General features: G+C 60.1%; 50 protein-coding genes, 1 tRNA gene and 1 pseudogene (1 of these 52 running past the window's edge). 34 read left to right on the top strand and 18 right to left on the bottom strand.

Annotated elements, in window-relative coordinates; translation table 11 throughout:
* The 3 genes from ACQRBV_RS00485 to ACQRBV_RS00475 form a co-directional block, all read right to left on the bottom strand.
* Positions 1-598: the 5' portion of a hypothetical protein gene (locus tag ACQRBV_RS00485; protein ID WP_158510691.1), read on the bottom strand. It extends 281 nt beyond the left edge of the window; only the first 598 of its 879 coding nucleotides appear in the window; it begins with the start codon at positions 596-598; its stop codon lies beyond the left edge, outside the window.
* Positions 599-1071: 473 nt separating this feature from the next.
* Positions 1072-1860, bottom strand: a complete 789-nt coding sequence (locus ACQRBV_RS00480; RefSeq protein ID WP_060754527.1) for an MlaA family lipoprotein — start codon at positions 1858-1860, stop codon at positions 1072-1074.
* A complete protein-coding gene (locus ACQRBV_RS00475; RefSeq protein WP_060754526.1) occupies positions 1853-3151 on the bottom strand; it encodes a serine/threonine protein kinase in 1299 nt (432 codons plus the stop codon). The genes ACQRBV_RS00480 and ACQRBV_RS00475 overlap by 8 nt, the downstream gene beginning before the upstream one ends.
* Before the next feature lie 236 nt (positions 3152-3387).
* On the opposite strand from ACQRBV_RS00475, the gene ACQRBV_RS00470 reads away from it, so the two are divergent.
* Positions 3388-3756 (top strand): hypothetical protein, encoded by a 369-nt coding sequence (locus ACQRBV_RS00470; RefSeq protein ID WP_090365963.1) that lies wholly within the window; start codon positions 3388-3390, stop codon positions 3754-3756.
* Positions 3757-3854: 98 nt separating this feature from the next.
* Here the strand turns inward: ACQRBV_RS00470 and ACQRBV_RS00465 are convergent, their stop codons facing one another.
* On the bottom strand, positions 3855-5408 hold the full coding sequence (locus tag ACQRBV_RS00465; RefSeq protein ID WP_411984557.1) for a glycosyl hydrolase family 17 protein: 1554 nt from the start codon (positions 5406-5408) through the stop codon (positions 3855-3857).
* 332 nt (positions 5409-5740) lie between these two features.
* Between ACQRBV_RS00465 and ACQRBV_RS00460 the strand changes: the two genes are divergently transcribed.
* The 3 genes from ACQRBV_RS00460 (at position 5741) to ACQRBV_RS00450 (ending at position 8752) form a co-directional block, all read left to right on the top strand.
* On the top strand, positions 5741-6592 hold the full coding sequence (locus ACQRBV_RS00460) for a glycine betaine ABC transporter substrate-binding protein (RefSeq protein ID WP_060754523.1): 852 nt from the start codon (positions 5741-5743) through the stop codon (positions 6590-6592).
* Positions 6593-6785: 193 nt separating this feature from the next.
* A complete protein-coding gene (locus ACQRBV_RS00455) occupies positions 6786-7097 on the top strand; it encodes a DUF485 domain-containing protein (protein WP_003190001.1) in 312 nt (103 codons plus the stop codon).
* On the top strand, positions 7094-8752 hold the full coding sequence (locus tag ACQRBV_RS00450; RefSeq protein ID WP_060754522.1) for a cation acetate symporter: 1659 nt from the start codon (positions 7094-7096) through the stop codon (positions 8750-8752). The genes ACQRBV_RS00455 and ACQRBV_RS00450 overlap by 4 nt, the downstream gene beginning before the upstream one ends.
* A 546-nt stretch (positions 8753-9298) precedes the next feature.
* On the opposite strand, the gene gltA is transcribed toward ACQRBV_RS00450, so the two are convergent.
* Complete coding sequence (gene gltA, locus ACQRBV_RS00445; protein WP_060754521.1) at positions 9299-10588, bottom strand: citrate synthase; 1290 nt, start codon at positions 10586-10588, stop codon at positions 9299-9301.
* 362 nt (positions 10589-10950) lie between these two features.
* On the opposite strand from gltA, the gene sdhC reads away from it, so the two are divergent.
* The 11 genes from sdhC to ACQRBV_RS00390 all read left to right on the top strand — a co-directional run bounded on the left by sdhC (position 10951) and on the right by ACQRBV_RS00390 (position 25003).
* Entirely contained in the window at positions 10951-11325 is a 375-nt protein-coding gene (sdhC, locus tag ACQRBV_RS00440) for a succinate dehydrogenase, cytochrome b556 subunit (protein ID WP_016979564.1), read from the top strand.
* Positions 11319-11687 carry a succinate dehydrogenase, hydrophobic membrane anchor protein gene (gene sdhD, locus ACQRBV_RS00435; protein WP_003172805.1) on the top strand — a complete coding sequence of 123 codons (369 nt, stop codon included), beginning with the start codon at positions 11319-11321 and terminating at the stop codon, positions 11685-11687. The genes sdhC and sdhD overlap by 7 nt, the downstream gene beginning before the upstream one ends.
* Before the next feature lie 3 nt (positions 11688-11690).
* Complete coding sequence (sdhA, locus tag ACQRBV_RS00430; RefSeq protein ID WP_060754520.1) at positions 11691-13463, top strand: succinate dehydrogenase flavoprotein subunit; 1773 nt, start codon at positions 11691-11693, stop codon at positions 13461-13463.
* A gap of 11 nt (positions 13464-13474) precedes the next feature.
* Positions 13475-14179, top strand: a complete 705-nt coding sequence (locus ACQRBV_RS00425; RefSeq protein WP_003172807.1) for a succinate dehydrogenase iron-sulfur subunit — start codon at positions 13475-13477, stop codon at positions 14177-14179.
* Between the two features lie 261 nt (positions 14180-14440).
* The gene (locus tag ACQRBV_RS00420; RefSeq protein ID WP_090365959.1) at positions 14441-17272 is read left to right on the top strand and encodes a 2-oxoglutarate dehydrogenase E1 component; all 2832 of its coding nucleotides are present in this window, start codon (positions 14441-14443) and stop codon (positions 17270-17272) included.
* Positions 17273-17316: 44 nt separating this feature from the next.
* On the top strand, positions 17317-18543 hold the full coding sequence (gene odhB, locus ACQRBV_RS00415; RefSeq protein ID WP_060754518.1) for a 2-oxoglutarate dehydrogenase complex dihydrolipoyllysine-residue succinyltransferase: 1227 nt from the start codon (positions 17317-17319) through the stop codon (positions 18541-18543).
* Between the two features lie 98 nt (positions 18544-18641).
* Positions 18642-20078 carry a dihydrolipoyl dehydrogenase gene (gene lpdA / locus ACQRBV_RS00410; RefSeq protein WP_411984558.1) on the top strand — a complete coding sequence of 479 codons (1437 nt, stop codon included), beginning with the start codon at positions 18642-18644 and terminating at the stop codon, positions 20076-20078.
* A 204-nt stretch (positions 20079-20282) separates the two neighbouring features.
* Positions 20283-21449 (top strand): ADP-forming succinate--CoA ligase subunit beta, encoded by a 1167-nt coding sequence (gene sucC / locus ACQRBV_RS00405; RefSeq protein ID WP_060754516.1) that lies wholly within the window; start codon positions 20283-20285, stop codon positions 21447-21449.
* Positions 21449-22330 carry a succinate--CoA ligase subunit alpha gene (gene sucD / locus ACQRBV_RS00400; RefSeq protein ID WP_003172813.1) on the top strand — a complete coding sequence of 294 codons (882 nt, stop codon included), beginning with the start codon at positions 21449-21451 and terminating at the stop codon, positions 22328-22330. The genes sucC and sucD overlap by 1 nt, the downstream gene beginning before the upstream one ends.
* A gap of 465 nt (positions 22331-22795) precedes the next feature.
* Positions 22796-24109, top strand: a complete 1314-nt coding sequence (gene brnQ, locus ACQRBV_RS00395) for a branched-chain amino acid transport system II carrier protein (RefSeq protein WP_060754515.1) — start codon at positions 22796-22798, stop codon at positions 24107-24109.
* 165 nt (positions 24110-24274) lie between these two features.
* Positions 24275-25003: a DUF599 domain-containing protein gene (locus ACQRBV_RS00390; RefSeq protein ID WP_060754514.1), complete on the top strand. Its 729-nt coding sequence runs from the start codon at positions 24275-24277 to the stop codon at positions 25001-25003.
* 110 nt (positions 25004-25113) lie between these two features.
* Here the strand turns inward: ACQRBV_RS00390 and ACQRBV_RS00385 are convergent, their stop codons facing one another.
* A complete protein-coding gene (locus ACQRBV_RS00385) occupies positions 25114-25389 on the bottom strand; it encodes a hypothetical protein (RefSeq protein WP_104995932.1) in 276 nt (91 codons plus the stop codon).
* A 158-nt stretch (positions 25390-25547) separates the two neighbouring features.
* Here ACQRBV_RS00385 and ACQRBV_RS00380 point away from each other — a divergent pair, with 158 nt between their 5' ends.
* The 4 genes from ACQRBV_RS00380 to ACQRBV_RS00365 all read left to right on the top strand — a co-directional run bounded on the left by ACQRBV_RS00380 (position 25548) and on the right by ACQRBV_RS00365 (position 29263).
* Complete coding sequence (locus ACQRBV_RS00380) at positions 25548-26024, top strand: PaaI family thioesterase (protein ID WP_060754512.1); 477 nt, start codon at positions 25548-25550, stop codon at positions 26022-26024.
* Complete coding sequence (locus ACQRBV_RS00375) at positions 26021-26473, top strand: PaaI family thioesterase (RefSeq protein WP_090365954.1); 453 nt, start codon at positions 26021-26023, stop codon at positions 26471-26473. Before ACQRBV_RS00380 ends, ACQRBV_RS00375 begins: the two co-directional genes overlap by 4 nt.
* An 89-nt stretch (positions 26474-26562) precedes the next feature.
* On the top strand, positions 26563-28467 hold the full coding sequence (gene htpG / locus ACQRBV_RS00370) for a molecular chaperone HtpG (protein WP_060754543.1): 1905 nt from the start codon (positions 26563-26565) through the stop codon (positions 28465-28467).
* A 67-nt stretch (positions 28468-28534) separates the two neighbouring features.
* Positions 28535-29263 carry a dienelactone hydrolase family protein gene (locus tag ACQRBV_RS00365; RefSeq protein ID WP_060754510.1) on the top strand — a complete coding sequence of 243 codons (729 nt, stop codon included), beginning with the start codon at positions 28535-28537 and terminating at the stop codon, positions 29261-29263.
* A 61-nt stretch (positions 29264-29324) separates the two neighbouring features.
* Here the strand turns inward: ACQRBV_RS00365 and ACQRBV_RS00360 are convergent, their stop codons facing one another.
* From ACQRBV_RS00360 to ACQRBV_RS00330, 7 genes are all read right to left on the bottom strand, one after another.
* Positions 29325-30191, bottom strand: coding sequence for a pirin family protein (locus ACQRBV_RS00360; protein WP_411984559.1), 867 nt, complete (start codon positions 30189-30191; stop codon positions 29325-29327).
* A gap of 64 nt (positions 30192-30255) precedes the next feature.
* Complete coding sequence (locus tag ACQRBV_RS00355) at positions 30256-30672, bottom strand: OsmC family protein (RefSeq protein WP_090365950.1); 417 nt, start codon at positions 30670-30672, stop codon at positions 30256-30258.
* Positions 30673-30874: 202 nt separating this feature from the next.
* Positions 30875-32095, bottom strand: a complete 1221-nt coding sequence (fabB, locus tag ACQRBV_RS00350; protein WP_016979549.1) for a beta-ketoacyl-ACP synthase I — start codon at positions 32093-32095, stop codon at positions 30875-30877.
* An 11-nt stretch (positions 32096-32106) separates the two neighbouring features.
* Positions 32107-32622, bottom strand: a complete 516-nt coding sequence (gene fabA / locus ACQRBV_RS00345; protein ID WP_003210552.1) for a 3-hydroxyacyl-[acyl-carrier-protein] dehydratase FabA — start codon at positions 32620-32622, stop codon at positions 32107-32109.
* Between the two features lie 249 nt (positions 32623-32871).
* Positions 32872-34773: an ATP-binding protein gene (locus tag ACQRBV_RS00340; protein ID WP_060754507.1), complete on the bottom strand. Its 1902-nt coding sequence runs from the start codon at positions 34771-34773 to the stop codon at positions 32872-32874.
* Positions 34770-35696, bottom strand: a complete 927-nt coding sequence (locus ACQRBV_RS00335; protein WP_411984560.1) for an ABC transporter substrate-binding protein — start codon at positions 35694-35696, stop codon at positions 34770-34772. Before ACQRBV_RS00335 ends, ACQRBV_RS00340 begins: the two co-directional genes overlap by 4 nt.
* A 1-nt stretch (position 35697) precedes the next feature.
* Positions 35698-37818, bottom strand: coding sequence for a TonB-dependent receptor plug domain-containing protein (locus ACQRBV_RS00330; RefSeq protein WP_327194339.1), 2121 nt, complete (start codon positions 37816-37818; stop codon positions 35698-35700).
* A gap of 195 nt (positions 37819-38013) precedes the next feature.
* Here ACQRBV_RS00330 and ACQRBV_RS00325 point away from each other — a divergent pair, with 195 nt between their 5' ends.
* The 9 genes from ACQRBV_RS00325 to ACQRBV_RS00285 all read left to right on the top strand — a co-directional run bounded on the left by ACQRBV_RS00325 (position 38014) and on the right by ACQRBV_RS00285 (position 45862).
* On the top strand, positions 38014-39039 hold the full coding sequence (locus ACQRBV_RS00325; RefSeq protein ID WP_090365947.1) for an NAD(P)H-dependent glycerol-3-phosphate dehydrogenase: 1026 nt from the start codon (positions 38014-38016) through the stop codon (positions 39037-39039).
* 10 nt (positions 39040-39049) lie between these two features.
* The gene (locus ACQRBV_RS00320; RefSeq protein ID WP_090365945.1) at positions 39050-39397 is read left to right on the top strand and encodes a DUF4389 domain-containing protein; all 348 of its coding nucleotides are present in this window, start codon (positions 39050-39052) and stop codon (positions 39395-39397) included.
* On the top strand, positions 39394-39843 hold the full coding sequence (gene sixA / locus ACQRBV_RS00315; protein WP_411984561.1) for a phosphohistidine phosphatase SixA: 450 nt from the start codon (positions 39394-39396) through the stop codon (positions 39841-39843). Before ACQRBV_RS00320 ends, sixA begins: the two co-directional genes overlap by 4 nt.
* An 88-nt stretch (positions 39844-39931) precedes the next feature.
* Entirely contained in the window at positions 39932-41581 is a 1650-nt protein-coding gene (locus ACQRBV_RS00310; protein WP_411984562.1) for an AMP-binding protein, read from the top strand.
* A 30-nt stretch (positions 41582-41611) separates the two neighbouring features.
* On the top strand, positions 41612-42055 hold the full coding sequence (locus ACQRBV_RS00305) for a hotdog fold thioesterase (RefSeq protein ID WP_060754500.1): 444 nt from the start codon (positions 41612-41614) through the stop codon (positions 42053-42055).
* Between the two features lie 97 nt (positions 42056-42152).
* Positions 42153-42956, top strand: a complete 804-nt coding sequence (locus ACQRBV_RS00300; RefSeq protein ID WP_060754499.1) for an alpha/beta fold hydrolase — start codon at positions 42153-42155, stop codon at positions 42954-42956.
* A complete protein-coding gene (locus tag ACQRBV_RS00295) occupies positions 42953-43807 on the top strand; it encodes an alpha/beta hydrolase (protein ID WP_090365938.1) in 855 nt (284 codons plus the stop codon). The genes ACQRBV_RS00300 and ACQRBV_RS00295 overlap by 4 nt, the downstream gene beginning before the upstream one ends.
* Before the next feature lie 102 nt (positions 43808-43909).
* Positions 43910-44728, top strand: a complete 819-nt coding sequence (locus ACQRBV_RS00290; RefSeq protein ID WP_060754497.1) for a DUF4892 domain-containing protein — start codon at positions 43910-43912, stop codon at positions 44726-44728.
* A gap of 72 nt (positions 44729-44800) precedes the next feature.
* On the top strand, positions 44801-45862 hold the full coding sequence (locus ACQRBV_RS00285; protein WP_411984563.1) for an AI-2E family transporter: 1062 nt from the start codon (positions 44801-44803) through the stop codon (positions 45860-45862).
* Here the strand turns inward: ACQRBV_RS00285 and ACQRBV_RS00280 are convergent.
* Together ACQRBV_RS00280 and ACQRBV_RS00275 are read right to left on the bottom strand one after the other, a co-directional pair.
* Entirely contained in the window at positions 45859-46893 is a 1035-nt protein-coding gene (locus ACQRBV_RS00280) for an ATP-binding protein (RefSeq protein ID WP_060754495.1), read from the bottom strand. The genes ACQRBV_RS00285 and ACQRBV_RS00280 overlap by 4 nt on opposite strands.
* Positions 46893-47669, bottom strand: coding sequence for a response regulator (locus tag ACQRBV_RS00275; RefSeq protein ID WP_060754494.1), 777 nt, complete (start codon positions 47667-47669; stop codon positions 46893-46895). The genes ACQRBV_RS00280 and ACQRBV_RS00275 overlap by 1 nt, the downstream gene beginning before the upstream one ends.
* Positions 47670-47917: 248 nt before the next feature.
* Between ACQRBV_RS00275 and pyrF the strand changes: the two genes are divergently transcribed.
* Positions 47918-48616: an orotidine-5'-phosphate decarboxylase gene (gene pyrF, locus ACQRBV_RS00270; protein ID WP_060754493.1), complete on the top strand. Its 699-nt coding sequence runs from the start codon at positions 47918-47920 to the stop codon at positions 48614-48616.
* Between the two features lie 31 nt (positions 48617-48647).
* Here the strand turns inward: pyrF and ACQRBV_RS00265 are convergent, their stop codons facing one another.
* Positions 48648-49652, bottom strand: a complete 1005-nt coding sequence (locus ACQRBV_RS00265; RefSeq protein ID WP_411984564.1) for an NADP-dependent oxidoreductase — start codon at positions 49650-49652, stop codon at positions 48648-48650.
* A 228-nt stretch (positions 49653-49880) separates the two neighbouring features.
* Between ACQRBV_RS00265 and ACQRBV_RS00260 the strand changes: the two genes are divergently transcribed.
* The 4 genes and pseudogenes from ACQRBV_RS00260 (at position 49881) to ACQRBV_RS00245 (ending at position 54340) form a co-directional block, all read left to right on the top strand.
* Entirely contained in the window at positions 49881-50642 is a 762-nt protein-coding gene (locus ACQRBV_RS00260) for an SDR family oxidoreductase (protein WP_090365932.1), read from the top strand.
* A 203-nt stretch (positions 50643-50845) separates the two neighbouring features.
* Complete coding sequence (locus ACQRBV_RS00255) at positions 50846-52258, top strand: PLP-dependent aminotransferase family protein (RefSeq protein ID WP_411984565.1); 1413 nt, start codon at positions 50846-50848, stop codon at positions 52256-52258.
* A gap of 114 nt (positions 52259-52372) precedes the next feature.
* Positions 52373-53479: pseudogene (locus ACQRBV_RS00250) on the top strand (HAMP domain-containing protein); the annotation flags it as partial.
* Complete coding sequence (locus ACQRBV_RS00245; RefSeq protein WP_412047684.1) at positions 53459-54340, top strand: methyl-accepting chemotaxis protein; 882 nt, start codon at positions 53459-53461, stop codon at positions 54338-54340. The pseudogene ACQRBV_RS00250 and the gene ACQRBV_RS00245, both read left to right, overlap by 21 nt.
* A 36-nt stretch (positions 54341-54376) precedes the next feature.
* Here ACQRBV_RS00245 and ACQRBV_RS00240 read toward each other — a convergent pair whose 3' ends face one another.
* Together ACQRBV_RS00240 and ACQRBV_RS00235 are read right to left on the bottom strand one after the other, a co-directional pair.
* Positions 54377-55189 carry an alpha/beta fold hydrolase gene (locus tag ACQRBV_RS00240; RefSeq protein ID WP_411984566.1) on the bottom strand — a complete coding sequence of 271 codons (813 nt, stop codon included), beginning with the start codon at positions 55187-55189 and terminating at the stop codon, positions 54377-54379.
* Positions 55190-55316: 127 nt separating this feature from the next.
* Entirely contained in the window at positions 55317-56075 is a 759-nt protein-coding gene (locus ACQRBV_RS00235; RefSeq protein ID WP_081087098.1) for a hypothetical protein, read from the bottom strand.
* A gap of 370 nt (positions 56076-56445) precedes the next feature.
* On the opposite strand from ACQRBV_RS00235, the gene ACQRBV_RS00230 reads away from it, so the two are divergent.
* Positions 56446-56518, top strand: a tRNA-Glu gene (locus ACQRBV_RS00230).
* The last annotated feature ends 1 nt before the right edge of the window (position 56519 follow it).

Here is a 56519-nt window from a genome sequence, read left to right as displayed (position 1 = left end):
ACATGATGGTGTTGCCGATCTTGAAGACTTCGACGGAAACACCCACCGTAATGGTTCTATAGAAGTCCTTGTTTTTTTCAACACCAAAGCGCAGGGCGTCACCTTGTTTGGCCAGGAACTTCTGAAAACTGTCCAGGGCGGTGCTTCCTTGCGATGCGACGATGTCCAGTATGAAGTTGACAAAGTCAGTGGCAATACTGACCCCGCGAATATGCCGCGAATAGGTTTGCTCATCGATTTTACTAGGACCCATCAACGGCAGTTTTGACAGCGCAAGGCTCCACAGTTTCACATCGGTTTTATACTGCTCCCCTTCGGCGGCGGCCTTGCGCTGCACATAGTTGGTAACGACGGACGTCATGCCGATCAGGTACTCTTTCAGCTCGGAGATTTTTTTCATCACCTCCGGGTCATTGACCAGTTCGTTGCCGATGATAAATTCAATGAGCCCATCCTTATCAGCGTAGGGATTGTCGTTGTCCTTGAGTTGAATGTCTTTGAGCGCCGGGTCGTCAAAAAAACTGTTGGCTTCTTTCAACTGTTCGGAGAATAAGCGGACATCTTTGACGTAAGGAGGCATTGAAGTAAGCGTTTTCATTTCATCATTTCCTTATGAAATCTGAGATTAACTGTTTTAGTCCGATGCCCTCACGGATGGCTGTCCGTAACGGCCGCGAAAGTTCACCACGGATGAAACGTGCTTATTATTTCTGAGTGACGTTGAAGTGCCTCGATTATTCGAAGCTGTTACCCCCCTGGAAAAGAGGTAGGGAATTTATAGAAGTAACGACAAGTAATGGCAATGAGCGAGGCCAACCAATTCGCTTGTTTGGCCTGCGTAGTTATAGCGTTTGGAAGTGAGTGCGCGAGGTTTTTTTTTGACGGCGATCACCCGATGCAACCGAGGATGGCTAAGTGATGGCTTTTGCAGCAGTTTTGCTAGCGGCTGTGCAACTGCTGAAGTGTTACGAAGCGAAGGCGGGATTGGCCGATGCGGGCGGCATTCGACGAGTGGCTGTTTTACGGCGAGATCAAAAGGGGCCCGCCACGGTCGACAGGCCCCTCGGGAGGTTACTCGGCAATCTGCAACTTGCGCGACTCGGTATAGATGTACCGCACCTTCTCGTATTCGAACGGCGAGTTCATCTGCCCATAACGGAAGCTGGTCTGGTAACGCTTGTCGACTGCGCGCAGGGCCCAGATTTCCGGGTGGTTTTCGCTGACCTTGGACACGTTGAGGAAGTTGACCTCGGTTTCGGCGCCGTAGTCGACGATCAGGCCGGTGGTGTCGCGCAGGTTCGATGGGCCGAAGATCGGCAGTACCAGGTACGCGCCGCCGGGCACGCCGTAGAAGCCCAGGGTCTGGCCGAAGTCTTCGCTCTGGCGTGGCAGGCCCATGGCGGTGGCCGGGTCCCAGAGGCCGGCGATGCCGATGGTGGTGTTGAGCAGCAGGCGCCCGGTGGTTTCCAGGGAGCGGTGGCCCTTGAGCTGCAGCAGGCTGTTCAACAGGTTGGGCACGTCGCCCAGGTTGTTGAAGAAGTTGCTCACGCCGGTACGCAGGAAGCGTGGGGTGATGTAGGTATAACCGTCGACCACAGGCAGGAATACCCATTGGTCAAACCGGTAGTTGAAGTGGTAGACGCGGCGGTTCCACGATTCCAGCGGGTCGTAGACGTTGAGCGCGGTCAGCGAGGAACGTTCGAACTCACGCTGGTCCAGGCCGGGGTTGAACTTGAGCTTGGACAGCGGCTCCTTGAAGCCATCGGAGTCAACCTTGATCGGCTCGTGGGCCTTGCTGTTGTCGGCGTTGGCCACGCCCGCGCACATCAAGGCGGCGAGCAGCAAAAGATATTTAGCCACGGAAGAACTCCAGCATGGCGTCGGCGTTGACGCGGTAATTGAGGTTGCCGCAGTGGCCGCCCAGCGGGTAGACGGTCAAGCGATCGCCGAAGGTTTGACGCAGGAAACCGAGGTCGCCAGGGCCGAGGATCACGTCGTCAGCGTTGTGCATGACCGCGATTTTCGGGCTGCTGTGCAGGTAGTCCTTGAGGGCGTAAAGGCTTACCTGGTCGACCAGTTGCAACAGGCTGCCGCCGTCGGTGCGCGCGCGCCACATCGGAATGACCTGCTGGGTCAGGTAGCAATCGAAGTCGCATTGCAGCGCACGCCTGAGGAAGGGCGTGAGGCTGGTGCCTTCGCTGATGGGGTATTTCGGCGGGGTGATCAGGCCGCGGCGGTTGATCAGGTCCGAAGTGAACGCAATGTCGGCCGCCGAGAAACGGAACGAGGTGCCGATCAGCATGGCCATCTGTTCGTTGGTCAGGTGTTGCTTGGATTGCTGGAAGTCATAGAGCAGGGCGTCGTTGAGGTCGATGTAGCCCTTCTGCTGGAAGTAGCGGGTCAGCTTGCCCAGCACCAGCTCATAGAAGGTGGTGGTGTTGTTGATGCCCTTGACCTCGGTCTGTACCAGTTTGTCGAGGTTGGTGATCGAGGTGTAGAGGTTGACCGGCGGGTTGAGCAACAGCACTTTCTTGAAGTTGAAGCTGCGCCGGGTTTCGTCGAGTTTGCTGACGAATGCGGCGTCCAGCGCGCCCAGGCTGTAGCCGGACAGGTAGTAGTCGGTGACGGGCAGCGACGCATTCTGCGCGCGCACCGCTTGCATCACCCGGTACATGTCTTCGGCGTCTTCCTGGGTGATGCCCGGGGTGGCGAAGCGCGAGGCGGCCGCGATGAAGTCGAAGCTGGTGGGCGAGGAGAGCTGCACCACGTGGTAGCCGGCCTGGTAGTAGAGCTTTTTCAGGTATTCGTTGAGGCTGCTGTCATACCGTGCGCCGGTGCCGGCAATCAGGAAGATCAGCGGCGCGGCGCGGTCTTGCTTGGCGATACGGTAGGTGAGCTTCTTGACGGCCCAGAAGTTGTCCGGGAGGCTGAACTCACGCTCTGGGCGCATGGTCAGGCTGTAGTCGGACTGGTTGATCTCATCGTTGCTCGGCAGCTTTGGCCGCAGGTCGGGCGGTGTCGTCGCGATAGTCGCTTCAAACGGGTTGGTCAAAGGGTAGCCATAGGTGGCTTGGTCGATATCGACCGCCAGTGCTGACGCACTCAAAAATAGGCTGCCCAACAGGGCCGCACAGCGCAAGGAACGGAGCATGACTTAATCCCTAAGAGGAAACGTGCTGAATGAAGATCGCAGGCTATGACCACCGCCCTGTCGCCGAAGTGCCATCACACGGCACGAATTATCGGAAAATAACGCAGGAATCGGGGGTGTAGCAGCCAGACGATACACTTTGCCAGGCCCTGCTGAACACTAATTGTATGTTTGTACCTTGCCAATGGGCGTCGGAGCATTAAGCTGGGCGCCGTTTTTGTCTATCGGAGTGCCCCATGTCTCGTCGTTTGCCGCTGATCCTGCTGCTTATTGCCCTGCCGTTATGGTTGGCCGCCAGTTATGGCGCTCGCTACGGTTTCATGGAGGATGGCCGGTGGGTGGGTATTTGCGTCGATGAAGCCAGCCGCTGGGAATGCCAGTTGCGCTCCAACCTGGGGTTGATGATTCACTTCAAGGTGCTGGGTTGGGCGGCGTTGGTGGCGTCGGTGCTGGCGTTCTTTGTGCCGGGTCGCGCGGGGTGGGGGCTGGCTGTGTTGGGGATGGTGTTCGGGTTGCCGGCGTTGGCGTTGTACAACACGACGTTTGCGGTATTTGCGGTGGTGATTGCCGGGCTGCGGTTGGTCCGCAAGCCGCGCGGCGTCTGATAGGGCCTCATCGGGAGCAAGCCCCCTCCCACAGTTGAAAGCATTTGCCTGAGGCAATGAAGTCCACTGTGGGAGGGGGCTTGCTCCCGATAGCGGTTTCAGACCTTGCGCACCCGCAAGCAACGCCACAAAGCTGCAACCATCAGCACGCTGACCACCGCCCAACCCCAAGCCTGCTGGTTCAACACCCCTTCGCGGTACAGCTGCGGCGCAATGCCGGCTCCGATGATGAAGGCCAGCAGGGCAATCTCCCGGCGTGGCCCGGTCACCGGGCGTACCAGATACACCAGGGCCGGCAGCACCAGCGCCGCACTCGGAAAGCTGCGATAACGCGGGTCGAACACCAGCGCCAGCATCATCACCGCCCCTGCAAACCCGGCGATTGCGATCAGCCAGCCGGCACGCTGCTCAAGCCAGTTGAAGGCTCGCCCGCGCCAGCCCTGACGGGCGCTGAGGGCGAGGGCGGCGTGGGCCAGCACCAGCAGGTTCAACACCACCAGCAAGCCTGCCCATACCCATTCATCATTGAAGCGTGCGGTCACGCGGGTCAGTTCCGCCCAGGTGCCGATGGAGCAGGCTGCGACGGCACCGAGCAATGGCAGCACCAGGGCGTTGCGAGGGCTGCGAACGCGCCCGCCCAGCGTCAGGCTGCCCAGCAGGATGAGGCCACCTACGCCGAGCCACAGCGGCCAGTACGGCACATTGCTCACCGGGCCGGCGAGGATGCCTTTGTCCCGGCGATCGGCATCGAACAAGCCCCAGTAGCCCCCGACGGCGCCTTCACTGGCGCGTTTCCACGGCTGGTCGAAGGCTTCGATCAAGTTGTAGCGCCAGCCATTGGCTTCGGCCATGGCCACGAAACCGCGCATGAACCTGGCTTCGTTGACCCGGCTCGGCACAGCCGTTTCGCGCTGGCGGCCTTCGCTGGGCCAGCCGGTTTCGCCGATCAGTACATCTTTAGAGGCGAACTTGTTGCCAAAGGTCTGGCGTACATCACCGACATGCTTGAGAGCCTGGTCGATGCCGGAAGGATCATCTTCCCAGTACGGCAGCAGGTGAATGGTCAGGAAGTCCACTGCCGGGGCGATTTCCGGGTGTTTCAGCCAGAATTCCCAGACGTCGGCATAGGTGACCGGCTGCTTGATCTGGCTTTTGACTTTATGGATCAGCGTGACCAGTTGCCTGGCCGTGACTTCCTTGCGCAACAAGGCCTCGTTGCCGACGATCACCGAGGTGATCACGTCGGGGTTGGCGTTGGCGGCTGCAATCAGTTCGTCGACTTCTTTTTCAGTCGCAATCGGGTCACTGCTGACCCAGGCGCCGGCCATCAACTTCAGCCCGTGTTTGCGCGCCATGTCCGGCAACGCTTCCAGGCCGGTCATCGAGTAGGTGCGGATGCATTCAAAGCGCGTGGCCAGCAGCGCAAGGTCGGCATCCATGCGCTCGGGGCGCAGCTTGAATGGCTGGTCAAAGGGCGATTGGTCTTTATCGAAGGGCGTGTAGGACGCGCACTGCATCTTGTGTGTGGCGCTGGCGACGTCCGGCAGCACCACGGGCCGGCCGATGCCGTACCAATAGCCGACGATGGCAAGCAAGCCGAGGAACAAAGCGAAAAAGTAGGGCAGGGCAGGAAAGCGGGCAGTCGCGGGCATGGTCAGCTTATCTGGGGAGCAAAGGCGCGCATCTTACCCCGATTTAGCCCGTTTCAGTGGGCTGCATGATTTTGACATGCAAAGTTCGGGCGGGATTTTGACGTCAGGTAAGACAAAGCGTCCTACTGGCTATGTGATGTCGTTTCTTGCTCGTACAAGGTCGCTGACAGAGCAGGTCCAACACCCCGGCAGGTTGATTATCGCAAGGTCAGCACTCCACTGATGCCGCAACATCCGGATCGATGCGCGTGAAGGGCGCGCGGCGCACCCTAAAACAACACAGGTTGATGTCGCCCGGCATCCGTCGGGCGCAGCACTTTCGGGGAAGTATTATGAAGATGCGACGACTCTTGGGCGCAGCTGCCACTCTGGTAGTTGCGATGAGCTCCACACTGGCCAGCGCCGACAGCAAAACCCTGAGCATCGGCTATGTGGACGGTTGGTCCGACAGCGTTGCCACTACCCATGTGGCGGCAGAGGTGATCAAGGAAAAACTCGGTTACGACGTGAAACTGCAAGCCGTCGCCACCGGGATCATGTGGCAGGGCGTCGCCACCGGCAAGCTCGACGCCATGCTCTCCGCGTGGTTGCCTGTGACCCACGGTGAGTATTGGGCCAAGAACAAAGACAAGGTGGTCGACTACGGCCCCAACTTCAAGGATGCGAAGATCGGCCTGATCGTGCCGGAGTACGTCAAGGCCAAATCCATCGAAGACCTCAAGACTGATACGACCTTCAAGAACAAGATCGTCGGCATCGATGCCGGTTCAGGCGTGATGCTCAAGACCGACGAAGCCATCAAGCAATACGGTCTGGACTATAAGCTGCAAGCCAGCTCGGGCGCGGCGATGATCGCCGAACTGACCCGTGCCGAAGACAAGCAGGAATCCATTGCCGTCACCGGTTGGGTGCCGCACTGGATGTTCGCCAAATGGAAACTGCGCTTCCTGGACGATCCAAAGGGCGTTTATGGCGCTGCTGAAACCGTCAACAGCATCGGCAGCAAGGGCCTGGAGAAGAAAGCGCCGGAAGTCGCGGCCTTCCTGAAGAAATTCCAGTGGGCCTCCAAGGACGAAATCGGCGAAGTCATGCTGGCGATCCAGGAGGGTGCCAAGCCTGATGCCGCGGCCAAGGATTGGGTGGCCAAGCACCCTGAGCGCGTCGCTGAGTGGACCGCTAAGTAATATTCTCTGATTTAACCTTGTGGGAGGGGGCTTGCCCTTTCCCACAGGGGTATCCCCCTCTGCAAATCCTCCTGCACCCTCGAAAACCCTCGCTACACTCCCTCTAATACTAAGGTCGTCTGGAACCTGTTCCAGAGCCGCATACAGTGGATACGTTCCAATAATAAAAAGCTGTGCTGCGAGGATAAAAACAATGAACGACAGCATTTACCTCTCGATTCAAAACAGCCCGCGTTTCAAGGAGCTGGTGAGAAAAAGGGAAAGATTCGCCTGGATTCTCTCGGCGATCATGCTTGGGCTTTACTCCGCTTTCATCCTGTTGATTGCCTATGGACCACAAGTGCTGGGCGCCAAGATCAGTCCTGGCTCCTCGATTACGTGGGGCATTCCCCTGGGCGTCGGATTGATTGTGTCCGCTTTCATCCTGACCGGCATTTATGTGCGCCGGGCCAATGGCGAATTTGACGACCTGAACAATGCGATTCTCAAGGAGGCTGCGCAATGATCCGGCGTCTATTGGCAGTATTCGGCGCTTCGCTGCTGGCTCCAGCTGTTTGGGCAGCGGACGCATTGACTGGCGAAGTGCACAAACAACCGCTGAACATCTCGGCGATCGTGATGTTTATCGCGTTTGTCGGCGCGACCCTGTGCATCACTTACTGGGCGTCCAAGCGCAACAAGTCGGCGGCCGACTACTATGCGGCCGGCGGCAAGATCACCGGGTTCCAGAATGGCCTGGCGATTGCCGGTGACTACATGTCGGCAGCGTCCTTCCTGGGCATTTCCGCACTGGTCTACGCCTCGGGTTATGACGGGTTGATCTACTCGATCGGCTTCCTCGTGGGCTGGCCGATCATCCTGTTCCTGATCGCCGAGCGCTTGCGTAACCTGGGCAAGTACACCTTTGCCGACGTGGCGTCCTATCGCCTGGGCCAAACCCAGATCCGCAGCCTGTCGGCCTGCGGCTCGCTGGTGGTGGTCGCGTTCTACCTGATCGCGCAGATGGTGGGCGCGGGCAAGTTGATCCAGTTGCTGTTCGGCCTGGATTACCACGTTGCGGTGATCCTGGTGGGGATCCTGATGTGCCTGTATGTGCTGTTCGGCGGCATGCTGGCGACCACTTGGGTGCAGATCATCAAGGCGGTGCTGTTGCTGTCCGGTGCCTCGTTCATGGCGCTGATGGTGATGAAGCACGTCAACTTCGACTTCAATACGTTGTTCTCCGAGGCGATCAAGGTCCACCCTAAAGGTGAAGCGATCATGAGCCCCGGCGGCCTGGTCAAAGACCCGATCTCCGCCTTCTCCCTCGGCCTGGCCCTGATGTTCGGGACCGCCGGCCTGCCGCATATCCTGATGCGCTTCTTCACCGTCAGCGACGCGAAGGAAGCGCGTAAGAGCGTGCTGTATGCCACGGGCTTCATCGGCTATTTCTATATCCTGACCTTTATCATCGGCTTCGGCGCGATCCTGCTGGTCAGCACCAACCCGGCGTTCAAGGATGCGGCAGGCGCCTTGTTGGGTGGCAATAACATGGCGGCGGTGCACCTGGCCAATGCGGTGGGTGGCAGTATCTTCCTGGGCTTCATCTCGGCCGTGGCTTTCGCCACCATCCTGGCGGTGGTTGCCGGCCTGACCCTGGCCGGTGCGTCTGCGGTGTCACACGACCTGTATGCCAGCGTGATCAGGAAGGGCAAGGCCAACGAGAAAGATGAGATTCGCGTGTCGAAGATCACCACCGTGGCCTTGGGTGTCTTGGCGATCGGCCTGGGTATTCTGTTCGAAAGCCAGAACATTGCGTTCATGGTCGGCCTGGCGTTCTCGATTGCTGCCAGCTGTAACTTCCCGGTACTGCTGCTTTCCATGTACTGGAAAAAGCTCACGACCCGTGGCGCGATGATCGGCGGCTGGCTGGGGCTGGTCAGTGCTGTCGGCCTGATGATCCTCGGTCCGACCATCTGGGTCTCGATCCTGCACCATGAAAAAGCCATCTTCCCGTATGAATACCCGGCGCTGTTCTCGATGATCATTGCGTTCATCGGCATCTGGTTCTTCTCCATCACCGACAAGTCGGCGGCGGCAGAGAAGGAGCGTGCGCTGTTCTTCCCGCAGTTTGTGCGTTCGCAGACTGGCCTGGGGGCGAGCGGGGCGGTCAATCACTAAGGTTGGCGCTGGATAAGAATGCCCCGGTCGAAAGGCCGGGGCATTTTTTTGCCTGGCGTTTGATCGTTCCCACGCTCCGCGTGGGAATGTCTCTTGTGATGCTCTGCGTCACGCCTTGGGACGCAGAGCGTCCCGGTATGCATTCCCACGCGGAGCATGGGAACGATCGGCTTGGTTGCGATTTTCCAGCTTCAGAATGTCACGCGACTGGTTTGATCGTTCCCACGCTCTGCGTGGGAATGCCTCTTGTGACGCTCCGCGTCACGCCTTGGGACGCAGAGCGCCCCGGTATGCATTCCCACGCGGAGCGTGGGAGCGATCGGCTTAGTTGCGATTTTCCAGCTTCGGAATGTCACGCGACTGGTTTTGATCGTTCCCACGCTCTGCGTGGGAATGCCTCTTGTGACGCTCCGCGTCACGCCTTGGGACGCAGAGCTCCCCGGTATGCATTCCCACGCGGAGCGTGGGAATGATCAGGCCGGCCGACACAAACAAAAACGGCCTCCACGAAGGGAGGCCGTTTTCATTGCAACAAGCAGTCGGTGCTTATTTGCGATCTTCCAGCTTGGTAATGTCACGCGACTCGTAACCGGTGTACAGCTGGCGCGGGCGGCCAATCTTGTACGGGCTGGAGAGCATTTCTTTCCAGTGGGAGATCCAGCCCACGGTCCGCGCCAGAGCGAAGATCACGGTGAACATGCTGGTTGGAATGCCGATCGCCTTGAGGATGATCCCCGAGTAGAAGTCGACGTTCGGGTACAGCGAGCGTTCGATGAAGTAAGGGTCGGTCAGGGCGATCTCTTCCAGGCGCATGGCCAGTTCGAGTTGCGGGTCGTTCTTGATGCCCAGTTCCTTCAACACTTCGTCGCAGGTCTGCTTCATCACGGTGGCACGCGGGTCGCGATTCTTGTAGACGCGGTGACCGAAGCCCATCAACTTGAACGGATCGTTCTTGTCCTTGGCCTTGGCGATGAACTTGTCGATGTTGGAGACATCGCCGATTTCATCGAGCATGGTCAATACGGCTTCGTTCGCACCGCCGTGGGCAGGGCCCCACAATGCGGCGATACCGGCGGCGATACAGGCGAACGGGTTGGCACCCGAAGAGCCGGCCAGGCGTACGGTAGAAGTGGAGGCGTTTTGCTCGTGGTCGGCGTGGAGGATGAAGATCCGGTCCATCGCCTTGGCCAGTACCGGGCTGATCGGTTTGATCTCGCACGGGGTGTTGAACATCATGTGCAGGAAGTTTTCCGCGTACGACAGGTCGTTGCGCGGGTACATCATGGGTTGGCCCATGGAGTACTTGTAAACCATCGCGGCCAGGGTCGGCATCTTGGCAACCAGGCGGATCGCGGAGATTTCGCGATGCTGCGGGTTATTGATGTCCAGGGAGTCGTGATAGAAGGCCGACAGGGCGCCGACCACGCCACACATGACCGCCATCGGGTGGGCATCGCGACGGAAACCGTTGAAGAAGGTCTTCAACTGCTCGTGAACCATGGTGTGGTTCTTGACGTTACTGACAAACTTGGCTTTCTGCTCGGCGGTTGGCAATTCGCCATTTAGCAGCAAATAGCAGGTTTCCAGGTAGTCCGACTTCTCAGCCAGTTGCTCGATCGGGTAGCCCCGATGCAGCAGGATGCCATTATCCCCATCGATATAGGTGATCTTCGACTCGCAAGAGGCGGTCGACATGAAGCCTGGGTCGAATGTGAAACGGCCCGTGGCCGTCAGGCCCCGTACGTCGATTACATCGGGACCAACGGTGCCGGTTAAAATGGGCAGCTCGACGGGGGCTGCGCCCTCGATGATCAACTGCGCTTTTTTGTCAGCCATGTGGCCTCCTATTTATGCTTCAAATCATCAGACAGACCCCCCACGCAGGGCCCGCACCACTATAGTGAGATAAATTCAGATGTCAATTTGCCTAAAGTCTTGCTCCAGAAGGCTTTAACCATACTTTTTCGTCGAAATTGCCTGCCATTTACGCCTTTTATCCGGTTAAAGCAATGCGCTATTCGGGTGAGGAGTGCGCGTTGTCATTAGTAACCTAACTGTCTATACTCGGCCTCCGACCGCCAGGGGCTTTTGGGCCTGATTTGATGGGGGTCGCATCCCTGGGTGGTGGTTACCTGACCAGTGCACTCCCCAACAACTTTGCCCTGATTGTTAGGGGCTCTTCAGTGTGAAAAAAAGCCGTGAATAGCCAACGACCTGTAAACCTAGACCTAAGGACCATCAAACTCCCCATCACCGGCGTTACGTCGTTCCTGCACCGTGTTTCCGGCATCATCCTGTTCCTGGGCTTGGGCATCATGCTTTATGCATTGAGCAAATCCCTGGGTTCCGAGGAAGGATACGCCGAGGTGAAGGCATGCTTGACCAGCCCGCTGGCCAAGTTCGTAGCATGGGGCCTCCTGTCCGCTCTGCTTTATCACCTGGTAGCCGGTGTGCGCCACTTGATCATGGATGCGGGTATCGGTGAGACGCTGGAAGGCGGCCGCCTGGGCTCGAAAATCATCATCGCCATTTCCGTGGTGCTGATCGTTCTGGCAGGAGTTTGGATATGGTAACCAGCGTTACGAACCTTTCGCGTTCGGGCCTCTATGACTGGATGGCACAGCGTGTGTCTGCGGTCGTTCTCGCGGCTTATTTCATTTTCCTGATCGGATACCTCGTCGCAAATCCGGGCATCGGCTATGAGCAATGGCACGGCCTGTTCTCCCATAATGCGATGCGAATCTTCAGTCTGTTGGCCCTTGTAGCCCTGGGCGCTCACGCCTGGGTCGGCATGTGGACCATCGCGACCGACTACCTGACGCCGATGGCGCTGGGCAAGTCCGCGACCGCAGTACGTTTCCTCTTCCAGGCAGTATGCGGCGTCGCGATGTTCGCTTACTTCGTCTGGGGTGTGCAGATTCTTTGGGGTATCTGATTCATGGCTAACATTCCAACTATTTCCTTCGACGCCATCATTATTGGTGGCGGCGGTGCGGGCATGCGCGCAGCGCTGCAACTGGCCCAGGGCGGTCACAAGACTGCCGTGATCACCAAGGTGTTCCCGACCCGTTCCCACACCGTATCGGCCCAGGGTGGCATCACTTGCGCCATCGCCTCCGCCGACCCGAACGATGACTGGCGCTGGCACATGTACGATACCGTCAAGGGTTCCGACTACATCGGTGACCAGGACGCTATCGAATACATGTGTCAGGAAGGCCCGGCCGCGGTGTTCGAGCTGGACCACATGGGTCTGCCGTTTTCCCGTACCGAGCAAGGCCGTATCTACCAGCGTCCATTCGGCGGTCAGTCGAAGGATTACGGCAAGGGCGGGCAGGCTGCCCGTACCTGCGCCGCTTCCGACCGTACCGGTCACGCGTTGCTGCACACCCTTTATCAGGGCAACCTGAAAGCCGGTACCACGTTCCTGAACGAGTACTACGCGGTGGATCTGGTGAAGAACGCCGACGGTGCATTCGTCGGCGTGATCGCCATCTGCATCGAAACCGGTGAAACCACCTACATCCGCGCCAACGCTACCGTTCTGGCGACAGGGGGCGCAGGCCGTATCTACGCTTCGACCACCAACGCCCTGATCAACACCGGTGACGGCGTCGGCATGGCTCTGCGTGCTGGCGTGCCGGTACAAGATATCGAAATGTGGCAGTTCCACCCGACCGGTATTGCCGGCGCCGGTGTACTGGTGACCGAAGGTTGCCGTGGTGAAGGTGGGTACCTGATCAACAAGCATGGCGAGCGTTTCATGGAGCGTTACGCTCCGAACGCCAAAGACCTTGCCGGTCGTGACGTCGTGGCCCGTTCGATGGTCAAGGAAATCATCGCCGGTAACGGCTGTGGCCCGAATGGCGACCACGTACTGCTGAAACTCGATCACCTGGGTGAAGAAGTACTGCACAGCCGCCTGCCAGGTATCTGCGAACTGTCCAAGACTTTCGCCCACGTTGACCCGGTAGTTGCCCCGGTTCCGGTTGTTCCGACTTGCCACTATATGATGGGCGGCGTGCCGACCAACATTCACGGTCAGGCGATCACCCAGAATGCCGACGGCCAGGACGAGATCATCCACGGTCTGTTCGCCGTAGGCGAAGTGGCTTGCGTATCGGTACATGGCGCCAACCGTCTGGGTGGCAACTCGCTGCTCGACCTGGTGGTATTCGGCCGCGCTGCCGGCCTGCACCTGGAAAAGGCGCTGACCGACGGTATCCATTACGACGACGCGACCGAAGCCGACATCAACCGGGCCATGGCGCGCCTGAACGCTCTGAACGAGCGTACCGATGGCGAAGACGTGGCTACCCTGCGTCGCGAGCTGCAAAGCTGCATGCAGAACTACTTCGGTGTATTCCGTACCGGCGAATACATGCAGAAGGGTATTGCTCAGCTGGCAGACCTGCGCAAGCGCATCGCCAACGTCAAGATCAACGATAAGAGCAAGGCGTTCAACACTGCCCGTATCGAAGCCCTTGAGCTGCAAAACCTGCTGGAAGTGGCTGAAGCGACTGCGATCGCCGCCGAGGTTCGTAAAGAATCCCGTGGTGCCCACGCCCGTGAAGACTTTGAAGATCGCGACGACGAAAACTGGTTGTGCCACACCCTGTACTTCCCGGGTGACAAGCGCGTAACCAAGCGTGCCGTGAACTTCTCGCCGAAGACGGTTCCGACGTTTGAACCGAAGATTCGGACTTACTAAGGGTGGCTGCCATGTTGAAAGTCAGTGTTTATCGCTACAACCCTGATCAGGACGCTGCGCCGTTCATGCAGGAGTTCCAGGTCGATACCGGTGGTAAAGACCTGATGGTGCTGGATGTATTGGCACTGATCAAAGAGCAGGACGAAGGTTTCTCCTATCGTCGCTCTTGCCGCGAGGGCGTTTGTGGCTCCGACGGCATGAACATCAACGGCAAGAATGGCCTGGCGTGCATCACGCCGCTGTCCGCCGTGGTGAAAGGCAACAAGCTGATCGTTCGTCCTCTGCCAGGTTTGCCGGTTATCCGTGACCTGGTCGTCGATATGAGCATCTTCTACAAGCAATACGAGAAAGTTAAGCCGTTCCTGCAGAACGACACGCCGGCTCCGGCCATCGAGCGTCTGCAGTCCCCGGAAGAGCGTGAAAAGCTCGACGGTCTGTACGAGTGCATCCTGTGCGCTTGCTGCTCGACTTCGTGCCCGTCCTTCTGGTGGAACCCGGACAAATTCCTGGGTCCAGCCGCTCTGCTGCAAGCTTATCGCTTCCTGGCAGACAGCCGTGATACCAAGACCTCCGAGCGTCTGGCTTCACTGGATGACCCGTTCAGCGTATTCCGCTGCCGCGGGATCATGAACTGCGTCAACGTATGTCCCAAAGGCCTGAACCCGACTAAGGCCATTGGTCACATCCGTAACATGCTGCTGCAAAGCGGCGTGTAAGCGACGTTGTAGCAAAGCAGGACCGTTGTGCCCGTAGATGCTGCGGCGCAGGCTTCAACCGGCGCCGTAGTTTTAACCTGAGCAGCGACTTACAAGGTCGCGGCTCTTATTTTGAAGAAATGAGACAAGCAGGGGCATCCGGGTTGGTACCCGGACTATCAGCGTGATCCTAAGTGGCTTGTTTTGGTCGCTGCACTCGGCCTTTTGCAAGCAGACTCGGTGTCTTCGCCGGTGGTGTCCCCTAACCGAGGGTGACCAAGCATGCAAGAAAGCGTGATGCAGCGCATGTGGAACAGCGGCTATCTTTCAGGTGGTAACGCTGCCTATGTGGAAGAGCTTTATGAGCTCTACCTGCACGACCCTAACGCTGTGCCAGAAGAATGGCGCACCAAATTTCAGACGTTGTCTTCAGACGGCAACGCTGCCACCGATGTATCGCATGCAACAATTCGCGATCAGTTTGTGCTGCTGGCAAAGAACCAGCGCCGCGCCCAACCGGTTTCCGCCGGCAGCGTGAGCAGTGAGCACGAGAAGAAGCAAGTTGAAGTACTGCGACTGATCCAGGCCTACCGGATGCGTGGCCACCAGGCGGCCCAGCTTGACCCGCTGGGGCTCTGGAAGCGTCCTGCACCTGCTGACCTGTCGATCAATCATTACGGCTTGACCAATGCCGATCTTGATACGACCTTCCGTGCCGGCGACCTGTTCATCGGCAAAGAGGAAGCGAGCCTACGCGAAATTCACGAAGCGTTGCAGCAGACATATTGCCGCACCATCGGCGCTGAGTTTACGCACATCACCGATTCCGAGCAGCGTCACTGGTTCCAGCATCGCCTGGAAGGCGTGCGTGGCCGTCCGGTGTTGTCCGCCGATGTGCGCAGCCACTTGCTCGAGCGCGTAACCGCTGCCGAAGGCCTGGAAAAATACCTGGGCACCAAATACCCAGGCACCAAGCGTTTCGGCCTGGAAGGCGGCGAAAGCCTGATTCCGATGCTCGACGAGCTGATCCAGCGTTCCGGTTCCTACGGCACCAAGGAAATCGTGATCGGCATGGCTCACCGTGGTCGCCTGAACGTGTTGGTCAACACCTTCGGCAAGAACCCGCGTGAACTGTTCGACGAGTTCGAAGGCAAGAAGAAGGTCGAGTTGGGTTCCGGTGACGTTAAATACCACCAGGGCTTCTCGTCCAACGTAATGACCACCGGCGGTGAAGTTCACCTGGCCATGGCCTTCAACCCATCCCACCTGGAAATCGTTTCTCCAGTGGTCGAGGGTTCGGTGCGTGCTCGCCAGGACCGTCGTAACGACGCCACCGGTGAGAAGGTTCTGCCGATTTCCATCCACGGTGACGCGGCATTCGCCGGTCAAGGCGTGGTCCTGGAAACCTTCCAGATGTCGCAGACTCGCGGCTTCAAGACCGGCGGTACCGTTCACATCGTCATCAACAACCAGGTGGGCTTCACCATCAGCAACCCGTTGGACGCGCGTTCCACCGAGTACGCCACCGACGTTGCCAAGATGATCCAGGCGCCGATCCTCCATGTGAATGGTGATGATCCGGAAGCCGTGCTGTTCGTGACCCAGCTCGCTGTCGACTACCGCATGCAATTCAAGCGTGACGTGGTGATCGACCTGGTTTGCTACCGCCGTCGCGGTCACAACGAAGCGGACGAGCCAAGCGGCACCCAGCCGTTGATGTACCAGCAGATCACCAAGCAGCGCACCACCCGTGAGCTGTACGCCGACAACCTGATCAAGGCCGGTGTGGTAGACGATGCGCGTGTTCAGGCGAAAGTCGATGAATACCGCAACGCGCTGGACAATGGTCTGCACGTAGTGAAAAGCCTGGTTAAAGAGCCGAACAAAGAGCTGTTCGTGGACTGGCGCCCATACCTGGGCCATGCCTGGACTGCGCGTCACGACACGACGTTCGACCTCAAGACCCTGCAGGAACTGTCCGCCAAGCTGCTGGAAATTCCAGAAGGTTTCGTGGTGCAGCGCCAGGTTGCGAAGATCTACGAAGACCGTCAGAAGATGCAAGCCGGCGGCCTGCCGATCAACTGGGGTTACGCCGAAACCATGGCGTACGCGACCCTGGCGTTCGAAGGTCACCCGATCCGCATGACCGGCCAGGACATCGGCCGTGGTACGTTCTCGCACCGTCACGCGGTATTGCACAACCAGAAAGACGCCAGCACCTACATTCCGCTCAAGCACCTGTACGAAGGCCAGCCACGTTTCGACCTGTACGATTCGTTCCTGTCCGAAGAAGCCGTACTGGCGTTCGAATACGGTTACTCCACCACCACGCCAAACGCGCTGGTGATCTGGGAAGCCCAGTTCGGCGACTTCGCCAACGGTGCCCAAGTGGTGATCGACCAGTTCATCACCAGCGGTGAGCACAAGTGGGGCCGCCTGTGCGGTCTGACCATGCTGCTGCCGCACGGTTATGAAGGTCAGGGTCCGGAGCACTCCTCGGCCCGTCTGGAGCGCTACCTGCAACTGTGCGCCGAGCACAACATCCAGGTGTGCGTGCCGACTACCCCGGCCCAGATCTACCACTTGCTGCGTCGCCAGGTGATCCGCCCGCTGCGCAAGCCGCTGGTAGTGCTGACCCCGAAATCGCTGTTGCGTCACAAATTGGCCATCTCGACCCTGGAAGATCTGGCCGATGGTTCGTTCCAGACCGTGATTCCAGAAATCGATACGCTGGACGCAGCCAAGGTCACTCGCCTGATCCTGTGCAGCGGCAAGGTTTACTACGATCTGCTGGAAAAACGCCGTGCCGAAGGCCGCGAAGACATCGCCATCGTGCGTATCGAGCAGCTTTACCCGTTCCCGGAAGACGACCTGATGGAGGCCATCGCGCCTTACACCAACCTCACTAACGTGGTGTGGTGCCAGGAAGAACCGATGAACCAGGGCGCGTGGTACAGCAGCCAGCATCACCTGCGTCGCAGCATCGGTAACCACAACAAGGCCCTGGGCCTGGAGTACGCCGGCCGTGATGCATCTGCTGCACCTGCGTGTGGTTATGCGTCGATGCACGCCGAGCAGCAGGAAAAACTGCTGCAAGATGCTTTCACTGTTTAACGCCTTCGCGCTGACTGAAACCGAATTTTAAGGACCCACAGATAATGGCTATCGAAATCAAAGCCCCGTCATTCCCGGAATCGGTTGCCGATGGCACCGTTGCCACCTGGCACAAGAAACCTGGCGACGCTGTAAAGCGTGACGACCTGATCGTCGACATCGAGACTGACAAAGTCGTACTGGAAGTATTGGCCGAGGCTGACGGCGTGCTGGGCGCGATCGTTGCTGAAGAGGGCGCTACCGTCCTGTCGAACCAGGTCCTGGGCTCGATCGAAGAGGGCGGCGCTGCTGCCGCTCCTGCTCCTGCCGCCGCTGCCGCACCGGCTGCGTCGGCTCCAGCTGCCGCCCCGGCTGCTGGCGCTGAAGACCCGATCGCTGCACCGGCTGCGCGCCAGTTGGCTGAAGAGAACGGCATCAACCTGGCTTCCGTCAAAGGCACCGGCAAAGACGGTCGCATCACCAAGGAAGACGTGGTTGCTGCTGTTGAAGCCAAGAAGAACGCTCCGGCCGCCGCACCTGCCAAGGCTGCCGCACCGGCTGCCGCTGCTCCAGTGTTCGCTGCCGGCGACCGCACCGAGAAGCGCGTACCGATGACCCGCGTGCGCGCCACTGTGGCCAAGCGCCTGGTAGAAGCGCAGTCGAACATGGCGATGCTGACCACTTTCAACGAAGTCGACATGACCGAAGTCATGGCACTGCGTTCGAAGTACAAGGATCTGTTCGAGAAGAGCCACAACGGCGTGCGCCTGGGCTTCATGTCGTTCTTCGTGAAAGCGGCCACCGAAGCACTCAAGCGCTTCCCGGCAGTCAACGCGTCGATCGACGGCAGCGACATCGTTTACCACGGCTACGCGGACATCGGCGTTGCCGTTTCCAGCGATCGTGGCCTGGTCGTACCGGTTCTGCGTAACGCCGAGCTGATGAGCCTGGCTGAAATCGAAGGCGGCATTGCCACCTTCGGCAAGAAAGCCCGTGACGGCAAGCTGTCCATCGACGAGATGACCGGTGGTACCTTCACCATCACCAACGGTGGTACCTTCGGTTCGATGATGTCGACTCCGATCGTCAACCCGCCACAAGCTGCGATCCTGGGCATGCACAACATCATCCAGCGTCCGATGGCCATCAACGGCCAAGTCGTGATCCGCCCGATGATGTACCTGGCGCTGTCGTACGATCACCGCCTGATCGATGGTAAAGAAGCCGTGACTTTCCTGGTGACCATCAAGAACCTGCTGGAAGACCCGGCTCGTCTGCTGCTGGATATCTGATAGAAGCAGCTGCAGGCTTCGGGCAGGTTGCCGGATAAGGCGGCCTGGCCTGGAGCTTGCGGCTTGAAAGCTTGCTGCTAAATAGAGGAACTATTTTCATGTCGCAGAAATTTGACGTTGTTGTGATTGGTGCAGGTCCTGGCGGCTATGTTGCCGCCATCAAGGCCGCACAACTGGGCCTCTCGACTGCTTGCATCGAAAAATACACCGACAAGGAAGGCAAACTGGCACTGGGCGGTACTTGCCTGAACGTTGGTTGCATTCCTTCCAAGGCGCTGCTGGACAGCTCCTGGAAATTCCACGAAGCCCAGGATGGTTTCGCGGTCCACGGTATCAACCATGCTGGCGTCACCATGGACGTACCCGCAATGGTCGGCCGTAAAGCCAACATCGTTAAAGGCCTGACTTCCGGCGTTGCCACCTTGTTCAAGGCCAACGGTGTGACTTCGATCCAGGGCCACGGCAAGCTGCTGGCCGGCAAGAAGGTCGAAATCACCAAGCCGGACGGTTCGGTGGAAGTCATCGAAGCCGAAAACGTGATCCTGGCACCAGGTTCGCGTCCAATCGACATTCCACCCGCACCAGTTGACCAGAAGGTGATCGTTGATTCGACCGGCGCCCTGGAATTCCAAGCAGTGCCAAAACGCCTGGGCGTGATCGGCGCTGGCGTGATCGGCCTGGAACTGGGTTCGGTATGGTCCCGTCTGGGCGCTGAAGTGACTGTGCTGGAAGCCCTGGACACGTTCCTGCTGGCTGCCGACACGGCTGTGTCCAAGGAAGCGCTGAAAACCCTGACCAAGCAAGGTCTGGACATCAAGCTGGGCGCTCGCGTGACCGGTTCGAAAGTCAACGGTGAAGAAGTTGTCGTCAACTACACCGACAAGGATGGTGAAAAGACCATCACTTTCGACAAGCTGATCGTAGCCGTTGGTCGCCGTCCAGTGACCACCGACCTGCTGGCGGCTGACAGCGGCGTGACTCTCGACGAGCGCGGTTACGTGCATGTTGACGATCACTGCGCCACCACCGTGCCTGGCGTCTACGCCATTGGCGACGTGGTTCGCGGCATGATGCTCGCGCACAAGGCTTCCGAAGAAGGCATCATGGTTGTCGAGCGCATCAAGGGCCACAAAACCCAGATGAACTACGACCTGATCCCATCGGTTATCTACACCCACCCGGAAATTGCATGGGTCGGCAAGAACGAACAGCAGTTGAAAGCTGAAGGCGTTGAAGTTAACGTCGGCACCTTCCCGTTTGCCGCTTCTGGCCGTGCCATGGCAGCCAACGACACCGGTGGTTTTGTCAAAGTCATCGCTGATGCCAAGACTGACCGTGTATTGGGCGTCCACGTGATTGGCCCAAGCGCTGCAGAACTGGTTCAGCAGGGCGCGATCGGTATGGAATTCGGCACCAGTGCCGAGGACCTGGGTATGATGGTCTTCTCCCATCCGACCCTGTCCGAAGCGCTGCATGAAGCCGCGTTGGCAGTGAATGGCGGCGCCATCCACATCGCCAACAAGAAGAAGCGCTAAGCGAGATAATAAGAAACCACGGCGGAGTTGCCCGTCGTGAGCCTTGTGCGCAAGACTCACCGCGGAATATCCGCCGGACGCAGCCTTGCGCAGCTTTACGGGCCTTGAGCCCTGCAAGTTGTGCAAGCAGCAGTCACAGGTGGCGCGGCACTCATAATGAGCGCAGCGCCGAATGCGCAGTACCTAACGAAGACGGTAAAAAGCATGAATCTTCACGAGTATCAGGGTAAGCAGCTGTTCGCTGAATACGGCCTGCCAGTTTCCAAGGGCTACGCAGTAGACACCCCGGAAGCAGCAGCAGAAGCTTGCGACAAAATTGGCGGCACTGAATGGGTCGTCAAAGCCCAGGTTCACGCCGGTGGTCGCGGTAAAGCGGGCGGCGTCAAGCTGGTTCGCAGCAAAGAAGACGCCAAGGCCTTCGCACAGCAGTGGCTGGGCAAGCGTCTGGTGACTTACCAGACTGATGCCAATGGCCAACCAGTCACCAAGATCCTGGTTGAATCGTGCACTGATATCGCTAAAGAGCTGTACCTGGGCGCTGTCGTTGACCGTTCGAGTCGCCGCATCGTGTTCATGGCCTCCACCGAAGGTGGCGTGGACATCGAGAAGATCGCTCACGAAACCCCAGAAAAAATTCTGAAAGCCACTATCGACCCACTGGTTGGCGCTCAGCCATTCCAGGGTCGCGAGCTGGCTTTCCAGCTGGGCCTGGAAGGCAAGCAAGTTGCCCAGTTCGCCAAGATCTTCGTAGGTCTGGCCAAACTGTTCCAGGATCACGATCTGGCCCTGCTGGAAGTGAACCCGCTGGTGATCAAGGCTGACGGCGATCTGCACTGCCTGGACGCCAAGATCAATATCGACGCCAACGCCATGTACCGTCAGCCTAAGCTGAAGACTTTCCACGATCCGTCGCAAGACGATCCGCGCGAAGCGCACGCTGCCAAGTTCGAACTGAACTACGTAGCCCTGGAAGGTAACATCGGTTGCATGGTCAACGGTGCCGGCCTGGCCATGGGTACCATGGACATCGTCAACCTGCATGGCGGCAAACCAGCCAACTTCCTCGACGTAGGTGGTGGTGCTACCAAAGAACGCGTAACCGAAGCCTTCAAGATCATCCTGTCCGACGCCAATGTCGCTGCAGTACTGGTCAACATCTTCGGCGGCATCGTTCGTTGCGACATGATTGCCGAAGGCATCATCGGTGCAGTGAAAGAAGTCGGCGTTAAAATCCCGGTTGTTGTTCGCCTTGAAGGTAACAACGCTGAACTGGGCGCTAAAGTACTGGCAGAAAGCGGTTTGAACATCATCGCGGCTACCAGCCTGACCGACGCTGCTCAACAAGTTGTCAAAGCTGCGGAGGGCAAATAATGAGCGTCCTGATCAATAAAGACACCAAAGTTATCTGCCAGGGTATTACCGGTTCGCAAGGTAGTTTCCACACCCAGCAAGCCATCGAATACGGCACCAAGATGGTTGGCGGCGTAACTCCGGGCAAAGGCGGTACCGAGCACCTGGGCCTCCCAGTGTTCAACACCGTGAAAGACGCTGTAGCTGCCACTGGCGCCACCGCCAGCGTGATCTACGTTCCAGCTCCTTTCTGCAAGGACTCCATCCTGGAAGCGGCATTCGGCGGCATCAAGCTGATCGTGTGCATCACCGAAGGCATTCCTACCCTGGACATGCTGGACGCTAAAGTTAAGTGCGACGAGCTGGGCGTAGTCCTGATCGGCCCTAACTGCCCAGGCGTGATCACTCCAGGCGAATGCAAGATCGGCATCATGCCGGGTCACATTCACTTGCCAGGTAAAGTCGGTATCGTTTCCCGTTCCGGCACCCTGACCTACGAAGCTGTGAAGCAGACTACTGACGCCGGTTTCGGTCAGTCGACTTGCGTCGGCATCGGTGGTGACCCGATCCCGGGCTCCAACTTCATCGACATCCTGAAGCTGTTCCAGGAAGACCCGAAGACCGAAGCGATCGTGATGATCGGTGAGATCGGCGGTTCGGCTGAAGAAGAAGCGGCTGCCTACATCAAGGCACACGTGACCAAGCCGGTTGTTTCCTACATCGCTGGTGTGACTGCCCCTGCTGGCAAGCGCATGGGCCATGCTGGCGCAATCATCTCCGGCGGCAAAGGCACTGCAGACGAGAAATTCGCTGCACTGCAAGACGCAGGCGTGAAAACCGTGCGTTCGCTGGCGGACATCGGCAAGGCCCTGGCCGAGCTGACCGGTTGGGCTGTCAAGTAAGCTTCGCGCTTAGCTGACGCTTTACCAGGCAAAGGCCACCTTCGGGTGGCCTTTGTGCTTTCTGGATAAGTGCCGTCTGTAGGAGCGAGCTTGCTCGCGAAAAACGTCAACGATTACGCGTGTTGCCTGAATAAACGCGGCGTCTGTGAGTTTTTCGCGAGCAAGCTCGCTCCTACAAAGAGCCTTAACTGACTGGCATTAGGGCAAGCCCGCTCCCACATTTTTTGTGCATGTTTCCAATTAAGTATGAAAACGCGACATTTGAATGTCGCTTATCGGACAGTACGCCCCGCAACAGTGCGTTTGTCAGGTTAATTCTGTACGCTAGCCGCCTCTTTATGCGCCCGCATCCCAAAAGGACGCTGCGCGCTAGACCGGTCGGCTCCCATAAGGGCCGGCAGCATTTCCCTCATCCATAGGGAAGCCCTCTCTAAATTCCGATTCAGCAGTGTGGTATTTCCTCAAATGAAAGTGTTGAAAAGCCAGGACATCCTGGCGCTGGGCTTTATGACCTTTGCCCTGTTCGTGGGCGCCGGCAACATCATCTTCCCGCCTATCGTTGGTCTGCAGTCCGGGCCGAGTGTCTGGATGGCGGCGCTGGGCTTCCTGGTTACCGCTGTGGGTCTGCCGGTGGTTACCGTCATCGCCCTGGCCAAGGTTGGCGGTGGTATGGACGCGTTGAGCAGCCCGATCGGCAAGATCGCCGGTGGCTTGCTTGCGGCGGCGGCGTATCTGGCGGTAGGGCCGCTGTTCGCTACCCCGCGTACCGCGACCGTTTCGTTCGAGGTGGGCCTGGCGCCGCTGACCGGCGAAAGCCCGCTGGCGTTGTTTCTCTACAGCTCGGTGTATTTCCTGGTGGTGTTCTTCGTTTCCCTCTACCCAGGTCGACTGCTGGACACCGTGGGGCGTTTCCTGGCCCCGCTGAAGATCATCGCGCTGGCCATCCTTGGCATCGCCGCGTTTGCCTTGCCGGCAGGGGATGTGGGCGTCGCTACCCCGGAATACGTCGCCGCTCCGTTCTCCCAAGGCTTTATCAATGGTTACCTGACCATGGACACCCTGGGTGCGCTGGTGTTCGGGATTGTCATCGTCAATGCCATCCGCTCCCGTGGCGTGGAGTCGCCGCAGTTGATCACCCGTTACGCGATCATTGCCGGGCTGATTGCCGGCGTGGGCCTGGCGCTGGTGTACATCAGCCTGTTCCGCCTGGGTTCGGGCAGCCATGCCATCGCCGCCGGTGCGAGCAACGGTGCGGCGGTCCTGCACGCTTACGTGCAATACACTTTCGGCTCCCTGGGCAGTGGCTTCCTTGCCGTGCTGATTTCCCTGGCGTGCCTGGTCACGGCCGTGGGCCTGACCTGTGCCTGCGCCGAGTACTTCAGCAAAGTCCTGCCGTTGTCCTACAAGACGCTGGTCGTGATCCTGGCGCTGTTCTCGCTGTTCGTATCGAACCTGGGCCTGACCAAGCTGATTGCATTCTCGATCCCCGTACTCACCGCGATCTACCCGCCGTGTATCGTGCTGGTGGCATTGAGCTTCTGCAAAGGCTTCTGGCAGGAGCAGGGGCGTATTGTCGGGCCGGTGATGCTGGTGTCCTTCATCTTTGGCTGCATCGATGCGCTTAAAGGCGCAGGCCTGGCGGATTGGCTGCCTGCCCAGCTGGCACACCTGCCGCTGAGCGAGCAAGGCCTGGCCTGGCTGGTGCCGTCGGTGATGATCCTCGCCGTGGCTGTGGTGATTGACCGTATGCTCGGCAAGCGCAGCGAAGCCATCGCCTGATCGACGGGTTTCGTGCTGCACTGAAATGCCCCGTATCAATCGATACGGGGCATTTTTTATACTTGTGAGGCAGCACCTTCTAAAGTTGAAACTCGGTCAGTCTTGGGCGGCTTGCGTCCAACCAGTGTCCGGGCTCATCACTTTTTCTTGTGTAATAGGACCCGCATGTCGTTCGTCGAAAACAATCAGATTCACTTGCTGGCTGCCCTCTGGTTCATCCTGTGCTGGGGCGGCTACACCCGATACGCCACTTGGAAAGCCCGCGACACTGCGTGCCTGGCCAGCGTGCTGCATCTGTATCGTGAAGACTGGATGCGCCGCATGCTGCTGCGGGACAACCGTATTGCCGATGCCAGCGTGATCGGCAACCTGGAGCGCAACGCTTCGTTCTTTGCCTCCAGTACCCTGATCATTCTCGCCGGGATTCTCACCGTGCTGGGCGCCTCGGAGCGTGCGGTGTCGCTGCTGGCAGACATTCCCATGGTGCAGCAGGCCTCCCAGGGCATGTCGGAAATCAAGCTGTTGTGCCTGGCGCTGGTGTTTGTCTACGCGTTCTTCACCTTCAGCTGGTGCATGCGTCAATACAACTTTGCGGCGGTATTGGTCGGGTCGGCGCCGATGATCGGTGAGCGCGATGTGTCGGAGCAGGAGCGCAAGGCATTTGCTTTGCGGGCGGCAAGGGTTATTTCCATGGCCGCCAACCAGTTCAACTTCGGCCTGCGCTCTTATTACTTCGGCATGACCATGCTCGCCTGGTTTGTCAGCCCCTGGTTGTTCATGTTGATGAGCAGCGGGGTCGTGCTGGTGTTGTACCGCCGGGAATTTCACTCAGACGTATTGCAGGTGATGGTTTATACCCCGACGCCTGAAGTGCCTAAAGAGGCGGTGTCTTAGTCGGTCGCCGCGACTCCCACTTCGTGTCGGCAGAAAAAACAGCAGACAAAGTAAAGCCCGCTATAAGCGGGCTTTCTTTTTTTGCAGCGCTGCTAATTCAAACCCGGCGATTACTGCTTGGCAGGTTCTGCAGGGGCGGCAGGTGCAGCAGGTGCGGCAGGTGCGGCTTCTTTTGCAGCGGCGGCGTTCGATTCAGCCTGAGCTTTGGCGGCTTCGGCGTTTTCTTTCGCGGCGTCGTTCACTTTATCCTGTGCTTTAGCCATGTCTTTCTGAGCTTGCTCAGAATGGGCTGCAGCATCTTGGGCTTTGTCTTCGGATTTCTTGTCGCAGGCAGCGAGGCCGAGGGCAGCAGCCAACATCATGGAAATAGCTAAAGTCTTGCGCATGGGGTGTTTCTCCTTATTGAAGATATCTACTGGCCTTTCGAGCCTAAGGGGCCACCATTAGTTCCTTTTATCCTACAGATATATAAAGCTTTTCCTCCAAGGAACTTTCACCGCAGAGCTTCATCCGCCGTTTCCACACTAATAAGAGTCTGAAGCCAATGACCGAAAACCCTTTGTTAGCACGCGCTACCCGCTTTATTTCAGCGCTGCGCCATTGCCAAGTGCTCGGTGTAAGCGTGCATGCCGCCAGTGAGGAGGGCATGACCCTGATATTGCCCTACGGCTCACATATCGTCGGCGATCCGCGCACGGGCGTGATACACGGCGGCGCGCTCACATCCCTGATGGACACCGCCTGCGGCATGGCCACGCTGTGCGTATTGCCCGAATTCGAGGTGTGCCCGACGCTGGATCTGCGCGTTGACTACATGCATCCCGCCGAACCGCATAAACCGGTGTATGGCTTTGCCCAATGCTACCGGGTGACGACCGACGTGATTTTTACCCGTGGCTTCGCGTATCAGGATGACCCGCAGCAGCCGATCGCCCATGTGGTCGGCACCTTCATGCGCATGGGCAAACGCCTCAAGGGCACGCAAGGGCTGGGCAGCGCGATCAAGGGAGAGCAGGCATGACACACCGATTCAAGACGCGTATCGAACAGGCCCATGCGCGAGGTGATTACACGGCGTTGCTCGACCTGATCCCCTATGCCAAGTTGATCGGCATCGAATGCACGCGGTTGGGCGACGAGTTGCTGTTTCGCCTGCCGGCCAGCCAGGACAACATTGGTAACCCGATATTGCCGGCGCTGCACGGCGGGGTGATTGCCGGCTTCATGGAGCTGTCGGCGGCCTTGCATCTGTTGGTGTTCACGGGCGCGCCCGGTGTGCCGAAGATCATCGACTTTTCCCTGGATTACCTGCGCGCCGGCCAGTTTCGCGACACTTACGCCAAATGCCAGGTATGGCGCCAGGGCCGGCGGGTGGCGAATGTGGCGGTCACGGCCTGGCAAAGCACAGCGGCGGAGCCGATTGCCACCGCTCGGGCACATTTCAAGATCGAGGAGGTGGAGCGCTCTTGAAATCCTGGTCTTAGTCCCCAACTTTGATGACAACCCGCCGCCAACCCTCAAGGGCGCGGCCACTGCCATCCAATTGGAGTTTGATGACCATGAGTGTGGAAACTCAAAAGGAAACCCTGGGCTTCCAGACCGAGGTGAAGCAACTGCTGCACCTCATGATCCATTCGCTGTATTCCAACAAGGAAATCTTCCTTCGCGAATTGATCTCGAACGCCTCTGACGCTGTCGACAAATTACGTTTCGAAGCCCTGTCCAAGCCTGAATTGATGGAAGGTGGCGCCGAACTGAAAATCCGTGTGAGCTTCGACAAGGACGCCAAGACCGTCACCCTCGAAGACAACGGCATCGGCATGAGCCGTGACGATGCGATCACCCACCTGGGCACCATCGCCAAATCCGGTACTGCCGACTTCATGAAGAACCTGTCGGGCGACCAGAAGAAGGATTCGCACCTGATCGGTCAGTTCGGCGTGGGCTTCTACTCGGCTTTCATCGTCGCCGACAAGGTTGAAGTGTTCAGCCGTCGCGCCGGTCTCGATGCGAGCGAAGGCGTGCACTGGGCTTCCAAAGGCGAAGGCGAGTTTGAAATCGCCACTATCGATAAAGCGGATCGCGGCACCCGCATTGTCTTGCACCTCAAGTCGGGTGAAGACGAGTTCGCTGACGGCTACCGCTTGCGCAACATCATCAAGAAGTACTCCGACCACATCGCTCTGCCGATCGAGTTGCCGAAAGAACAAGCGGCTGTCGAAGGTGAAGAGAAGCCTGCCCAGGAATGGGAAGTGGTCAACCGTGCCAGCGCCCTGTGGACTCGTCCTCGCACCGAAGTGAAGGACGAGGAATACCAAGAGTTCTACAAGCACATCGCCCACGATTACGAGAACCCGCTGAGCTGGAGCCACAACAAGGTCGAAGGCAAGCTGGAATACAGCTCGTTGCTCTACGTGCCGGCCCGTGCTCCGTTCGACCTGTACCAGCGTGAAGCGCCTAAAGGCCTCAAGCTCTACGTGCAGCGCGTGTTCGTCATGGATCAGGCGGAGTCCTTCCTGCCACTGTACCTGCGCTTCATCAAAGGCGTGGTCGATTCCAACGACCTGTCGCTGAACGTATCGCGGGAAATCCTGCAGAAAGACCCGATCATCGATTCCATGAAGTCGGCGCTGACCAAGCGTGTCCTCGACATGCTGGAAAAACTGGCGAAGAACGAGCCTGAGCAATACAAAGGTTTCTGGAAAAATTTCGGCCAGGTCATGAAAGAAGGCCCGGCTGAAGATTTCGCCAACAAGGAAAAAATCGCCGGCCTGCTGCGCTTTGCCTCCACCCAGGGTGAAGACGGCGAGCAGGTGGTGTCCCTGGCCGAGTACCTGGCACGCGCCAAGGAAGGCCAGGACAAGATCTACTACCTGACCGGCGAAACCTACGCCCAGGTCAAGAACAGCCCGCACCTGGAAGTCTTCCGCAAGAAAGGCATCGAAGTGTTGCTGCTGACCGACCGTATCGATGAGTGGCTGATGAGCTACCTCAGCGAGTTCGACGGCAAGACCTTCGTCGACGTCGCTCGTGGTGACCTGGACCTGGGTAACCTGGACTCCGAAGAAGAGAAGAAAGAGGCCGAGGAAGTCGCCAAGGCCAAGGAAGGGCTGGTTGAGCGGATCAAGGCTGCCCTGGGCGATACCGTCAGCGAAGTACGGGTTTCCCATCGTCTGACCGACTCCCCGGCGATTCTGGCCATCGGCGAGCAGGACCTGGGCCTGCAGATGCGTCAGATCCTCGAGGCCAGCGGCCAGAAGGTTCCGGATTCCAAGCCGATCTTCGAATTCAACCCGGCTCACCCGCTGATCGAGAAACTCGACGGCGAGCAGAGCGAAGAGCGCTTTGGCGACTTGTCGCACATCCTCTTCGATCAGGCGGCCCTGGCGGCTGGCGACAGCTTGAAAGACCCGGCGGCCTATGTCCGTCGACTGAACAAGTTGCTGGTTGAACTGTCGGTTTAACACCGTTGTAGAAAAACCCGCTTCGGCGGGTTTTTTCGTTCTACTGCACCTCAAACTGGAGTAAATGATGAGCCAAGTCACTGTGCGTTCCGTGGTCTATCAGATTGATGGCCAGTCTTATGAAAGCCGCCTGGCATTCGATGCCAGCCATAAGGGGCCGTTGCCGGGCCTGCTGATGGCGCCGAACTGGATGGGGGTGAGTGCGGGTGCCGAAGAAATCGCCAAGCGTGTCGCCGGCCAGGGCTACGTGGTGCTGGTTGCCGACCTGTATGGGCAAAGCGTGCGCCCCTCGAACGGCGATGAGGCTGGTGCGGCGATGATGCCTTTGAAGAATGATCGCCCGCTGCTGAACAAGCGCATGCAGGCGGCCCTTGAGCAACTGAAAGGGCAGACGGAAGCCGCGGTGGATACGTCGAAACTGGCGACTTTCGGTTTCTGCTTCGGTGGTTGCTGCTCCCTGGAGCTGGCCCGCACGGGTGCGCCTTTGAAGGCGGCCGTGTCGTTCCACGGCACCCTCGATACGCCGAACCCAGCGGATGCGAAGAACATCAAGGGCTCGGTATTGGTGTTGCACGGTGCATCTGACCCATTGGTGCCGAAAGAGCAGCTACCCGCGTTCGAAGATGAAATGAACGCGGCCGGCGTGGATTGGCAGCTGTTGAGCTACGGCGGCGCGGTGCATTCTTTCACCGACCCTCACGCCAACGTACCGGGCAAGATGATGTACGACGCGAAGACCGCTGCCCGGGCTTTCCAGTCGATGCATAACTTGCTGGACGAAGTGTTCCAGCGGTAAAGCTGCAGGGCTGTTCCGACCTCATCGGGGGTAAGTCGAGCCATCGCACCGCCCCCGATGCCTACCTCACCGGCAATTCAATTCTCTCCGACTCCCCTGGCACCGTCGGCCAATCCCCGGCCGCCCAGCGCTGTCGAGCCTGTTCGATCCTCAAAGGATCACTCGCCACAAAATTCCAATTGATCCGTCGCGGTCCATCCAGCGGCGCGCCGCCAAACACCACCAGGTGGCAATCGGTTTCGGCAGACAATGTCATCTGCTGACCGCTCGGCAACACCACCAGGCTGTGCACTTCCAGCGGTTCGTCGTCGAGCTTTGCATCACCTTCCAGCACATACACCGCCCGTTCTTCGTGTTCATCCGGGATCAGCAAGGTGGTGGCCGTCTGCATCCGTACTTCGGCATACAGGGTTGGCGACAAGACGGGAACCGGCGAGTCGAGGCAGAAACCGCTGCCGGCGATCAGGCGGATCTGTACGCCGAGGTTATCGCTCAACGGCAGGCTCGCGGCCGGGTGATGGCTGTAATGCCCCGGCCCGGTCTCGTGGTCCTTGGGCGAGGCCAGCCACACTTGCAGGCCATGCAGGCTGAACCCGCTGGCCTTGATTGCCTCGGGCGTACGCTCGACATGGGCAATTGCGCTGCCGGCGGTCATCCAACTGACATCGCCGGCCTGTACCACTTGATCCGAGCCCAGGCTGTCCTTGTGCTGCAAGGTGCCTTCAAACAGGTAGGTGAGGGTCGACAGTCCGATATGCGGGTGTTGGCGGATATTCATGCCGTTGCCCGGCGCATAGCGTGTGAGCAGCATATGGTCGAAAAACACAAAAGGCCCGACGCTGCGGCATTCGCGCGATGGCAGTGGACGCAGGATGGGTTGGCCTTCGACATCTTCGGGGCGAGGGTGGATCACGGTGAGGCGGGTCATGGTGCATCCCAGTCTGAGCGGGTTGGATGATGCTGAGCATAACCCGCTCGACGGGAAGTTGGGGCTATTGGCTGAAGGCGCCTTCCGATAGCCGGGTGTCAATGCTGATCTCGGCGGTGGTCATCAACTTGTGCACCGGGCAACGATCGGCCACGCGGTGCAGCTCCTCGCGTTGCGCGTCGGTGAGTACGCCCTTGAGCGTGAGTTTGACGTTGAGCTGGTATTTGCCCTTTTGCTCTTCACTGGCGTCGTGGGTGACTTCCACGGTGACGCCGGTGAGCGGGATGCCTTTTTTCTGCGCGTAAAGCTTGAGGGTCAGGGCTTTGCACGAGGCCAGGGCTGCGTCGAAATAATCATGTGGCGAGGGCGCCGAATCGTCGCCGCCCAGGCTTTTGGGCAAGTCGGTAAATAGCTCGTGGTTGTCGATGTTGAGGCTATGACGGAAGTTGTCGGTGTTCAGTGTGTTTACGATAACGGGCATGGCAAACCTCACAGGGTCGCAGGATGAAGGGCATGCAGTTATAGAACATCCTGGCACTTGAGTGTTCCAGGTTTTTTCGTGGCGGCTGGGTTTTGGTGTGCTGGCGCTGTCATCCGTGTTGGATGCCGAGTCACCCAGCGCCCGTCGCGCATAAAAAAGCCCCGAACCAGTCGGGGCTTTTCAGGTGATCAACCTGTGGGGCTTACTGGCCCTGCCAGCGTTTCAGTACCAGGGTGGCGTTGGTGCCACCGAAGCCGAAGCTGTTGCTCATCACGGTGTCGATCTTGGCGTTTTCAACGGTCTTGGTCAGGATCGGCATATCGGCGACGACCGGGTCGATCTCGTCGATGTTGGCCGAACCTGCCATGAAGTTGCCTTCCATCATCAGCAGGCAGTAGATCGCTTCGTGAACGCCGGCGGCGCCCAGGGAGTGACCGGACAGGCTCTTGGTGGAACTGATGGCCGGAGCCTTGTCGCCGAATACCGCACGTACGCCTTCCATTTCCTTGGCGTCGCCGACCGGAGTCGAAGTGCCGTGGGTGTTCAGGTAGTCGATTGGGGTATCAACGGTGGACATGGCCATCTGCATGCAACGGATGGCGCCTTCACCGCTTGGGGCAACCATGTCGTAGCCGTCGGAAGTGGCGCCGTAACCGACGATTTCCGCGTAGATCTTCGCACCACGGGCCAGAGCGTGTTCCAGCTCCTCGACCACCACCATGCCGCCACCGCCGGCGATGACGAAACCGTCACGCTTGGCGTCGTAGGCGCGGGAGGCTTTTTCCGGGGTTTCGTTGTACTGCGTGGACAGTGCGCCCATGGCGTCGAACAGGAACGACTGGCTCCAATGTTCTTCTTCACCGCCGCCGGCGAACACGATGTCCTGCTTGCCCAGCTGGATCTGCTCAACGGCAGTACCGATGCAATGAGCACTGGTGGCACAGGCGGAGGAGATCGAGTAGTTCACGCCCTTGATCTGGAACGGCGTGGCCAGGCAGGCGGAAACGGTGCTGCCCATGGTCCGCGTGACACGGTAAGGGCCAACGCGCTTGACGCCTTTTTCGCGCAGGATATCCAGCGCTTCCATCTGGTTCAGGGTCGATGCGCCGCCGGAGCCGGCGATCAGGCCGGTACGTACGTTGGACACCTGGTCTTCGCTCAGGCCGGAGTCGGCGATCGCGTCTTTCATGGCCAGGTAGGCGTAGGCGGCAGCGTGGCCGACGAAGCGATAGATCTTGCGATCGATCAGTTCTTCGAGGGGCAGGTCGATGGAGCCGGAAACCTGGCTACGCAGACCCATTTCGGCATATTCCGGGTTGAAGCGGATGCCAGGGCGACTTGCACGCAGGTTAGCGGTGACGGTCTCTTTGTCATTGCCCAGGCAAGAAACAATGCCCAGACCAGTGATAACGACGCGGCGCATGCGGATAACCCTTAAAAGTTGTCAGTGGAAGTGAATACGCCGACCCGAAGGCCTTCGGCAGTATAGATCTCGCGACCGTCGACAGTCACCGAACCGTCGGCGATGGCCAGGTTCAGCTTGCCCTTGAGGACGCGCTTGATTTGAATGTTGTAGGTGACTTTCTTGGCGGTCGGCAGGACCTGGCCAAAGAATTTCACTTCGCCCGAACCCAGGGCGCGACCGCGACCTGGCAGGCCTTGCCAGCCAAGGTAAAAACCGACCAGTTGCCACATGGCGTCGAGGCCCAGGCAGCCTGGCATGACCGGGTCACCTTCGAAGTGGCAGGCGAAGAACCAGAGGTCCGGGGTGATATCCAGCTCGGCGACCAATTCACCTTTGCCGTACTTGCCGCCTTCTTCGCTGATATGGGTGATGCGATCCACCATCAGCATGTTCGGGGCGGGCAGTTGCGCGTTACCTGGGCCGAACAGCTCACCGCGACTGCAGCGCAGCAGATCTTCCCGGGTAAAGGCGTTTTGTTTGGTCATGCGAGCTCCTCAATAATCCCATGCGGCAGGGTAGGGTCAATCTTCCCGAACCGAATGAAGCGTTCATGCCTCATAGCGGCAGCCTACACATAGACTATTGCGTTGTAGTGAAAGTCACAGCGTCAAGGCACTCAATGTACACTTGTTCACTGAAATTTTAAACCGGGCCTGTTTATCAGCCCGTTTGGGTGCCTAAGACTGCCGCACTTTCGTGTTTCACGCCAGTCGCAGTTGGCTGATGGCGCGGCGCTATTGCACCCAGCGCTGCAGGATTTGCTGCAAATCCGTGCGTTTGAATGGCTTGGCCAGGTAATCGTTCATTCCAGCTGCCAGGCAGGCTTCGCGGTCACCCTGCAAGGCATTGGCCGTCAGGGCGATGATCGGCAAGTCGGCGCAGCCGGGCAACTGGCGGATTTGTCGGGTCGCTTCGTAGCCGTCGATCAGCGGCAGGCGGCAGTCCATCAGGATGGCGGTGAAAATCAGGCTCTCGGCACTGCGGATCGCCTCGGCGCCGTCGGTGGCCAGGCTGACTTCAAAACCCAGGCTGCGCAGCATGGCTTCGACCACGGTGCGATTGACCGGGTTGTCTTCCACCAGCAGTACGTGTCGTCCATCACCGGCGCTGGTTTTGCCGTCGGCGTCGGGGGCTAGCGCCGGCAGGCTTTTCTGATCGATGGCCAATGGAATTTCCAGGGTAAACACCGAGCCTCGGCCTTCCTCGCTTTGGGCGCGCAACGTGCCCCCCATGCGTTCGGCCAGCGTGCGGGCGATGGGCAGCCCAAGACCGGTGCCGCCGTAACGTCTTGAAATGGAACTGTCGGCTTGCTGGAATGCGTTGAACATCATTTCCAGGCGCTCGGGGGAGATCCCGATACCGCTGTCGCGCACGGTGCAGGTGAACCACACCAGTTCATGATCAAGGGTTTGCCAATGCGGCTCGACGGTCACGGTGCCGTGTTCGGTGAATTTCAGCGCGTTGCCGATCAGGTTCACCAGAATTTGCCGGATACGCGTCGGGTCACCCCGCACCTGCAGTGAGTCCATGCCCAGGGGAATGGGCAGCTCCAGGGCCAGGCCGCGTTGCTGGGCGCTGTGCTGGAAAGCTTGGGCGCAGCTGCTGATCAGGTCCGCCAGGTTGAACGAGATATGTTCCAGCTCCAGCGCGGCGCGTTCGATGCGCGAGAAGTCGAGGATGTCGTTGATGACCTTGAGCAGATGTTCGGTGGACTCGGAGGCCAGCGCCGCATACTCGGTCTGCTCCTCGGTCATTTCGGTGGTTTCCAGCAGTTGCAGCATGCCCAGCACGCCGTTCATGGGCGTGCGCAATTCGTGGCTCATCATCGCCAGGAAGTCCGACTTGGCGTTGTTCGCGCGTTCGGCCTCTTCGCGGGTCTGGATCAACTGCGCCATCGCTTGTTCTTGTTCGCGGCTGGCCTGGTTGAGGCCTTCGGCGAGGTTGTTGATATGGCGTGACAGGTCGCCCAGCTCGGAATCATCGACAATCGGCAGGGGCGTCTTGTAGTCGCCTTGCTGGATGGCTTTGACCGCGTGGCCCATCGCGCTGATCGGCTGCGACAGGCTGGCGGCCAGGCGGCGCGCGAGCAGGAAGGTAAACAGCAGGGCGAAGAGGGCGAGGATGCCAGCCTTGAACAGGATCTCCTGCTGGCGCTGGCTGAAGGCATCGTTGGACATGCCGACGATCACCCGGCCAAGGTAATCCGCCCTTGGCGCCTTGGGTTCATTGAGGTTGTCCTGGAAAAAGTCCGTGCCCAGCTGGATATGCTGCAGGCGGATCGGCGCCTGGAACACCTTCACCGACAGTGAGCGGTCGTGTTTCTCGGTCGGTTGCTCAACGTACACCAGAATGTTTTCGGCGCTGTCCTGGATTTCCAGGAAGCGCACGTGGGGCGTGGCCAAGGTGGCGCGCAGCAGGCTCTCGAGCACGTCATTGTTGCCGGAAATCACCCCGTACTCGGTCGCCGGTGCGAGCTGGTTGGCGATCAGCTGGCCGGTATGGTCCAGTTCCTGGCGCAGGTCCTGGATACGCACGAAGGTAAAGAAACTGATCAACAGCAAGGTCAGCAACAAGGCCGGGCCCAGGGTGATGAGCTGGGTGCGGGTGTTGATATCCCAACGACGACGCAAGGTCATGGGCGTTTTTCTCCTTCGGCCAATCGGGCGGCGACGTCGGCTTCGTCAACCTGTTCGATGCCCAGTGAGCGCGCGACTTGCGGGTTGCCCACGACTTTGAAGTGTTCCGGGTACAACGAGCGTGGCCAGTTGGCCGGTGAATGGTCCAGCAGCCGGTCGAGCACATCGAGCCAGTCGGTCTGGTCGCTGTAGGTGCTGGCCAGGCTGCCGGCCTTGACGAAGCCGGCGTTGGGCCCCACCAGCGGCAATTGTTGGGCGTAGCTGCTGAGCAACAGGTTCTTCACGGTTTTCGGGTTGTACAGTTGCGGGTCGTCGAGCCCCAGCAGTACATCGCTGTTCTTGAACAGGTTTTGCAGTGGCCGGCTGTCATTGATGTTGTCCCAGCGCTGCGGCACGATTTCCAGGCCTATGGGCGCTGCGTATCGGGTCAATTCGGGTAGCAGGAACTCACTGTCGGTGCCGTAGAGCACGCCGATGCGGCGGGCCTGAGGCAAAATCTGCGCGATCAGGTGCAACTGGCGCTCCAAGGGTGGGTCGCTCCACAACAGGCTGATTTTGGCCGGGTGCGTGGTGCCCACGCGCTGCCGGGCTTGCAGGCGGCTGATACGCAGCACCAGGGTGGGCGGGCCCTGGGAGTCCTGCAGGCGCCAGTCGAGGCCGGGCAGGTCGAGCAGGATCAGGCGAGTGGCGGCGGGCAACTGGTTCGGTGCCGGCATGTCTTTGAGCGGGGTGAAGGTCACGTGGTCTTCGGGGCGTTGCCGTGCCAGGGCCTGGGCGAACGCTTGCACGCCGGCACCGTCTTCGGCGGCGGTGAGCAGGATGTCGGCGCTCCTGGCCTGCGTCGTCAACAGCAGGCACACCAGCAGCAGGCCGCGCCGCCACAGCCTTGAGAAGAAGGCGGTCATCCGTGACTGATCGGCCATGTCAGAATTCCAGCTCCGCGCTGAAGTAGAGGACATGACGACTGTCGTAGTTGTTATCGGCCCAGGTGGTGGGCTGGTTATCCAGGCGTTGTTGCAGCATGCCGGCCAGCTCCACGTTGGCTTTGCCAAGGGCAATGCGCTTGGCCACCCGCAGGTCGACCCGTTCGAAGCGATATTGGTTGAGTGCGTCGTCGCCATAGTAGAACAGCGCACTGGACCAGCCGTGGCCCCATTCACGCAGCCAGCCGGCCGAGCCGCTGTTACGTGCAGTTTGTGCCTTGTCCAACGGGTTGCTGGCGCTGGCATCGACATAAGCATAGGTGAGCCGCAGGCGGTCGGCGTTGCTCATGCGCCAATCGAACTGTGACTCGGCACCGGTGAACCGTGAGCTGTTGGCGTTGCTGGCAATGTATTGGTTGTTGCGCAGCGGTGAGCTGATCATGTCAGTGATTTCGTCGTAGAACAGTTTCACGTCGACATTCAGCCCGAGGTCGGCAAAGAAGCCGTTGTAGCCCAGCTCTCGCGAGCGCATCAACTCTTTATCGAGGTTGCCCGGGCCGCGCGTCACCACAAAATATTGCCCCGAATTCTGCCCGTAGGCCGGGGAGCTGAGGTTGGTGACGCGGTAGCTCCAATTGACGTTGTTCTCGAACATGTCCGGTGAGCGGATCGCTTCGGAATACACCGCTCGCAAGCCATGGCGCGGGTTGATCAGGTAGTTGACTGCTATTCGTGGCGTCAGTGAGTTGCCGCTCAAGTGGGTGTCTTCGTACATCGCCCCACCCTGCACCAGCCAGTGTTCGCTGGCGCGCCACTCCAGATGGCCGAACAGGCGCCAGGTGGTGTCGTCCAGGGTGCCATTGAAATAGGTGTCGGAGTCGGCGCGGTCGTAGCGGTAGTTCATACCGCTGACCAGGCGCAGGCTATCGGACAGGCTGAGGGTGTCCTGGATCTCCAGGTCGTAGCGGCTTTCTCGAGTACTTTGATCGATATCGCCGCAGACCGGGTCTTTGCCGCCGCTACCCCATTGCTGCAAGACCTGCTTGGCCAGGGCCTGTTCGGCGTCGCTGCCGGGCGGCAGGTTTTCCGGGGTGTAGGCGTTCATGTGCCGGGCCAGCAACTCGGCATAGTTGGGGTTGATTTGCCAGAGGCGGGTCAGCTCCGGGCTGAACGAGACCTTGGCATCACAGGCTTTCCAGACCTGCTGGCGGTCCCATTGCTGGGCCGAGCCTTGAACATACAAGCTGTGCTCGGGGTTGATATCGATGTTCCAGCGCAGCGAGGTGGCATAGTCCTTGGCGGTAACGTCGGAGTTCGTACCGCCTTCGGTAATCCCGGCAAATACCGGGCTGTAGGTATAAGGACGCTGGTTGGACCCTTCCTTGGCGTTCAATTGCCAGTCGATGCTCTGCTGCGCGTTCAAACTCTGGCTAACTGCCAGGCTGAAGCGACTGAGGCGCCGGCCGTCACGGCGATCGGCGCCGGCGGCATCGCTGTCAAACCCATCATCCTGTTGCCCGGACAGCGACAGGCGCAGGTCGCCGGTCTCCCATCCCGCGCCCTGGCTGGCGTAGAAATCGTTGATCCCGCGTGCGCCACGGATGACTTTGACCCGTGAGCCGTGGCTGTTGGCCGGTGACCTCGTGAGGATGTTGACCACCGCCATCAGCGCATTGGCGCCATAGCTGACGGTGTTGGGGCCGCGGAACACCTCGATGCGCTCGATGTCTTCCATGGCCACCGGAATATCGCTCCAGTCCACGGTGGCCAGGCCGGCGCGGTACACCGAGCGCCCGTCGATCAACACCTGCATGCGCCGTGCATCGCTGGCACTGGTGCCGTGATAGTTCACCGCCGCCTGGTTGCCGGTGGTGTAGCCAACCATCATCCCGGGCACCAGGCGCAGCAATTCGGCGATGTCCCGTGCGCCGCTGGCCTTGATCAACTCGCTGTCGATCACCGTCATGCTGCCGGGTACGGCGGCAGCGGATTGCTTGAGGCGTGTGGCGGTCAATACCTGCGGCAGCGGCTGGCCGTCCAGGAACAGATCGTCGGCCAGCGCGGGGGCGCTGCACAACAGCATCAACAACAGCGATGAGCGAGGAGGAGGGCCCAGATACACGGCGCGGCCTTGATAATGACGAATAGCCGCCCATGTTAACTGAGGTGGGGCCATTTGCCAGTCGTCGAACTTGCAATTACTTCACGTATATGTGGCATTTTCCGACAAGCATGGGAATTGACGCGGGGGCTGGCCGCAAGCGGGTCGCCCCGTATAATGCCGCTATCGCCACTGGTATGGATTAACGGATTGCATATGACTGAACAGCGCCCTATTGCGGTCCTGGGAGGCGGAAGTTTTGGTACCGCCGTGGCTAACCTGCTGGCTGAGAACGGCCACGCGGTGCGCCAGTGGATGCGCGACCCGGAGCAGGCCGAGGCCATCCGCGTGCATCGGGAAAACCCCCGTTACCTTAAAGGCATCAAGATTCATCCGGCGGTGGAACCGGTCACGGACCTGCTGGAGACCCTCACTGACTGCGACCTGTGCTTCGTCGCATTGCCGTCCAGCGCCTTGCGCTCGGTGCTGGCGCCCCACGCCGAACGCCTGGCAGGCAAGCTGCTGGTCAGCTTGACCAAGGGTATCGAGGCGCACACGTTCAAGCTGATGAGCGAAATCCTCGAAGAGATTGCGCCCCAGGCACGTATCGGCGTGCTCTCCGGGCCGAACCTGGCACGGGAAGTCGCCGAGCACGCGCTGACGGCCACCGTGGTGGCCAGTGAAGATGAAGCGCTTTGCGAGCGCGTGCAGGCGGTCCTGCATGGCCGTACGTTCCGTGTTTACGCCAGTGGCGATCGCTTTGGCGTTGAACTGGGCGGTGCGCTTAAAAACGTTTACGCGATCATCGCCGGCATGGCGGTGGCCCTGGGCATGGGCGAGAACACCAAAAGCATGTTGATTACCCGTGCCCTGGCCGAGATGACCCGCTTTGCGGTGAACCAGGGCGCCAACCCGATGACGTTCCTGGGCCTGGCCGGGGTCGGGGATTTGATCGTCACCTGCTCGTCGCCCAAGAGCCGCAACTATCAAGTCGGTTTTGCCTTGGGCCAGGGTTTGAGCCTGGACGACGCCGTTACGCGCCTGGGCGAAGTGGCCGAGGGCGTCAACACCCTCAAAGTGTTGAAGGCCAAGGCCCAGGAAGTCGGTGTGTACATGCCGCTGGTCGCTGGGCTGCACGCGATCCTGTTTGAAGGGCGCACCTTGAACCAGGTCATCGAATTGCTGATGCGGGCTGAGCCGAAAACCGATGTCGACTTTATTTCCACCAGTGGTTTCAACTGAGGAACGCGTCATGAACGATCCGAAAGCAGCGCCCAAGTACGAATCTATCGTCCTGCGTATTGTGTGGATGCTGGTATTTGCCCTGGTGTGGCAAGTGGCGCAGTTCCTGCTCGGCGCGCTGGTGCTGGTGCAACTGATCTATCGCCTGGTCTACGCCGCGCCGAACCTGGGCCTGATGAACTTCGGCGACAGCCTCAGCCAGTTCCTGGCGCAGATCGGCCGTTTCGGCAGCTTCCACACCGAGCAAAAGCCTTGGCCATTCGCCGATTGGCCGACGCCTCGTGCACCGGAAGGCGAAGCCGCCCACAGTGTGCCACCGGCGCCGCATCCGGTACGTGATGAAGAGCCAAAACTGTGAAGCTTTGGATCTTGCGGCACGGTGAGGCCGAAGGCTATGCGCCCACTGACGCCGAGCGCAACCTCACCGAGCACGGCCGCGCCGAAGTGTTGCGCAGTGCTGTGCACCTGATCGGCCAGCCCCTCGGCGCGATCATCGCCAGCCCATATGTGCGGGCGCAGCAGACCGCGCTGCTGGTTCGCGAGGCGCTGGGTTTCACGCCCGATATCCGCACGGTGCCGTGGCTGACACCCGAAGGCAACCCGCTGCGGGTGCTGGAAAAGCTCGACAGCGATGACAATGTGCTGCTGGTCAGTCACCAGCCTTTGGTGGGCTGCCTGATCAGCTTCCTGCAGCATGGTCATCAGCGCCAACCGCAACCGATGCACACCGCCAGCCTGGCGGAGCTGGAAGGTGATTTTCCGCTGGCGGGGCTGATGAACCTGGTCAGTGTGAAGAACCCGTAGGAAAAGTGATCGCTGCTGTGTGTGCTATATAGTCAACCAAGCAAGTGCTTGGTTGGCTATCATCCGGTCACACAAAGGAGCGCGTCCCATGCCAGTCGCTTTTCGTTTGCCGTTGCAGGTCTTCTTCGAACGTGAAGCTCGGCATCCGCGCAAACCCTTTCTCGTGCAGCCCATCGGCGGGGGCGAGGTGCAAACCCTGACCTGGGGCGACGTCGGCCATCAGGCCCGGTGCGTCGCACACTGGCTGCGTGCTCGGGCGTTGCCGCAAGGCTCGCACATTGCCCTGATCTCGAAAAACTGTGCGCACTGGATCATCGCCGACCTGGCGATCTGGATGGCCGGGCATGTCTCGGTACCGTTGTACCCCAACCTGACGGCCGACTCCGTGGCCCATGTGCTGACCCATTCCGAGGCGGCATTGGTGTTGATCGGCAAGTTGGACGACTGGCCGGCCATGGCGCCCGGTATCCCGGCCGGTTTGTCGACTGTCCGTCTGCCGCTGGCCTCGGCCGGCGACTTCGATTTCACTTGGGCCGATCTGCTGGCCTGTTCACCCATTCAAGATAACCCCGAGCCCGAAGCCGACCGCTTGGCCACGATCATTTATACCTCCGGCACCACCGGCTTGCCCAAGGGGGTGATGCAAACCTTCGGCGCCTTGGGCTTTGCCGCCTCCCGTGGCACCGAGTTGTTTGGCCTGGGGGAGGACGACCGGCTGCTGTCGTACCTGCCGTTGTGCCACGTGGCGGAGCGCATGTTCGTCGAACTGGCGTCAATTTATACCGGGCAAACGGTATTTTTCGCTGAAAGCCTTGAGACCTTTCTGACCGACCTGCGCCGGGCGCGGCCGACAGCGCTGTTCGGGGTGCCGAGGATCTGGACCAAGCTCCAGATGGGGGTGTACGGCAAGGTTTCACAAAAGCGTCTGGACCGGCTGTTGCGCCTGCCTTTCATCGGGCCATCTGTAGGCCGCAAGGTGCTGTCGGGTCTGGGCCTGGACGCCCTGCGTATTGCGCTATCCGGTGCGGCGCCGGTGCCTGAGGCGTTGCTGCGTTGGTATCAGCGCCTGGGGCTGGATGTGCTGGAGGTGTACGGCATGACGGAAAGCTGCGGCTATTCCCACGTATGCCGCCCCGGGCAACAGACACTGGGCTGGATCGGCCTGCCATGCCCTGGGGTGGAAGTGCGCATCGACCCGTTGGGCGAAGTGCAGGTGCGCAGCGGCGCGACCATGCTCGGCTACTTCAAGGACGCGCAGAAAACCGCCGAGGCTCTCACCAATGATGGTTTTCTGCGCACCGGCGACAAGGGTGAGCAGGACGCGGCCGGCCGCTTGCGCCTGACCGGGCGGCTCAAGGAGATCTTCAAGACCAGCAAGGGGAAGTACGTGGCTCCGGCGCCGATTGAAAACCGCCTGGCGGAACATCCACGCATCGAGCAGGTGTGCGTGGTCGGCGAAGGGCTGAGCGCGCCGATAGGCTTATGCGTACTCGCGGCGACGGGCGAGGAGCGCCAGGCCCTGCGCGATAGCCTGGAACGCTGGCTGGAACAGGTCAACCAGGCGCTGGACAAGCCTGAGCGTCTGCGCCAACTGGTGGTGGTCAAAGACAGTTGGTCCGTCGAAAACGGTTTCCTGACCCCGACCCTGAAGATCAAGCGCAGTGTGATCGAATCGACCTATGGTGCTCAATTGCATGTTTGGAGCGAGCGCGGCGAATCGATTCTGTGGCAGGATTAGGGGCGTAATAAAATCAATAAGGACACTGCTATGAGCTTGTGGCGCACCCAACCCAATATCGAGCAACTCAACAGCCTGCAGAAAAACACCATCGGTGAGTTGCTGGATATTCGTTTCGAAAGCTTCGACGACGAGTCACTCACCGCCAGCATGGTGGTCGACCACCGCACCCATCAGCCTTACGGCCTGCTGCACGGCGGCGCGTCGGTGGTGCTGGCGGAGAGTATCGGCTCCATGGCGGCCTACCTGTGCATCGATCCGAGCAAATTCTATTGCGTGGGCCTTGAGATCAATGCCAACCACTTGCGCGGCGTGCGCAGCGGGCGAGTGACGGCGGTGGCGCGGGCCATCCATATCGGCCGTACGACCCAGGTGTGGGACATCCGCCTGACGGCCGATGATGGCAAGACCAATTGCGTCTCGCGCCTGACCATGGCCGTGGTGCCGCTGGGCGAGAACCCGCCGGTGCGATAGACATGGCGTGAGTGTCATCATTCCTGGCAGTTACAGTCATTGCTGTACGGCTTGGGGCTGGTGACAATCCACTTCTGTTTCTGTAGATGAGTCCGGTATGTCGCAGCACGTGTTTTTTGCCCACGCCAATGGTTTTCCTTCGGCCACCTACGGCAAGTTGTTTGCCGCCCTGGCCCCGGAATATACGGTGGCTCACTTGCCGCAGCACGGCCACGACCCGCGATTTCCAGTGGATGACAACTGGCGCAACCTGGTGGACGAGTTGATCCACCACTTGGAGCAGCAACCGCAGCCGGTGTGGGGTGTCGGGCACTCTCTAGGTGGTGTGTTGCACCTGCACGCGGCCATGCGTTGCCCGCAGTTGTATCGCGGTGTGGTGATGTTGGATTCGCCGGTGCTGACGCGTGCCGACCGCTGGGTGATCCGCGCGGCCAAGCGCTTGGGGTTCATCGATCGCCTGACCCCGGCCGGGCGCACCCTGGGCCGGCGTGAAGAGTTCAGCGACCTGGACGCCGCGCGCAGCTACTTCGCCGGTAAAACCCTGTTTCGCGGGTTCGACCCTGACTGTTTTGATGCCTACCTGCAGCATGGCCTGCAACAGGTGGGCGATCGCTTGCGCCTGCGCTTCGACCCCGCCACCGAAATCAGCATTTATCGAGGCGTGCCCCACACCAGCCCGGGTCAGGTGCGCCAGTTGAAGGTGCCGCTGGCGGTGGTGCGTGGACGCCAGAGCCGGGTCGTGATGCGTCACCATGCCAGTGGGGTTGACCGCCTGCCCATGGGCGAAATGCTCACCATGCCCGGCGGGCACATGTTTCCCCTGGAGCGGCCGCAGGACACAGCGGCCTTGATCAAGAACCTGTTCTCCCGCTGGGAAGCCCGTGAGCGCAGCTGCGCATGAGTACGCCGGTCGAAGAGGTTCGCCTCAGCTTGCCGCATATCGAGTTGGCGGCGCATCTATTCGGCCCCGAAGACGGTCTGCCGGTGATTGCCCTGCATGGCTGGCTGGACAACGCCAACAGCTTTGCGCGGCTGGCGCCGAAACTGCAGGGCTTGCGCATCGTCGCGCTGGATATGGCGGGGCACGGTCATTCGGCGCACCGTCCTGCGGGGGCCGGCTATGCCTTGTGGGATTACGTGTTTGACGTGCTGCAAGTCGCCGAACAGTTGGGTTGGAAACGTTTTGCATTACTTGGCCATTCCCTCGGCGCCATCGTCTCCTTGGTGCTCGCAGGCGCCTTGCCGGAGCGGGTGACGCACCTGGGATTGATCGACGGCGTGATCCCGCCGACCGCCACCGGTGAAAACGCGGCCGAGCGATTGGGCATGGCGTTGCAGGCGCAATTGAACCTGCAGGGCAAGCGCAAGCCGGTCTACAGCACCCTGGACCGGGCGGTTGAAGCGCGGATGAAAGGTTTGGTCGCAGTCAGTCGCGAGGCCGCCGAATGGCTGGCCCAGCGCGGTTTGATGCCCGTGCCGGGCGGCTACACCTGGCGCACCGACAGCCGATTGACCCTGGCTTCGCCGATACGACTGACCAATGAGCAGGCGATGGCTTTCGTGCAACGTGTGGCTTGTCCTGCACAGTTGGTGGTCGCGGCTGACGGCATGTTGGCGAAACATTCCGAATTGCTTTCTCAGCTACCCTTTACGGTGACCACGCTGCCGGGGGGCCATCATTTGCACCTGAACGATGAGCCCGGTGCGGCTCTTGTTGCAGACTGTTTCAATCGGTTCTTCTCCACGCCTTGACTTGGCGGGGTCAACTGCCGAGGCTGGGCGGATTGAAAGGGAGTCAACCATGAACCAACTTGAAACTGCTGCGACCTCCAATGGCCAGGGCTCAATCATCCGATGAGCCTGCGTGAAGGATGTATACGTGCCCTCGGGCTGTGCTGCTTCAGCCCCTTGGTGTTCGCCGCCGATGTGCCGGGCAGCCAGGATCTGCCGGCAGTGTCCCGCCAGGTCGACGCGCAGATCGTCGATTACCGCCCCGCTGAAGCCAGGGAGCGCATCTACCCCATGGGGGCGATCCGCAAGATCAGCGGCCAGTTGCGCTACGAGGGCCAAGCCACCGCGCGTGGCCAAGCCACTGCGATTACCTATGAACTGCCCGCCGAGCACACCTCCAGCGCCGCCTTTACCGCGACCCGCGAAGCGTTGCAGGCCAAGGGCGCGCAGCTGTTGTTCTGGTGCCAGGCCCGCGATTGCGGTGAAAGCAGCCTGTGGGCCAATGAAGTGTTCGGCAATGCCAAGCTGGTCGGCGCCGATGGCCAGCAGGAATACCTGCTGTTACGGCTGGCGGCGCCGCAGGACAACTCCCTGGTGGCGCTGTACGGCATCACTCGGGGCAACCGTCGTGCCTATCTGCATGTGGAACAGCTGGACGCCAGTGCGCCCCTGGGTGACTTGCTGCCCACTTCGGCAACCTTGCTTCGTGAGCTGAAAAGCACCGGCGAGCTGGATTTCCCTGCACTGGGGAGCGAACCCGATCCGGCCTGGATCACCTTGATCTCGCGTGGCTTGAACCTGGACGCCACCTTGCGTGTCAGTTTGACCGGGCCAACGGCCGAAGCCTGGCGCCAGGGCCTGATCGACAGCGGTGTGCGCGCCGCGCGCATGGAAACCGGCACCGGTGACGCTAAGGGTTTGCACCTGCATCTGATACGCTGACCGTCACCAGGCGAACGGACCCGCGCCGTTCGCCTAAGCTCTCCTCCTACAGCCTTATTCTCGAGATACCCGATGCTCAATAACGATCGCCTGCTGGTGCAAATCCTGCTGCTGGTGCTGTTTGGTGCCAGCTTCTGGGTGATGGCGCCATTCTGGTCGGCGCTGTTCTGGGGCGCAGTGCTGGCGTTCGCCAGCTGGCCGCTGATGCGTTTGCTCACCCGCTGGCTGGGGGGCCGCGAATCCCTGGCTGCCGGCATCTTGACCCTGTGCTGGATGCTGTTGGTGGCGGTGCCGCTGGTGTGGCTGGGCTTCAACCTGGCCGACCATGTGCGTGATGCGGTGGGCCTGATCAAGGATATCCAGGTCGACGGCCTGCCGGCAGCACCCGCTTGGCTGAACTCAATCCCCTTTGTCGGCGATCGCCTGGTGGCGGCCTGGGACAGCATCGACCAGCAGGGCGCGGCGCTGATGGTCAGCATCAAGCCTTATCTGGGCCAGGTCGGCAATTGGCTGCTGGCGCGCAGCGCGCAGATCGGCGGCGGCATCCTTGAGTTGACCCTCAGCCTGGTGTTCGTGTTCTTCTTCTACCGTGACGGGCCTCGGCTGGCGGTGTTCGTGCATCGTCTGCTGGAGCGTTTGATCGGCGAGCGGGCCGGTTACTACATCGAACTGGTGGCGGGCACCGTGCAACGGGTGGTCAACGGCGTGATCGGCACCGCCGCGGCTCAAGCCTTGCTGGCGCTGATCGGTTTCCTGATCGCCGGCGTGCCTGGCGCGCTGGTGCTGGGCATCGTCACGTTCCTGCTCAGTCTGATTCCCATGGGGCCACCGCTGGTGTGGATTCCGGCGACCGCGTGGCTGGCCTGGAAAGGCGATTACACCTACGCGGTGTTCCTCGGGGTGTGGGGCACGTTCATCATCAGCGGCGTGGACAACGTACTCAAGCCGTACCTGATCAGTCGAGGCGGCAACCTGCCACTGGTGATTGTGCTGCTGGGGGTGTTCGGCGGCTTGATTGCGTTTGGTTTCATCGGCCTGTTCATCGGCCCGACCTTACTGGCGGTGGCCTACAGCCTGCTGACGGATTGGAGTGCGACCCAGGCCCAGGGGCGTCGCGAAGACAACCCCCGTTAAATCCTCGGCAACCACATTACGGCGGTCAAGCCACCGCCTGGTGTGTCTTCCAGGCTGAGGTGGCCGCCGAGCCGCTCCACCGCTTCCTTGGCAATCGTCATGCCCAGGCCGACCCCGCCGGAGTTGCGGTTGCGCGAGCCCTCCAGGCGAAAGAACGGTTCGAAGACCGCCTCGCGCTTGTCGGCCGCGATCCCAGGGCCGTGGTCGATCACACGGATCACCAGGGCCTCGCGGCTGTCCGCCAACTCCACGCGTGCGGTGCCGGCATAGCGCAGGGCGTTGTCGATCAGGTTGTTCAGGCACGAACGCAGGGCCATCGGCTGTACCTGCAACGGCGCACAGGTGCCGGCGAACTGCACGTCGGAGCCTTGGTCCTGGGCGTTTTCGCTGAGGGACTCGACCAGCGCCTGTACGTCGAGCCAGTGCCGGGTTTCGCTGGTACGCTGTTCGTGCAGGTAGCTTAAGGTCGCGTCGAGCATGCCGATCATGTCGTCCAGGTCCTGGCGCATCTGGCCTTGCAATTTGGTGTCTTCGATCTGCTCCAGGCGCAGCTTGAGGCGTGACAGCGGGGTACGCAGGTCGTGGGAGACCGCACCGAGCATGCGTGCGCGCTGGCTGACCTGCTCGCGGATGCGCTTTTGCATCATGTTGAAGGTCGATGCGGCCTGGCGTGCCTCTCGTGGCCCGGACTCGTTGAGAGGCGGGCTGTCGAGGTCGACGCTCAAGCGCTCAGCCGCCGCACTCAGGCGCTGGATCGGCCGGCTCAGCAGCTTCGCGCCGTACCAGGCGGCGATGATCAGCGAGATGAACTGGAAGGTCAGCGGCACCACCGGGCCGCCGAACCAGGGGCGATGGTGCTTGCGCAGGGGCTTCATCGTACCGTCCGGCTGCTCGACGAAGGTCTCCTGGGGCGGCGGTGGCGGCGGGCCGTAGTGGTGAAACCAAAAGAACGCCAGCACATGCGCCAACACAATAGCCACCAGCAATACACCGAACAACCTGCCGAACAACGTATTGAAGGTGGCACGCATCAACCGATGTCCCGGGCGTCGAAAAGGTAGCCTTCGCCACGTACGGTTTTGATCAGTTGCGGGGCTTTCGGATCATCCCCGAGTTTTTGCCGCAGGCGCGAGACCAGCAAGTCGATGCTGCGATCGAAGGCTTCGATGGACCGGCCGCGGGCCGCGTCCAGCAATTGTTCGCGGCTGAGCACCCGGCGGGGGCGTTCGATAAACACCCACAGCAGGCGGAACTCGGCATTGGACAGCGGCACCACCAGGCCGTCGTCGGCCACCAGTTGGCGCAACACGCTGTTCAAGCGCCAGTTGTCGAAGCGGATATTGGCGCGTTGCTCGGTGCGGTCATCGCGTACACGGCGCAAAATGGTCTGGATGCGTGCCACCAGTTCACGCGGCTCGAACGGCTTGGCCATATAGTCGTCGGCGCCCAGTTCCAGGCCGATGATGCGGTCGGTCGGTTCGCAGCGGGCGGTGAGCATCAGGATCGGGATGTCCGATTCGGCGCGCAGCCAGCGGCACAGCGACAGGCCATCTTCGCCCGGCAGCATCAGGTCGAGCACCACCACGTCAAACGTTTCGGCTTGCATGGCCTGGCGCATGGCGCCGCCGTCGGTCACGCCGGTGGCGAGAATATTGAAGCGTGCCAGGTAGTCGATCAGCAGTTCACGAATCGGCACGTCATCATCGACGATCAGCGCACGGGTGCTCCAGCGCTTGTCTTCGGCGATCACCGCGCCTTTTGGCTCTTCGTTTACAGAGACGGTAGGGGTATGCATAGGTGCGATCATCTGCCTGGTCATTGCTGTCAGCATAGGCGCCCAGCCCCATGGCTGGAAGTGCTGGACGGGCGGTCATGTGCGCGAGGCTAGTCGTGGGGCGTGTAGGGCGCATGTCGGGAATGTATCGTGCTGGATACAATCACCCGAAACGCCGTGAAATGGACGGCTGAACAGTATTTACCGATCATCGGATCCCGCAACGGTGCTGCTTGCGCTACAATCCGCGCCGATTTCGACTTGCCTGAGAGCCCATTCCAATGTCCGCCTGCCAGACTCCTATCATCGTCGCCCTGGATTACCCCACTCGTGACGCCGCACTGAAGCTGGCTGACCAGTTGGACCCCAAGCTTTGCCGGGTCAAGGTCGGCAAGGAACTGTTCACCAGTTGCGCGGCGGAAATCGTCGGCACACTGCGTGACAAAGGCTTCGAAGTATTCCTCGACCTGAAATTCCACGATATTCCCAACACTACCGCGATGGCCGTCAAAGCCGCTGCTGAAATGGGCGTATGGATGGTCAATGTGCACTGCTCCGGCGGCCTGCGCATGATGACGGCCTGCCGTGAAGTGTTGGAGCAGCGCAGTGGTCCCAAGCCGCTGTTGATCGGTGTGACCGTGCTGACCAGCATGGAGCGCGAGGACCTGGCCGGCATCGGCCTGGATATCGAGCCTCAGGAGCAGGTGCTGCGCCTGGCCGCCCTGGCGCAGAAGGCCGGCCTGGACGGCCTGGTCTGTTCGGCGCTGGAAGCCCAGGCCCTGAAGACCGCGCACCCATCGCTGCAACTGGTCACTCCGGGCATTCGCCCGGCGGGCAGTGCCCAGGATGACCAGCGCCGTATCCTGACCCCGCGCCAGGCTCTGGATGCGGGCTCCGATTACCTGGTGATCGGTCGCCCGATCAGCCAGGCGGCTGATCCGGCGAAGGCGTTGGCGGCGGTGGTTGCCGAAATCGCCTGATACATCCGTGTAGGAGCGAGCCAGCTCGCTCCTACACCTTCAGTACCAACTTCCCAAAGTTCTCGCCATTGAACAGCTTCATCAGCGTCTCCGGGAACGTCTCCAGCCCCTCTACGATGTCCTCCTTGCTCTTGAGCTTGCCTTGGGCCATCCAGCCGCCCATCTCTTGTCCAGCGGCGGCAAAGCTGGCCACGTGATCCATCACCACGAAGCCCTCCATGCGTGCGCGATTGACCAGCAATGACAGGTAGTTGGCCGGGCCTTTCACCGCTTCCTTGTTGTTGTACTGGCTGATTGCACCGCAAATCACCACGCGTGCCCTCAAGGCCAGGCGGCTGAGCACCGCGTCGAGAATGTCGCCGCCGACGTTATCAAAATACACATCCACCCCGTTGGGGCACTCGCGCTTGAGCGCCGCGGGGACGTCTTCGTTTTTGTAGTCGATGGCCGCGTCGAAACCCAGCTCATCCACCAGGAATTTGCACTTGTCGGCACCGCCGGCGATACCCACCACGCGACAGCCTTTGAGCTTGGCGATCTGCCCGGCAATGCTGCCCACCGCACCGGCCGCGCCGGAGATCACCACGGTTTCGCCGGCCTTGGGCGCGCCAGTGTCGAGCAAGGCGAAGTAGGCGGTCATGCCGGTCATGCCCAGGGCTGACAGGTAACGGGGCAGGGGAGCCAGTTTCGGATCGACTTTGTAGAACCCACGCGGTTCTCCCAGGAAGTAATCCTGCACCCCTAGCGCGCCATTCACGTAGTCCCCCACCGCAAACTTCGGATTGTTCGACGCAATCACCTTGCCCACGCCCAGCGCTCGCATCACTTCGCCGATTCCCACGGGTGGAATGTAGGACTTGCCTTCGTTCATCCAGCCACGCATCGCCGGGTCCAGGGACAGGTATTCATTGCGCACCAGCACTTGTCCTTCTCCAGGTGTGCCCACCGGCACTTGCTGGTAGGTAAAAGTGTCCCGCGTGGCGGCGCCGACCGGACGTTTGGCAAGCAGGAATTGGCGATTAGTCAGGGCAGTCATGGCAAGGACTCTTTAGAAATGAACCTTGAGTGATAGACCCTCAATGGCCGGTGAGCAAGGTTGTCCGAGTGGCGCGAATGCACCGCGATAGGCTGGATTGATAGTCAGGCTGGGGCAGTTATCACTGGGATTCATGCAGCGCCAACCGGCCTTCTGATAGTGCTGACGCGCCGTACAGGCGGTTGGCTAGACTCGCACCACCGCCATTTCTTGCAAAAGGATATTCCCATGAGCATGACGTTTTCCGGCCAGGTCGCCCTGGTGACCGGCGCCGCCGCCGGTATTGGCCGCGCCACCGCACTGGCGTTCGCTGCCGAAGGCTTGAAAGTCGTGGTCGCGGACCTCGACGTCGACGGCGGTGAGGGCACCGTCGCGCTGATCCGCCAAGCCGGCGGCGAGGCATTGTTCGTGCGTTGCAACGTCACGCTGGAAACTGATGTGCAGCAGTTGATGGCACAGACCGTTGCCGCCTATGGCCGCCTGGATTATGCCTTCAACAACGCCGGGATCGAGATCGAGAAGGGCAAGCTGGCGGACGGCAGCCTGGATGAGTTCGACGCCATCATGGGGGTCAACGTCAAAGGTGTGTGGCTGTGCATGAAGTACCAATTGCCGCTGTTGCTGGCCCAGGGCGGTGGGGCGATCGTCAACACGGCATCGGTCGCGGGGTTGGGGGCGGCGCCGAAGATGAGCATCTATGCCGCGTCCAAGCACGCGGTCATCGGCCTGACCAAGTCGGCCGCCATCGAATATGCGAAAAAGAAAATCCGCGTCAACGCCGTGTGCCCGGCCGTGATCGATACCGATATGTTCCGCCGTGCCTACGAAGCGGACCCGCGTAAGGCGGAATTTGCCGCCGCCATGCATCCGGTCGGGCGCATTGGCAAGGTCGAGGAAATTGCCAGCGCGGTGTTATACCTGTGCAGCGATGGTGCGGCTTTCACCACGGGCCACGCGCTGGCGGTAGACGGTGGCGCGACGGCAATCTAGGAATCCATGCAGGCCGTTATTTGAAAAGGTTTGATGGGATGTGAGGTTTTTCCAGAGCTGGCAATTGGCCTTGGCTGAATGTGTGTCATAAGGTAAATAAGTCAATAGAATCAATACTTTAATAACAATGTAGAGCGGGGCGACAAGGGCTTCTGTGCTTAACTGTTTTGGGTTGAATAACAGACAGTTGAAGTGAGTGGCGCATGGATTTAGGGATCGATCGACAAGCCCTTGTACCGGTGGTGCAGCAAATCGTCTGCGCGGTGACGCAATGGATTCGCACAAGTGGGATTACGCCCGGCACTCGACTGCCCTCTGTCCGGCAACTGGCGCTGGATAACCTGCTGAGCCAGTCCAGTGTGGTCGAGGCATTTGATCGGCTGGTGGCCCAGGGGCTGCTGGTCTCGAAGCAGGGCTCGGGGTTTGTCGTGGCCCAGCCTTCGGTCCTGCATGAAAACCACTGGTATGAAGGTGCGGAGCGGGGTTGGGGGGCTTATACCGATGGGCCGCTGGGTGAGTTGAAACTGGGATGTGGCTGGTTACCGGATGCCTGGCGCGAGAGCGATGACCTCATTTATGCGGTACGTGAAGTCAGCCGTACCGACACCGGCGGCCTGTTCAATTACACCCCGCCCCTGGGGCTGCCGGCGCTGCGTGAACAACTGCTCAAACGCCTGACCCGGATCAAGGTCGCCACCAGCCTCGACCGTATCCTCACCACCGATGGCGCCAGCCATGCCCAGGACCTGCTCATACGTACCTTGCTGAAGGCGGGTGATACGGTGGTGGTCGAAACCCCGGGGTATGGCAACCTCTATCGCCAGCTGGCGTTCCATGGCGTCACGCTGCTGGAGGTGCCGCGTACACAGGGTGGCCCGGATATCCCGGTGCTGGAAGCGCTGCTGCGCACCCATCGGCCCAAGTGCCTGTTCATCCACAGCCTGTATCACAACCCTACCGGTACCAGCCTGTGCCGTGAGGTCGCCGAACGCTTGCTGCAATTGGCGCGCAGCGACGATTTCCTGATCATCGAGGAAGACGTTTATGGCGACCTGCAGCACGCCAGCTGCACACGGCTTGCGGCGCTGCCCCATGATGACCGGGTGATCTACATTTCCAGTTTTTCCAAGACCCTGAGCAGCGCCCTGCGGGTGGGCTACCTCAGTGCCAGTGCTTCTGTCATTGCACAATTGGCGAGCCTCAAGACCCTGACCGGCCTCGGTACTTCGCGTTTTGCTGAAACGGTGGTTGCCACGTTGCTGGCCAACGGCACGTACCGTAAGTGGGTGCAACGCCTGCGCAAACGCCTGAATACACAGATGGCCTCGACCTTGCAGGTATTGGAAGACGAAGAATGGCAGGTGTTTGCCGTACCTTCCGGCGGTATGTTCCTGTGGGCACGCCCAGGCTGGGCGGATCATTCCCATCTGCAGGCCTGCGCACGACGGCTCGGTGTGCTTCTGTCGCCGGGAGCGTTGTTCAACCCAGGCGGTGAACACAGTGACTGGCTGCGCATCAATGTGGCCTATGCTGCTGATCAGCGGGCATTGGCATTGTTCCGCGCCATGGGGCCTGCCAGATCGACCTCGACCATCCTGAAAACGACGGGCGTGTAGCTTTTTGCCATTATTCCGACGCCAGCATCTTGTGTCGTTGGCGTGTGGTTGCGAATCTCGCTGCATGGAAACAACGCTTGATGGCATCTGCCATTGCAAGAGGACTCAAGTGCAATGATTTCGGCCGTGCAACGACGTTTCGCCAACCTCGGTATGGCAAAAAAACTGGGCCTGGGTTTCGCCTTGGTGCTACTGCTGACGGCCGTCGTGGCGGCCATTGGTGTGTGGTCCCTGCAAACGGTTGGTCAGCGCTTCGAGGGCCTCAAGGCGATGTCTTCGCTCAATAGCGGCTTGTTCAAGGTGCGCCTGATCGAGCAGGACTACGCCCTGCACGCCGACCCCAAGGCCGTCGACGCCTTGCATGAAAGTGTCGATGCCCTGGCGGCTCAGGCCGCCGCCCTCAAAGCCGGGTCCGCCGCCAATGTGCCGGTGATGACCGAGGTCGAGCAGGCGCTGGCGGCCTATCGCAAGGCGTTCGACGAATTTGTCGAGCTGACCCAGGCCAAGGACTTGGCCCTGGAAATGGCCACTTGGTCGGTCTCCAGCGTGGCCAACAACCTTGACGTGTTGCAGTCGGGGCTGGCGGATGACGGTACTTATGGCCTCAAGGAAAGCCAAGGCAAGGAAGGCGCGGAGTTTATCGAGCAGGCGGGTCAGGTCGGCCAGGTGTCCAGGCTGATGTTGCAAGCCATGAACGAAGCGCGCGTACGTCTGGATCAGAGCCGCAAGGCCGAGGCCGACGATGCCGAACAGGGCAAGATCGAGCAGGCGGACCAGGCCCTGGCCCAGGTCGAACAACTGAAAACCTCGGTCAAGGATGCGGGTTACCAGACCGTACTCAATGAAGTGTCCGGGCATATTGCCGCGTTCAGCGAAAAGCTCGGCGAGTACACGGGCCTGCTGGCTCAGGAAAAACAGGTCTATAAGCAGTTGCATGACCGGGCCGAGCAAGTGGTCAGCCGGGTCAACCAGGCCTATGCCGCCGAAGACCAGTCGATGCAGGAGCAACTCAAGAAAAGCGCAATGCTGATTATCGGATCGTCAGCCCTGGCGTTGCTGGTGGGCTTGATTGCGGCCTGGGTCATCACGCGGCTGATTGTGGCTCCGCTGCGCAGCGTGATCGCGGTGGCCCAGCAGATTGCCGCAGGCGATCTGAGCGGGCGCATGGAGGTCAGTCGCCGTGATGAAATGGGCCAGCTGATGCAAGCCATGCAGCAGATGGGCAGCGGCTTGAGCCATATGGTCAGTGGCCTGCAGGCGGGCATCGAACAGTTGGCCAGCTCGGCGCATTCGCTGTCCAGCGTGACGGAGCAGACCAACGTCGAAGTCAGCAGTCAGAAGGAGGAAACCGAGCAGGTGGCCACGGCCATGAACCAGATGACGGCCACGGTACACGATGTGGCGCGCAACGCCGAAGAGGCGGCTCAAGCCGCGCAGACAGCGGATGACAAGGTCGACAGCGGCCAGCAGGTGGTCCGCCAGAGCTTGCAGCGTATCGAGTCGCTCGCCGCCTCCAGCAACAGTGCCAGCGCCAGTATCGAAAGCCTGAGCGCGGAAATCCAGAATATCGGCACCGTGTTGAGTGTGATCAAAAGCGTTGCCGAGCAAACCAATCTGCTAGCTCTCAACGCCGCCATCGAAGCGGCCCGCGCGGGTGAGCAAGGCCGTGGTTTTGCGGTGGTGGCCGATGAAGTGCGGGCGCTGGCCAAGCGCACGCAGCAATCGACTGAGGAAATCGAGCGGCTGGTCAGCACCCTGCGCCACGCGGCGCAGGCGTCGGTGCAGCAGATCCAGCAAAGTGGTGAGCTGGTGAAGCTGGCTGTCAGTGATGCCCTGGAAACCGAAAGTGCGCTGGGCAGTATCGCCGTAGCGGTGTCACTGATTCAGCAGATGAACCAGCAGATCGCCGCCGCCGCCGAGGAGCAGAGCTCTGTTGCTGAAGAGATCAACCGTAGCGTCACCAGCATCCGCGCCAGTGCCGATCAGTCGGCGCTGAGCATGCAGGGTAACGCGGCGTCGAGCATTGAGCTGGCGCAGCTGGGCGCGGAGCTCAAGGGGATGGTCGGGCATTTCCGTCTTTGATCGCAGCGCGAAGGCCGCGATCAAGGAGGAGGGCGATCAGGCGTTGTTGGCGAGGAAGGTCAGCAGGGCTTCGTTGACGAAGTCCGGATTCTCCCGGCAAGAGATATGCCCGGCCTCCGGAATCAGGATCAGGTCGCAGCCGATCAGCCTGGCCATTTCCTGGGACTCGGCAGGTGGTCGGGGTTTGTCCTGCTCGCCGCACAGGATCAAGGTCGTGTCCGCGTCCAGCTTCGGCAGTTGGTCCAGCAGGTCGGCGCGACTGAAGATCTGCCGGCCCAGGGGCACGATGCTTTGCAGCAGGCGCTCTTTGGAAAAACCCTGCAGTGCCTGGCGAAAATCCTGATACAGCGCCGATTCCCGGTCGATACCCGGGCGGAAGAAGATCGGTGCGATCACATCCAGCAATGGCTCGGGAATGGCGCCGGCGTCTTCGATCATCTTGAACAGCGAGAAATAATACTGGCGCGTGGCCTCGGGCTCTGCGCCCAGGTAGGTGTCCATCAGCATCAGGCTGTTGATCCGCTCAGGTGCGCTCAATGCCAGGCGCGCACCCCACATGCCGCCGACCGACAGGCCCACCAGGTTGACCTGGGCAATGTCCAACTGGTCGAGCAGGGCCAGGGCCTGGCGCGCCAGGTCGTCCAGACTGCGGGTCTGGGCGGGCAACGGCCCCGATTCACCGTGGCCCCACAGCTCGGGGACGATGACTCGGTACTGTTGCGACAGGGCCTCGATCTGCGGCGCCCACATGTGGAGGTCCCACAGGTAACTGGAGCCCAGCAGGACGGCTGGGCCGGTGCCTTCGTCGAGATAGTGCAGCGGTTGTCCATCAATCACGGCAACGGGCATAGCGGGCCTCTAACTTCATTGAGTGAGGGGGACTTTTTTACGCTAGTCGAGGGAAGGGGGATAGGTGCAAATTGATGGCACGTTGTGCTGGGCTTGTGTAGTGAGCGGGCAAGCCCGCTCACTACAATCAATCGTAGATGGCTTTCTTTTTCCATTCGGCGTCGGCGTCGACGACTTTCAGGCCTTCGGTCAATTCGTTGACCTCGTCTTCGGCGGGTTTGCTGTTGGTCAGTACCGTGGAGTTGGCCCGGGCCAACTGTGACTCCAGCAGTTGCAACTGCGCACTGTAGACCACCGGTTCCGGCTGCTTGCGCAAGTACTGCACGCCGCGCTCGAATGCCAGGCGCGCTTGGCCAGGCTGGCCTTGCTGCAGGGCGTGCTGGCCCAGGTTGTTGAAGAACTCGATATGCAGCAGCACCAGGATATGGCGAATTTCCTTGATCCAGTGCTTGGCTTCATTGGTAGGCAGGAAGCCGTCCTGGGCCGCACGGGTGACTTGGCCGTGCAGCGCTTCGAGCAGGAACCGCACGTCCTTGGCCTTGGCTTCGGTCTGGATCGGCGCGGGCGGGTTAGCCACGGGGATCGATTCACCCTGGGCGATCAGCGCATTCAGCTCGGTAATGCGTGCCTTGAGCGGTGCGCTGGATTTGTTGAGGTTCAACAGGCGCTGGTTGACGTTGAGTTCCAGACGGGTCAGCAACAGTTTGAGCGCGGGCGTCATCAACTGGCCTGGGAAGGTTTCGGTGATTTCGCCGCAGCGGCGCAACCGATCATTCAGCTCGATCTCGGTGCGCTTCTTTTCCAACTTGTTGTTTTCCACCACGTGGTTCATGTAGCCAATGGCGATCAGTATTACGATCCCGGCTGTTACCAGCAGGGTGATCATGAGTGGTGTCACCGGTGTGGCCTCTTTATTGGGTTTACAATGGAGTGTAGTGACTGCGCCATCTGGCGGATAGGACTGATCGACCAGTTGCTCAGGTAGATTCTTCTATATAGGTAGAATATTTCCTGCATGGATGCACATTGCCATCATTTGCGGGTACGAACTATAACGTCTTGTCGGGCGTCAGAATATAGGCGCCAACACCCAGACGGAAAAAATCCCCGTACGGGCCTGGAAGCAGGGCGAAGTCATTGATTTTAATAAATTTATCCTTGGGGGTTGACGACCTTTCAATCCATCCATAGAATGCGCGCCACTTAACGCGTAAAGCACACAGCAAAACGCGTTGAGCAGTGAATGTTGTACGTGTGTCCCCTTCGTCTAGTGGCCTAGGACACCGCCCTTTCACGGCGGTAACAGGGGTTCGAGTCCCCTAGGGGACGC

Origin of the sequence: Pseudomonas sp. R11F (assembly GCF_050312575.1) — a bacterium.
In the GTDB taxonomy this organism is placed as follows: domain Bacteria; phylum Pseudomonadota; class Gammaproteobacteria; order Pseudomonadales; family Pseudomonadaceae; genus Aquipseudomonas; species Aquipseudomonas palleroniana.
This window is presented reverse-complemented; position numbering and strand designations above follow the sequence as displayed.

What these genes read in the sequence shown, in the direction of transcription:
- ACQRBV_RS00475 (WP_060754526.1), bottom strand. Translation starts at nt 3,151, where the DNA reads ATGCTCCGTTCCTTGCGCTGTGCGGCCCTGTTGGGCAGCCTATTTTTG.
- ACQRBV_RS00470 (WP_090365963.1), top strand. Translation starts at nt 3,388, where the DNA reads ATGTCTCGTCGTTTGCCGCTGATCCTGCTGCTTATTGCCCTGCCGTTA.
- ACQRBV_RS00465 (WP_411984557.1), bottom strand. Translation starts at nt 5,408, where the DNA reads ATGCCCGCGACTGCCCGCTTTCCTGCCCTGCCCTACTTTTTCGCTTTG.
- ACQRBV_RS00460 (WP_060754523.1), top strand. Translation starts at nt 5,741, where the DNA reads ATGAAGATGCGACGACTCTTGGGCGCAGCTGCCACTCTGGTAGTTGCG.
- ACQRBV_RS00455 (WP_003190001.1), top strand. Translation starts at nt 6,786, where the DNA reads ATGAACGACAGCATTTACCTCTCGATTCAAAACAGCCCGCGTTTCAAG.
- ACQRBV_RS00450 (WP_060754522.1), top strand. Translation starts at nt 7,094, where the DNA reads ATGATCCGGCGTCTATTGGCAGTATTCGGCGCTTCGCTGCTGGCTCCA.
- gltA (WP_060754521.1), bottom strand. Translation starts at nt 10,588, where the DNA reads ATGGCTGACAAAAAAGCGCAGTTGATCATCGAGGGCGCAGCCCCCGTC.
- sdhD (WP_003172805.1), top strand. Translation starts at nt 11,319, where the DNA reads ATGGTAACCAGCGTTACGAACCTTTCGCGTTCGGGCCTCTATGACTGG.
- sdhA (WP_060754520.1), top strand. Translation starts at nt 11,691, where the DNA reads ATGGCTAACATTCCAACTATTTCCTTCGACGCCATCATTATTGGTGGC.
- ACQRBV_RS00425 (WP_003172807.1), top strand. Translation starts at nt 13,475, where the DNA reads ATGTTGAAAGTCAGTGTTTATCGCTACAACCCTGATCAGGACGCTGCG.
- ACQRBV_RS00420 (WP_090365959.1), top strand. Translation starts at nt 14,441, where the DNA reads ATGCAAGAAAGCGTGATGCAGCGCATGTGGAACAGCGGCTATCTTTCA.
- odhB (WP_060754518.1), top strand. Translation starts at nt 17,317, where the DNA reads ATGGCTATCGAAATCAAAGCCCCGTCATTCCCGGAATCGGTTGCCGAT.
- lpdA (WP_411984558.1), top strand. Translation starts at nt 18,642, where the DNA reads ATGTCGCAGAAATTTGACGTTGTTGTGATTGGTGCAGGTCCTGGCGGC.
- sucC (WP_060754516.1), top strand. Translation starts at nt 20,283, where the DNA reads ATGAATCTTCACGAGTATCAGGGTAAGCAGCTGTTCGCTGAATACGGC.
- sucD (WP_003172813.1), top strand. Translation starts at nt 21,449, where the DNA reads ATGAGCGTCCTGATCAATAAAGACACCAAAGTTATCTGCCAGGGTATT.
- brnQ (WP_060754515.1), top strand. Translation starts at nt 22,796, where the DNA reads ATGAAAGTGTTGAAAAGCCAGGACATCCTGGCGCTGGGCTTTATGACC.
- ACQRBV_RS00390 (WP_060754514.1), top strand. Translation starts at nt 24,275, where the DNA reads ATGTCGTTCGTCGAAAACAATCAGATTCACTTGCTGGCTGCCCTCTGG.
- ACQRBV_RS00385 (WP_104995932.1), bottom strand. Translation starts at nt 25,389, where the DNA reads ATGCGCAAGACTTTAGCTATTTCCATGATGTTGGCTGCTGCCCTCGGC.
- ACQRBV_RS00380 (WP_060754512.1), top strand. Translation starts at nt 25,548, where the DNA reads ATGACCGAAAACCCTTTGTTAGCACGCGCTACCCGCTTTATTTCAGCG.
- ACQRBV_RS00375 (WP_090365954.1), top strand. Translation starts at nt 26,021, where the DNA reads ATGACACACCGATTCAAGACGCGTATCGAACAGGCCCATGCGCGAGGT.
- htpG (WP_060754543.1), top strand. Translation starts at nt 26,563, where the DNA reads ATGAGTGTGGAAACTCAAAAGGAAACCCTGGGCTTCCAGACCGAGGTG.
- ACQRBV_RS00365 (WP_060754510.1), top strand. Translation starts at nt 28,535, where the DNA reads ATGAGCCAAGTCACTGTGCGTTCCGTGGTCTATCAGATTGATGGCCAG.
- ACQRBV_RS00360 (WP_411984559.1), bottom strand. Translation starts at nt 30,191, where the DNA reads ATGACCCGCCTCACCGTGATCCACCCTCGCCCCGAAGATGTCGAAGGC.
- ACQRBV_RS00355 (WP_090365950.1), bottom strand. Translation starts at nt 30,672, where the DNA reads ATGCCCGTTATCGTAAACACACTGAACACCGACAACTTCCGTCATAGC.
- fabB (WP_016979549.1), bottom strand. Translation starts at nt 32,095, where the DNA reads ATGCGCCGCGTCGTTATCACTGGTCTGGGCATTGTTTCTTGCCTGGGC.
- fabA (WP_003210552.1), bottom strand. Translation starts at nt 32,622, where the DNA reads ATGACCAAACAAAACGCCTTTACCCGGGAAGATCTGCTGCGCTGCAGT.
- ACQRBV_RS00340 (WP_060754507.1), bottom strand. Translation starts at nt 34,773, where the DNA reads ATGACCTTGCGTCGTCGTTGGGATATCAACACCCGCACCCAGCTCATC.
- ACQRBV_RS00335 (WP_411984560.1), bottom strand. Translation starts at nt 35,696, where the DNA reads ATGGCCGATCAGTCACGGATGACCGCCTTCTTCTCAAGGCTGTGGCGG.
- ACQRBV_RS00325 (WP_090365947.1), top strand. Translation starts at nt 38,014, where the DNA reads ATGACTGAACAGCGCCCTATTGCGGTCCTGGGAGGCGGAAGTTTTGGT.
- ACQRBV_RS00320 (WP_090365945.1), top strand. Translation starts at nt 39,050, where the DNA reads ATGAACGATCCGAAAGCAGCGCCCAAGTACGAATCTATCGTCCTGCGT.
- ACQRBV_RS00310 (WP_411984562.1), top strand. Translation starts at nt 39,932, where the DNA reads ATGCCAGTCGCTTTTCGTTTGCCGTTGCAGGTCTTCTTCGAACGTGAA.
- ACQRBV_RS00305 (WP_060754500.1), top strand. Translation starts at nt 41,612, where the DNA reads ATGAGCTTGTGGCGCACCCAACCCAATATCGAGCAACTCAACAGCCTG.
- ACQRBV_RS00300 (WP_060754499.1), top strand. Translation starts at nt 42,153, where the DNA reads ATGTCGCAGCACGTGTTTTTTGCCCACGCCAATGGTTTTCCTTCGGCC.
- ACQRBV_RS00295 (WP_090365938.1), top strand. Translation starts at nt 42,953, where the DNA reads ATGAGTACGCCGGTCGAAGAGGTTCGCCTCAGCTTGCCGCATATCGAG.
- ACQRBV_RS00290 (WP_060754497.1), top strand. Translation starts at nt 43,910, where the DNA reads ATGAGCCTGCGTGAAGGATGTATACGTGCCCTCGGGCTGTGCTGCTTC.
- ACQRBV_RS00285 (WP_411984563.1), top strand. Translation starts at nt 44,801, where the DNA reads ATGCTCAATAACGATCGCCTGCTGGTGCAAATCCTGCTGCTGGTGCTG.
- ACQRBV_RS00280 (WP_060754495.1), bottom strand. Translation starts at nt 46,893, where the DNA reads ATGCGTGCCACCTTCAATACGTTGTTCGGCAGGTTGTTCGGTGTATTG.
- ACQRBV_RS00275 (WP_060754494.1), bottom strand. Translation starts at nt 47,669, where the DNA reads ATGATCGCACCTATGCATACCCCTACCGTCTCTGTAAACGAAGAGCCA.
- pyrF (WP_060754493.1), top strand. Translation starts at nt 47,918, where the DNA reads ATGTCCGCCTGCCAGACTCCTATCATCGTCGCCCTGGATTACCCCACT.
- ACQRBV_RS00265 (WP_411984564.1), bottom strand. Translation starts at nt 49,652, where the DNA reads ATGACTGCCCTGACTAATCGCCAATTCCTGCTTGCCAAACGTCCGGTC.
- ACQRBV_RS00260 (WP_090365932.1), top strand. Translation starts at nt 49,881, where the DNA reads ATGAGCATGACGTTTTCCGGCCAGGTCGCCCTGGTGACCGGCGCCGCC.
- ACQRBV_RS00255 (WP_411984565.1), top strand. Translation starts at nt 50,846, where the DNA reads ATGGATTTAGGGATCGATCGACAAGCCCTTGTACCGGTGGTGCAGCAA.
- ACQRBV_RS00245 (WP_412047684.1), top strand. Translation starts at nt 53,459, where the DNA reads ATGCAAGCCATGCAGCAGATGGGCAGCGGCTTGAGCCATATGGTCAGT.
- ACQRBV_RS00240 (WP_411984566.1), bottom strand. Translation starts at nt 55,189, where the DNA reads ATGCCCGTTGCCGTGATTGATGGACAACCGCTGCACTATCTCGACGAA.
- ACQRBV_RS00235 (WP_081087098.1), bottom strand. Translation starts at nt 56,075, where the DNA reads ATGATCACCCTGCTGGTAACAGCCGGGATCGTAATACTGATCGCCATT.